Source organism: Pseudoalteromonas sp. AWM4_233 (assembly GCF_056158285.1).
On the sequence record NZ_JBSWSZ010000113.1, the window covers coordinates 115,343 to 173,013 of the forward strand.

General features: G+C 40.1%; 51 protein-coding genes (2 of these 51 running past the window's edge). 22 read left to right on the forward strand and 29 right to left on the reverse strand.

Translation table 11 applies throughout. The features are described 5' to 3' along the window. Positions 1-484: the 3' portion of a methyl-accepting chemotaxis protein gene (locus ACXAC4_RS22120; RefSeq protein ID WP_475165514.1), read on the forward strand. Its footprint begins 1,145 nt before the window's first position; the window shows 484 of its 1,629 coding nt (coding positions 1,146-1,629); its start codon lies off the left edge, out of view; the stop codon is at positions 482-484. A 151-nt stretch (positions 485-635) separates the two neighbouring features. Continuing rightward, positions 636-1,034, forward strand: coding sequence for a hypothetical protein (locus ACXAC4_RS22125; protein WP_475165515.1), 399 nt, complete (start codon positions 636-638; stop codon positions 1,032-1,034). Positions 1,035-1,127: 93 nt separating this feature from the next. Here ACXAC4_RS22125 and ACXAC4_RS22130 read toward each other — a convergent pair whose 3' ends face one another. Further along, complete coding sequence (locus tag ACXAC4_RS22130; RefSeq protein ID WP_475165517.1) at positions 1,128-1,655, reverse strand: TetR/AcrR family transcriptional regulator; 528 nt, start codon at positions 1,653-1,655, stop codon at positions 1,128-1,130. Between the two features lie 121 nt (positions 1,656-1,776). Here ACXAC4_RS22130 and ACXAC4_RS22135 point away from each other — a divergent pair, with 121 nt between their 5' ends. From ACXAC4_RS22135 to ACXAC4_RS22150, 4 genes are all read left to right on the forward strand, one after another. Continuing rightward, positions 1,777-1,989 carry a hypothetical protein gene (locus tag ACXAC4_RS22135; protein ID WP_475165519.1) on the forward strand — a complete coding sequence of 71 codons (213 nt, stop codon included), beginning with the start codon at positions 1,777-1,779 and terminating at the stop codon, positions 1,987-1,989. A gap of 65 nt (positions 1,990-2,054) precedes the next feature. Then, positions 2,055-2,507 (forward strand): hypothetical protein, encoded by a 453-nt coding sequence (locus ACXAC4_RS22140; RefSeq protein WP_475165521.1) that lies wholly within the window; start codon positions 2,055-2,057, stop codon positions 2,505-2,507. Positions 2,508-2,589: 82 nt separating this feature from the next. Beyond that, entirely contained in the window at positions 2,590-4,431 is a 1,842-nt protein-coding gene (locus ACXAC4_RS22145; RefSeq protein ID WP_475165523.1) for a S41 family peptidase, read from the forward strand. 252 nt (positions 4,432-4,683) lie between these two features. Next, on the forward strand, positions 4,684-6,036 hold the full coding sequence (locus tag ACXAC4_RS22150) for a M24 family metallopeptidase (RefSeq protein ID WP_475165525.1): 1,353 nt from the start codon (positions 4,684-4,686) through the stop codon (positions 6,034-6,036). 94 nt (positions 6,037-6,130) lie between these two features. On the opposite strand, the gene ACXAC4_RS22155 is transcribed toward ACXAC4_RS22150, so the two are convergent. Next, on the reverse strand, positions 6,131-8,395 hold the full coding sequence (locus ACXAC4_RS22155; RefSeq protein WP_475165527.1) for a DUF5916 domain-containing protein: 2,265 nt from the start codon (positions 8,393-8,395) through the stop codon (positions 6,131-6,133). A gap of 168 nt (positions 8,396-8,563) precedes the next feature. Between ACXAC4_RS22155 and ACXAC4_RS22160 the strand changes: the two genes are divergently transcribed. The 4 genes from ACXAC4_RS22160 to ACXAC4_RS22175 all read left to right on the forward strand — a co-directional run bounded on the left by ACXAC4_RS22160 (position 8,564) and on the right by ACXAC4_RS22175 (position 13,755). Then, positions 8,564-10,591 carry a winged helix-turn-helix domain-containing protein gene (locus ACXAC4_RS22160; RefSeq protein WP_475165529.1) on the forward strand — a complete coding sequence of 676 codons (2,028 nt, stop codon included), beginning with the start codon at positions 8,564-8,566 and terminating at the stop codon, positions 10,589-10,591. A 51-nt stretch (positions 10,592-10,642) separates the two neighbouring features. After that, the gene (locus ACXAC4_RS22165) at positions 10,643-11,392 is read left to right on the forward strand and encodes a substrate-binding periplasmic protein (protein WP_475165532.1); all 750 of its coding nucleotides are present in this window, start codon (positions 10,643-10,645) and stop codon (positions 11,390-11,392) included. A 165-nt stretch (positions 11,393-11,557) separates the two neighbouring features. Beyond that, positions 11,558-12,130, forward strand: coding sequence for a carboxymuconolactone decarboxylase family protein (locus tag ACXAC4_RS22170; protein ID WP_421964603.1), 573 nt, complete (start codon positions 11,558-11,560; stop codon positions 12,128-12,130). A gap of 2 nt (positions 12,131-12,132) precedes the next feature. Next, positions 12,133-13,755 carry an ATP-binding protein gene (locus ACXAC4_RS22175; RefSeq protein WP_475165537.1) on the forward strand — a complete coding sequence of 541 codons (1,623 nt, stop codon included), beginning with the start codon at positions 12,133-12,135 and terminating at the stop codon, positions 13,753-13,755. A 138-nt stretch (positions 13,756-13,893) separates the two neighbouring features. Here ACXAC4_RS22175 and ACXAC4_RS22180 read toward each other — a convergent pair whose 3' ends face one another. Together ACXAC4_RS22180 and ACXAC4_RS22185 are read right to left on the reverse strand one after the other, a co-directional pair. Then, the gene (locus tag ACXAC4_RS22180; RefSeq protein ID WP_475165542.1) at positions 13,894-16,074 is read right to left on the reverse strand and encodes a fasciclin domain-containing protein; all 2,181 of its coding nucleotides are present in this window, start codon (positions 16,072-16,074) and stop codon (positions 13,894-13,896) included. A gap of 199 nt (positions 16,075-16,273) precedes the next feature. Next, on the reverse strand, positions 16,274-16,570 hold the full coding sequence (locus tag ACXAC4_RS22185) for a DUF6482 family protein (RefSeq protein ID WP_475165545.1): 297 nt from the start codon (positions 16,568-16,570) through the stop codon (positions 16,274-16,276). Positions 16,571-16,790: 220 nt separating this feature from the next. On the opposite strand from ACXAC4_RS22185, the gene ACXAC4_RS22190 reads away from it, so the two are divergent. The 4 genes from ACXAC4_RS22190 to ACXAC4_RS22205 all read left to right on the forward strand — a co-directional run bounded on the left by ACXAC4_RS22190 (position 16,791) and on the right by ACXAC4_RS22205 (position 22,489). Next, positions 16,791-20,000, forward strand: a complete 3,210-nt coding sequence (locus ACXAC4_RS22190; protein WP_475165548.1) for a S41 family peptidase — start codon at positions 16,791-16,793, stop codon at positions 19,998-20,000. 276 nt (positions 20,001-20,276) lie between these two features. After that, entirely contained in the window at positions 20,277-21,596 is a 1,320-nt protein-coding gene (locus ACXAC4_RS22195; protein WP_475165551.1) for a serine hydrolase domain-containing protein, read from the forward strand. Between the two features lie 10 nt (positions 21,597-21,606). Next, positions 21,607-22,080 carry a DUF2059 domain-containing protein gene (locus ACXAC4_RS22200; RefSeq protein WP_475165554.1) on the forward strand — a complete coding sequence of 158 codons (474 nt, stop codon included), beginning with the start codon at positions 21,607-21,609 and terminating at the stop codon, positions 22,078-22,080. A 64-nt stretch (positions 22,081-22,144) separates the two neighbouring features. After that, positions 22,145-22,489 (forward strand): hypothetical protein, encoded by a 345-nt coding sequence (locus tag ACXAC4_RS22205; protein WP_475165558.1) that lies wholly within the window; start codon positions 22,145-22,147, stop codon positions 22,487-22,489. A 31-nt stretch (positions 22,490-22,520) separates the two neighbouring features. Here ACXAC4_RS22205 and ACXAC4_RS22210 read toward each other — a convergent pair whose 3' ends face one another. From ACXAC4_RS22210 to ACXAC4_RS22270, 13 genes are all read right to left on the reverse strand, one after another. Beyond that, positions 22,521-23,057, reverse strand: coding sequence for a DUF3833 domain-containing protein (locus ACXAC4_RS22210; protein WP_475165560.1), 537 nt, complete (start codon positions 23,055-23,057; stop codon positions 22,521-22,523). Continuing rightward, positions 23,054-23,548, reverse strand: coding sequence for a chalcone isomerase family protein (locus ACXAC4_RS22215; RefSeq protein WP_475165563.1), 495 nt, complete (start codon positions 23,546-23,548; stop codon positions 23,054-23,056). Before ACXAC4_RS22215 ends, ACXAC4_RS22210 begins: the two co-directional genes overlap by 4 nt. 17 nt (positions 23,549-23,565) lie before the next feature. Further along, entirely contained in the window at positions 23,566-24,060 is a 495-nt protein-coding gene (locus ACXAC4_RS22220) for a DUF2878 domain-containing protein (protein WP_475165566.1), read from the reverse strand. Continuing rightward, positions 24,038-25,312, reverse strand: a complete 1,275-nt coding sequence (locus ACXAC4_RS22225; RefSeq protein WP_475165570.1) for a class I SAM-dependent methyltransferase — start codon at positions 25,310-25,312, stop codon at positions 24,038-24,040. The genes ACXAC4_RS22220 and ACXAC4_RS22225 overlap by 23 nt, the downstream gene beginning before the upstream one ends. 2 nt (positions 25,313-25,314) lie before the next feature. Further along, positions 25,315-26,040, reverse strand: a complete 726-nt coding sequence (locus ACXAC4_RS22230) for a DUF1365 domain-containing protein (protein ID WP_475165571.1) — start codon at positions 26,038-26,040, stop codon at positions 25,315-25,317. 2 nt (positions 26,041-26,042) lie between these two features. Beyond that, a complete protein-coding gene (locus ACXAC4_RS22235) occupies positions 26,043-27,293 on the reverse strand; it encodes an NAD(P)/FAD-dependent oxidoreductase (protein WP_475165572.1) in 1,251 nt (416 codons plus the stop codon). Next, positions 27,290-28,027, reverse strand: a complete 738-nt coding sequence (locus ACXAC4_RS22240) for an SDR family NAD(P)-dependent oxidoreductase (RefSeq protein WP_475165575.1) — start codon at positions 28,025-28,027, stop codon at positions 27,290-27,292. The genes ACXAC4_RS22235 and ACXAC4_RS22240 overlap by 4 nt, the downstream gene beginning before the upstream one ends. After that, a complete protein-coding gene (locus tag ACXAC4_RS22245; protein ID WP_475165578.1) occupies positions 28,024-28,455 on the reverse strand; it encodes a nuclear transport factor 2 family protein in 432 nt (143 codons plus the stop codon). Before ACXAC4_RS22245 ends, ACXAC4_RS22240 begins: the two co-directional genes overlap by 4 nt. A gap of 2 nt (positions 28,456-28,457) precedes the next feature. After that, positions 28,458-29,852: a deoxyribodipyrimidine photo-lyase gene (gene phrB, locus ACXAC4_RS22250; protein ID WP_475165581.1), complete on the reverse strand. Its 1,395-nt coding sequence runs from the start codon at positions 29,850-29,852 to the stop codon at positions 28,458-28,460. Continuing rightward, entirely contained in the window at positions 29,852-30,817 is a 966-nt protein-coding gene (locus tag ACXAC4_RS22255) for a YbgA family protein (protein WP_475165583.1), read from the reverse strand. Before ACXAC4_RS22255 ends, phrB begins: the two co-directional genes overlap by 1 nt. 9 nt (positions 30,818-30,826) lie before the next feature. Beyond that, positions 30,827-31,489 (reverse strand): ChrR family anti-sigma-E factor, encoded by a 663-nt coding sequence (locus ACXAC4_RS22260; RefSeq protein ID WP_475165586.1) that lies wholly within the window; start codon positions 31,487-31,489, stop codon positions 30,827-30,829. After that, entirely contained in the window at positions 31,482-32,078 is a 597-nt protein-coding gene (locus ACXAC4_RS22265; protein ID WP_475165588.1) for a sigma-70 family RNA polymerase sigma factor, read from the reverse strand. Before ACXAC4_RS22265 ends, ACXAC4_RS22260 begins: the two co-directional genes overlap by 8 nt. 136 nt (positions 32,079-32,214) lie before the next feature. Next, complete coding sequence (locus tag ACXAC4_RS22270) at positions 32,215-32,766, reverse strand: LON peptidase substrate-binding domain-containing protein (protein WP_475165590.1); 552 nt, start codon at positions 32,764-32,766, stop codon at positions 32,215-32,217. A gap of 163 nt (positions 32,767-32,929) precedes the next feature. Here ACXAC4_RS22270 and ACXAC4_RS22275 point away from each other — a divergent pair, with 163 nt between their 5' ends. Further along, positions 32,930-33,364, forward strand: a complete 435-nt coding sequence (locus ACXAC4_RS22275) for a BLUF domain-containing protein (RefSeq protein WP_475165593.1) — start codon at positions 32,930-32,932, stop codon at positions 33,362-33,364. Between the two features lie 3 nt (positions 33,365-33,367). On the opposite strand, the gene ACXAC4_RS22280 is transcribed toward ACXAC4_RS22275, so the two are convergent. From ACXAC4_RS22280 to ACXAC4_RS22300, 5 genes are all read right to left on the reverse strand, one after another. Continuing rightward, positions 33,368-34,678: a sensor histidine kinase gene (locus ACXAC4_RS22280; RefSeq protein WP_475165595.1), complete on the reverse strand. Its 1,311-nt coding sequence runs from the start codon at positions 34,676-34,678 to the stop codon at positions 33,368-33,370. Positions 34,679-34,709: 31 nt separating this feature from the next. Next, positions 34,710-36,113 carry a sigma-54-dependent transcriptional regulator gene (locus ACXAC4_RS22285; RefSeq protein WP_475165596.1) on the reverse strand — a complete coding sequence of 468 codons (1,404 nt, stop codon included), beginning with the start codon at positions 36,111-36,113 and terminating at the stop codon, positions 34,710-34,712. A gap of 121 nt (positions 36,114-36,234) precedes the next feature. Further along, complete coding sequence (locus ACXAC4_RS22290) at positions 36,235-38,631, reverse strand: ABC transporter permease (RefSeq protein WP_475165597.1); 2,397 nt, start codon at positions 38,629-38,631, stop codon at positions 36,235-36,237. Further along, positions 38,628-39,332 (reverse strand): ABC transporter ATP-binding protein, encoded by a 705-nt coding sequence (locus ACXAC4_RS22295; protein WP_475165599.1) that lies wholly within the window; start codon positions 39,330-39,332, stop codon positions 38,628-38,630. Before ACXAC4_RS22295 ends, ACXAC4_RS22290 begins: the two co-directional genes overlap by 4 nt. A 32-nt stretch (positions 39,333-39,364) precedes the next feature. Continuing rightward, on the reverse strand, positions 39,365-40,609 hold the full coding sequence (locus ACXAC4_RS22300) for an HlyD family secretion protein (protein ID WP_475165601.1): 1,245 nt from the start codon (positions 40,607-40,609) through the stop codon (positions 39,365-39,367). 221 nt (positions 40,610-40,830) lie between these two features. On the opposite strand from ACXAC4_RS22300, the gene ACXAC4_RS22305 reads away from it, so the two are divergent. The 3 genes from ACXAC4_RS22305 (at position 40,831) to ACXAC4_RS22315 (ending at position 44,953) form a co-directional block, all read left to right on the forward strand. Continuing rightward, the gene (locus tag ACXAC4_RS22305) at positions 40,831-42,762 is read left to right on the forward strand and encodes a hypothetical protein (RefSeq protein ID WP_475165603.1); all 1,932 of its coding nucleotides are present in this window, start codon (positions 40,831-40,833) and stop codon (positions 42,760-42,762) included. Between the two features lie 2 nt (positions 42,763-42,764). Continuing rightward, complete coding sequence (locus tag ACXAC4_RS22310; protein WP_475165605.1) at positions 42,765-44,492, forward strand: HEAT repeat domain-containing protein; 1,728 nt, start codon at positions 42,765-42,767, stop codon at positions 44,490-44,492. Between the two features lie 164 nt (positions 44,493-44,656). After that, the gene (locus tag ACXAC4_RS22315) at positions 44,657-44,953 is read left to right on the forward strand and encodes a DUF1330 domain-containing protein (RefSeq protein WP_475165607.1); all 297 of its coding nucleotides are present in this window, start codon (positions 44,657-44,659) and stop codon (positions 44,951-44,953) included. A 31-nt stretch (positions 44,954-44,984) separates the two neighbouring features. Here the strand turns inward: ACXAC4_RS22315 and ACXAC4_RS22320 are convergent, their stop codons facing one another. From ACXAC4_RS22320 to ACXAC4_RS22330, 3 genes are all read right to left on the reverse strand, one after another. Beyond that, positions 44,985-45,905: a GTP-binding protein gene (locus tag ACXAC4_RS22320; RefSeq protein ID WP_475165608.1), complete on the reverse strand. Its 921-nt coding sequence runs from the start codon at positions 45,903-45,905 to the stop codon at positions 44,985-44,987. Between the two features lie 92 nt (positions 45,906-45,997). After that, positions 45,998-46,390, reverse strand: a complete 393-nt coding sequence (locus tag ACXAC4_RS22325) for a hypothetical protein (protein ID WP_475165610.1) — start codon at positions 46,388-46,390, stop codon at positions 45,998-46,000. 81 nt (positions 46,391-46,471) lie between these two features. After that, positions 46,472-47,377, reverse strand: a complete 906-nt coding sequence (locus ACXAC4_RS22330) for a helix-turn-helix domain-containing protein (RefSeq protein WP_475165612.1) — start codon at positions 47,375-47,377, stop codon at positions 46,472-46,474. A 371-nt stretch (positions 47,378-47,748) separates the two neighbouring features. Here ACXAC4_RS22330 and ACXAC4_RS22335 point away from each other — a divergent pair, with 371 nt between their 5' ends. Beyond that, positions 47,749-47,967 (forward strand): DUF6500 family protein, encoded by a 219-nt coding sequence (locus ACXAC4_RS22335; protein WP_475165613.1) that lies wholly within the window; start codon positions 47,749-47,751, stop codon positions 47,965-47,967. A 190-nt stretch (positions 47,968-48,157) separates the two neighbouring features. Here the strand turns inward: ACXAC4_RS22335 and ACXAC4_RS22340 are convergent, their stop codons facing one another. Together ACXAC4_RS22340 and ACXAC4_RS22345 are read right to left on the reverse strand one after the other, a co-directional pair. Further along, the gene (locus ACXAC4_RS22340; protein WP_475165615.1) at positions 48,158-48,610 is read right to left on the reverse strand and encodes an NfeD family protein; all 453 of its coding nucleotides are present in this window, start codon (positions 48,608-48,610) and stop codon (positions 48,158-48,160) included. Positions 48,611-48,613: 3 nt separating this feature from the next. Next, positions 48,614-49,567 carry an SPFH domain-containing protein gene (locus tag ACXAC4_RS22345; protein ID WP_349286821.1) on the reverse strand — a complete coding sequence of 318 codons (954 nt, stop codon included), beginning with the start codon at positions 49,565-49,567 and terminating at the stop codon, positions 48,614-48,616. Between the two features lie 356 nt (positions 49,568-49,923). Between ACXAC4_RS22345 and ACXAC4_RS22350 the strand changes: the two genes are divergently transcribed. After that, on the forward strand, positions 49,924-52,854 hold the full coding sequence (locus ACXAC4_RS22350) for a TonB-dependent receptor domain-containing protein (RefSeq protein ID WP_475165618.1): 2,931 nt from the start codon (positions 49,924-49,926) through the stop codon (positions 52,852-52,854). 28 nt (positions 52,855-52,882) lie between these two features. On the opposite strand, the gene ACXAC4_RS22355 is transcribed toward ACXAC4_RS22350, so the two are convergent. Beyond that, a complete protein-coding gene (locus tag ACXAC4_RS22355; protein ID WP_475165621.1) occupies positions 52,883-55,144 on the reverse strand; it encodes an ATP-binding protein in 2,262 nt (753 codons plus the stop codon). A 214-nt stretch (positions 55,145-55,358) separates the two neighbouring features. Between ACXAC4_RS22355 and ACXAC4_RS22360 the strand changes: the two genes are divergently transcribed. After that, a complete protein-coding gene (locus tag ACXAC4_RS22360; protein ID WP_475165623.1) occupies positions 55,359-56,078 on the forward strand; it encodes a ZIP family metal transporter in 720 nt (239 codons plus the stop codon). Positions 56,079-56,340: 262 nt separating this feature from the next. Here the strand turns inward: ACXAC4_RS22360 and ACXAC4_RS22365 are convergent, their stop codons facing one another. Further along, positions 56,341-57,195: a mechanosensitive ion channel family protein gene (locus ACXAC4_RS22365; RefSeq protein ID WP_475165626.1), complete on the reverse strand. Its 855-nt coding sequence runs from the start codon at positions 57,193-57,195 to the stop codon at positions 56,341-56,343. A 251-nt stretch (positions 57,196-57,446) separates the two neighbouring features. Here ACXAC4_RS22365 and astB point away from each other — a divergent pair, with 251 nt between their 5' ends. Next, positions 57,447-57,671 carry the beginning of an N-succinylarginine dihydrolase gene (gene astB, locus ACXAC4_RS22370; protein ID WP_475165629.1) on the forward strand. Its footprint extends 1,110 nt past the window's final position, so the window shows 225 of its 1,335 coding nt (coding positions 1-225); it begins with the start codon at positions 57,447-57,449; its stop codon lies beyond the right edge, outside the window.

The window sequence follows — 57,671 nt, forward strand, 5'->3', positions numbered from 1 at the left end:
TGCCGAGCAAACAAACTTACTAGCATTAAATGCTGCAATTGAAGCTGCTCGAGCGGGAGAGTCAGGTCGTGGCTTTGCCGTTGTCGCAGATGAAGTGAGACAGTTAGCCCACAATACGCAAAAAGCGACTGAACAAATCAGCGAAATGATTGTATCACTGCAAGATGCGTCAAAGCGTACTGTAGATAGTATGGAGCAAGCAGCTGATCAAACAGAAAAGAGTGTCTCTATCGCAGCAGGCTCTGCTGATTCAATACAAAAAATAACTTCGGCAATTTCTGAAATTGCAGATCTAAACATTGTTATATCGACTTCTACCGAAGAGCAAACGACTGTTGCTAATGAAGTCGCCGAAAACATCAATCAAATCACAACCAGTATCAAGAGCGTGGCGAATAGTGCCTCTGAAAATGCACAAACCAGTCAAAACCTAAAAGATATCTCCAATGAGTTAGAGAAAGACATCAGTAAATTTAAGGTTTAGACAGTAGTCTTTTTTCGTAGTTAGCTTGCGAGCGACTATTTTCATTGCTGTTCATTCAGCATTGAAAATAGTCGGTTAGTCTCCAATTTATAGCCAATATTTGGCAATCATTTAAAATAGATAATTATCAGAATCTTATTGGGTAAATAACGTGTTCAAAGCCATTCTTGTGTTTGTTTCGGTTATCGTATTTGTGGTGGGTGCGATTGTTTTAAGTAATAATTTTAGTAACTTACAACATGGAGATGCTTCTTTTGTCTATGAAACTTCGAGTGTAGATAAGTCTATTGCAGAGCAAGTTCACCAATATTTGATTGATCAAAAAGTCTATGACGGCTTACAAGGTGAAGTTTTGCTTTTGAAGAAAAACAACGCAGGGGTGTGGGTTGCTAAATTTCCTGTTTATCAAGGCGGTGACGTTGCACCGGAAGTATTAAAAGACCTGCAAAGTCTCAGTTTAGGAATTAAACAATCAGTTTTGAATAATGAGCCGCTAGAAATACACATCACCAACAGCGGTTATCAATCAGTGCAATTCTTTAAGATATAGTACTTTTATATTTAGCTCTAAGAGTATTTAGGTGCTGTTGCTTAAAAACCTAGACCAACTCGCGTCCCGGTTTCTTCAAAGGGGCTCGAGTTGTTACTTCACAGAAATAAATTTAAGCTTTTCTTCTAACTTCGCAATGAGTGCAACCTCATTCTCTGCATCATCATTTAAACCAGCCAGCAAAGTCATAAAATACACGTCCATTAACACATCGGCATATGCCAATTTTTGCTCATCTCCAAACGCCAATTGATGTTTAAAAGCATTCAACTGTGGGTCAAGTGACTGACTTTGCCATAAAATTTCTTTGAATAAAACTTTACTAAACTCTCGTTGAGATAAGTAAAACGGATACAGTGCTGAGGCAAAATGCAGCAGCCTATCAATGGGTGTTGTTGAAGTGTCTGACTTAGCTGTTTCAATTAATAAGTTATTTAATTGAGTTTCTAGACCTGATTTGAGTAAATCTAGTTTATTTGGGAAGTGGCTAAAAACGGTACCCGTTGCCACGCCTGCCGCTGAAGAAATATCTCTAGTACTGGTTTTCTCATAGCCATTTTCAGTGAAAAGCTGCCATGCAGCCGATAAGATCCGCGATCTTGTTTGCTCTCGTTTTGACACCCTACCTCCTAAAATCACGCGACATTAAAACAAGTTTAAAAAAAAATGCCAAGTTCTTATTGAAAAGTGAGCGCGCTCAATACTATTATGAGCGCGCTCATTTTTTTACTTGGAGATTTCAATGGACTTATTTTTTCGCATTATTGGTGCCTGTATTTTTTTACCTTTCATTGGCTTTTATAGTTATGTACTAGGACCAATCCTGAAGCTTATTTTGTTACCAGGGGGGCTGTTGTTACTGCTACTGATTTTAGGTAAAGAGGATGGGGTCGAGCCTTTGATTGAAGCTTTAAAAACTAAAGCGAAGGCAACAGAAAGTGTTGAAGTGTCATAGCATTGAGACGCTAACATTTAACCTATGTCTTAATTATTTTTTGTTATCAAAGGAACCGAAAGAAAATGAAAATCACCTCATCAGGGTCATTTATGCTAGTAAGCGTCGCAGCACTTGCCCTTTTCACAGCCTTGTCTCATATGTCTTGTATTGTGTTAGGCCCAGAATGTTATCGTGCACAAATGGCGCCTGAAGCTCTCATTGAACTCTCTAAATCTGCACCTTGGCGTGCAGCCTTAGAAACAACTTTGGTATCACTACTGTTTGTTTCAACAGCCATTTTTTGTTTGTCTGGCGCAGGGGTGATCAGAAAAGTGCCAATGTTAAAACCAGCCATCATTACGATCTCAGTGATTTGCACGCTTAGAGGGATTGCCACTTTGCCTTTGAGCATTCTCTTTCCAGAACAGGTGACACCATTTTCTATTATTGCTGGCACTTTATGGTTTTTCGCAGGCACACTTTGTATCGCAGGCTATCGTTTAGTAAACAAAGAAAGTACAGAAAGAGAAAGTTAGGTAAGGCATATTAATACGCTCTAAATATTTACTTTGTACAAAAAAAGCACTAGCTTGTACCTAAAAAGTAAAGGGAATTATCATGAAAAGAACTGTATTAAGCCTAATTTTTAGCTCTGTGTTATTTGGCTGTGGTGGGAGTGAAACACAAAACGCTCAAGAGAACGATGTACAAGAACCAGACAAACTCAAAGCGGTATCACCTTTTCCAAGCTCGCCACAGGCAAAGCCCACAATAGATTTTGACCAACAATTAATGTCTGACATAGAAGACTTTGTTAAGGTCGCCTATTCCGTGAAATATTTTTACCCGTCAACCGAGAATCAAGATTCAAATTGGCCCTTGTTTATCGCGGAAAGTTTAGTCGATTTAAGTCAGGCTGAACCAGCGCAAAGAACTGAACTGGGCATAGAACGGCTTCGCCAAATCGCACCTTATATCGCTTTTAATAGAGCACAATTACCTGAAATTAATGATCAGACCACCGTTTCTACTTGGAAACAAAATGCGCCAATAAATCAAAGTGTCTACACTCGAACTTTGTTAACTGATGATTTCTCCTCTTTAAAAAATGATGAATACAGTGCGAGCGAACGGTTTGCAGAACTCAACTATGGAGCACAAACATTATACTTACCTTTGTATTTACCTACGGATAAGCAAATACAAGGTTATACCTATCAAGAGCCAGGTAAATGGCAAATAGACAACAACTTTGAACAACCTGAAATATGTATGACCACAGTCTCTGAAATGTGGGCAAGCATTGCACATTTTTGGCCTTACTTTCAGCAAATTGACGTTGACTGGGCACAAAGTTTAACGCCCCTTTTAACTGCCTGCACTGACGATGATGTACTAAGAAAGCAAAACAGCCTCTTTGCTGAGTTTTCAAAGTTAAACGATAATCATATTTCAATTGTCTTCCCAACACCTGAAGAATATAGATTCAAAAGTTACATCCCGTTTACCTACGAACTAGTAGAAGAAAAAGCCATTGTTACCCAGTTAGATTCAGCTCACCCAAACGGTATAGAAGTAGGTGATGAGGTGATTTCAGTCGATGGCATAGAAATAAACAATTACTTAGACAACAAATCGATTTATTCATTAAAGAATACATTGCACAGAAAAAACCTCAGTGCGAGGTTTGATGTTTATGCCAAGCACTTTAACCCTGTGAAATATGAAATTCGTAAACCGAACAATGATATACATAGCATTGAAGTGTTCCCCAAAGACTTAAATAAGCGCGAGCCATTTGTTGGGATGCCCTATGTACCTAAGAGTGACCATATTTTTGAATATGTTGACGACAACATTTTAAAAATCAATGTCTATAACGTTCAAGAAGCTGATATTACTGAATTACGTAATGAACTGAGTGAAGCCAATGCAGTAATATTAGATATGAGAAGATACCCTACTAGCTGGAGGGGTTGGCAGGGCGTGTTAGCACTATTAATAAAAAACGACGCGACTAATGACACCATCGCTTATCACTGGCAAGGTAGTCCAAATCAACGAGACGCTAAAAAGCAGGTGATCACGCAACGGATTTACCGTTCAGAAAATGCCTTTAATATACCTACTGTTGCGCTTTCATCGAGGCATAGTATCAGCCAAAACGAACACAGTTTTATCTTTGTTCAAAATGGGGGTTTGCCCATTTTAGGTGAAACAACTTCTGGAATTAATGGCAATATTTTAAGAATGAATATTTTTGAGGGAGCCGAGCAAGACAGCGGTACTTACTTTGTGTACACCAATATGGAAGCAAATCGCCGTGATGGTACGCCTTTAATTAACAGAGGAATAGAGCCCGATATTAACGTCCCAAGAAGCATTGACAGTGTATTAAATCAGGTAGATAACCAAGTGAATGCTGCCATTGATTATTTACAGCAGCAACTTGCAAACTAAAAGCATTGTTCATTTTGAGGCTTGATTGACGCCCAGTTAAGCCTCGTTAAGCTATAAAAGTTACAGCAAGATTTTTGACTCATGTCGACCAGTTTTACTCGTTTAAAATGCTGAACTACATTAAAAGTGCTGGTCTGCACGTTCCTGTTTAATAAACGCTTAAAACAAGCCTCCTACCGAAACTAACTTGCAGCGAAATTGCACCTTACATACCATCAAATGAGATATTCAGTTTTAGTAGAAGCCTCCGCCATGTTAAAAAAACTAGCTTTAATGCTCGCTCTATCAGGAGTGAGTGCTCAATTAGCAGCAACAGAAGTCGCTCAAGGGCGCGAAATAAACGTCTTACCCAATATATTGTCTTTCAAAGAGCGTGTCGCACCTATCAATGACATGGTGACAGACAGACTCGATAATTTACTGCCAAAACTGATGCAAGAAGCCGATCTTGATATGTGGCTGGTGATCAATCGCGAATACGGTGAAGACAAATTATTTTATACCTTGGTGCCACAACCCACTTTTGCTGCCCGACGCACCACACTGCTCGTTTTCTCAAAACAACCAGATGGCAGTGTCGAGCGGTTCAGTGTCAGCCGCTATCCAATCGGCGATTTATATCCAACTGTCTGGGAAGGCGGTAGCAAAGCGCAACAGTGGCAACGTTTAGCTGAAGTCATTGCTGAGCGAGATCCGAAACGTATCGGTATTAACATTAGTGAAGATTGGGCGCTCGCTGACGGCTTAAGCGTTGGTTTACATAATAAACTACTTGATAATTTACCTAAAAAGTACCAAAAGCGTTTAGTCAGTGCAGAGGACTTAGTGATCCGTTGGCTTGAGACCCGCAGCGAAAAAGAACTTCAAGTTTACCCTACTACAGTCACTCTGGCTCGCGGCGTTATTGCAGAAGCTTTTTCTAATAAAGTCATTACGCCTGGGGTGACGACCACCGATGATGTCGCTTGGTATTTACGAGAACGCTTTGAAGCATTGCAACTCAGACCGTGGTTCCAACCTTATGTGAATATTCAACGCCAAGGCGATAACGTTGACAAAGACGCCCCGTTTTTAGGCGAATATAACCGTGTAATCTTACCGGGTGATATCATTCACACCGATGTAGGTATTTGCTATTTAAATCAATGTACCGACACGCAAGAGATGGGCTACGTCTTAAAATTAAATGAAACCGATGTGCCAGAAGGCTTAAAATCAGCCCTGAAATTGGGCAATCATTGGCAAGATATTCTCACCCGTAATTTCAAAACAGGTTTAACGGGGAATCAGATCTTAGCCAACACCATTAAGCAAAGTGAAGCTGAGAACATCATCAGCAGCACTTACACTCACCCGCTAGGTTTTGTCGGCCACGCACCGGGCCCAACCATTGGCATGTGGGATAATCAAGGCCCGACCCCAGTTCAAGGTGATTGGAAATTATATCCAAATACGGTGTATGCCATTGAAGGTAATGTGAAAATGCAGCTACCTGAATGGAATAATCAATGGATCCAAATCAAACTTGAACAAGATGCGGTATTTGATGGTAAAACAGTCTGGTACTTAGCTGGTCGCCAAACTAAGTGGCATTTGATTAGGTAACTGTAAATTCTAACTGACTGAGTTTGAGTCCATTTAATTAAATAGGGGGCATCCTGCCCCCTGGCTGTGTTAGCTAATTTTTTGCTTATGTTTATCAGAATAAATATCGAACTTTAAACGTCACACTGTCTTCAATAGGGTTTGTCCAAAGCGTGCTGGTGCGATTGCCGTAACTATTTTGTCCAATTGAATTGCGCTCATACCTGGCGCTATCGACGCTGCCTCTGCGGTAAACAAAAAACACATCTGAGAATGGCCCCATTCGATATCGCAATTTAAACTGGGCTGTTAAACGGTTGTCTTCAAAGCTGGTATCAAGGTCTTGCTTAAGTAACTCGCTTTGCTCTTGTACTGCAAAAGCTTGCTGAGTTTTGGCGTCTAAGAATGCGACTTGTATTGAACTAGACCACTCTAATTTCTCAGTGATCAAGCCATTTACGATGATATTTGAGGCAAAATAGTCTCTGTCGTATTCACTGATCACATTTTTCTGATTGGCCACTAGCCAACCTTCACCGGTTCTTAAATAGTTATTCCACTTTAAGCTCCAATTCGCATGGGGCATCCAAGTTAAGTCAACCGCATATTGGGTTGATGTTGAATCGAAGCCTTCTTTGTCATATTCAAAGCTAGCCGCCCAGCTGAAATCTCCCACATATGGGCTTTGGTAAAATAGCCTGATACCTTGTGACGAAGGCTGGGTAAAAGCAGTAGTATTAAAACCCAGATTATCTTGCTCGCCTTGGGTCAAGTAATCAAAAGTTAAATTAAACTGCGCTCCTGTGGTTAGCATAAATTGGCTAGAGTACGTTTGCCAAGCGGGTAAACTTTGTGACGCGCCATTACTTTCATGGCTGAGCTTTACAACATGCTTCACTCGTGTGACCCAATCATTCGTGTAATTCACTGAATGTTCAAACTCAGATTGAGCATATTGCCAATCGTTCCTAACTAAGTATCCCATATCTCGGCTGTCGAACTGGTCGTTTAGTTTTAAATAACGGTTTGTGACTTTAGTATTTGGCGAAAACTGATAGCCCAAGTTTAAGCTCAGGCCATTACCTGTTTGAGTGGTATTTATTTCAGCGTCTGTATCTATTTGGCTAAGCAGTAACGACCCTTGTAATGACCAAGTTGCACTTTGATACTGGCTATCCCAAGCCAATGTGCTCGCGCTTTTATCTAGGTATGGGCGTTTAACATGGGTGGTTAGCAAGCCGGTTTGCCAATTATTTTGTCGATATTTCGCCCTTGCCGCATAAAATGATTTGCCTGCATCACTGTCTAAATTCGACTCTTCAACAGCAAATGCCCCAAGTTGTAATTGCTCTCCCTGATGAACAAATCGAACGGCTGCATCGATTGGCGTGATATGCTCACTACCATCATCACTGCCGGCACCTATACGGCGGGTATGTATCAGCTTGGTATTTTGCTCTGCTTGAACATTAAAAACGCTGATATCTTGAGTGAAAAACGGGCGTTTATCGGTTCTCAGTGTTTCAACTGCACTGTAGTTAATATTTACATCGTCACTGTCAACTTGACCGAAGTCTGGATTCACTGACACGCTCAGCTTCTGATGGTGCGCAGGTTTATAAATTAAATCAAAACCCACATCAGTTTGCCCCTTATCTCCTTGTCGGTCTGATAAATCATTTTGCTGGGTGATATAAGGTATAAAAGCCAGTTGCTGCTGATTAGGGATCTCGGCAGATACCTTCGGCATTGCTAAATAAAAGTCACTGTTACCAATGGTTTGTTTTTGGCTTGCATAAATAAAATTATTAGCAATATCATAGAGCTGAATAGAAACTCCAACTTCTGATTGACCATTTTCATCCGCTGAATGGTGGAAGGATACAGTGTGCCAAGGAATAAACACCTCGGTTGACCAGTAATCGTCATACTCAAAGTACTGGCTTTGCCAGTCTCCGTCCCAATCGTAGTCAGTTGTTAGTTGCGGCGTGAGTACCGCATCTTGCGTGCCGCCACCAAGCGTTGTTGCAAATAAATAACCACTACTACCATCACCGCCAAAGTCGAGATAAATACGATTGAACTCGCCTTGCATAAAGTTATCTTTGATATTGAATTGTTTTTTTCGCGTCTCAGCACTTTGATAATTAATAATGCCAACGTAAATACCTTTTTCATTACTGTAGACTTTGGCATTAACTTGCTTTTTTGTTTGCTCGAGCGTGGCAGGCACGACTTTGTAAAAAGTATTAAATGCTTTTGCTTGCTGCCACTGTGGCTCATCTAACTTGCCATCAAGTAAGATTGTCTGAGCCAACACGGATGGCGCTATTGAGAATGAGGCCAATGCTATCGCTTTTGCTATGTGTGAAATTTTCATAACGACTTCCAACTGAATTTCAATGCGCTCATTGCAACAAAACTTGCACTGAAAAAACCTGAAATTTTTCTGAATAACACTCATGAAAGCCTTATAAACATTGACTTTTATCTTATAAAAGATAACGTTCGCCTATTCGACTAATTTAACAACTGCGGTAAGCGTTTTATGCCATCTTCGTCACAGGGACATCAGTTTGACACTTGGGTGTTTTATCCAGAAACAGATGAATTGGTCTGTAATAAAACCCAACATACACAAAAGCTAGAGCCGCAAGTTGCCCGACTACTCGAACTATTTATAAAACAACAAGGCACAACCTTATCGCAAGGGCTTTTAAACGACGAACTTTGGCCTGACACCATAGTTGAAGCGAATAGCCTTTATCAGTTATTGGCAAAGCTACGTAAGGTATTAAAAGATACCCCTAGAACGCCTAAGTATATAAAAACAATACCTAAAAAAGGCTATGTGTTCATTGCAGAAGAAAGATTATTAACTGTTGAGACTCTGCCAAAAATCAAAGACATTGAGTTGGCAAGATCTGCTTACAAGACCACTTCTTTTTTAAGTTCAGGCGTACTTGCAAAAAAGCCTCTTTACTTAACTTTATTCACCTTATTTTTTATTGCTTGCTTTAGCGCTATTGCTTTTTTTAACCATAAACCTCAAGCACTTACCCCACCAGAGTACAAGGTAGAAGACATCAGCTACGAGCTGGGGTTAGAATTTGATATCGCTGCACATTTCGAACAAGATTTAATTGCTTATGTCAGCCAATTTAATCAGCTTGTTATTGCGAATAAATTAGGCAATCAGCTCTATGAGCATAGTTTTAACACTCGGATCGCGCACCCAAGTTGGCATCCCAAAAAAGACCTAGTGGCATTTTGGCAGTACCTTGAAGATAAATGTGTTTTAAAAATTATTAGCATTAATGGCAAACAGTTACATGAAACTGAAGCGATTTCATGTGACCGTATTGAAGCCCCAATTTGGCAGTCAGATGACGAATTAACTCTGGTCGTGCATCGTTGGGATGACAGTGAAGGCTTTTTGTATCGTCTAAGCACCCGTCAATTTGTGAGGATACCCGTGCCACTTAGCAAGGGCGAAAAACTAATCAAAGCACTCAAGGCATGGGAAAACCAAACCTTCTATCTCGTCAAGCAAGTTAACTATCATTCAAAGTTAATTACTTTAGACGGCCACACTCATCTCTCTTGGCCTTATCCAGTTTGGCTTGCCACTTTTGATGCGAAACAACAGACCGTCATTACTAATGATGAAAGTAAGTATCATAACCTCATCGCGACACACTGGGATCAGCAACAGTATAGTGTGATGCGCTCGACTCAAGGGATCTTCTCTACCCTTTCGATAGATAAGCATGGTGATATCTTTGCGGCCGCTGAGAGTTGGCAGGTTAATATAAGAGATAACGATGATTTACCGATTTTCTCAAGCTCAAGTATTGATTACCTGCCAGTCAGTAACTTACTTGGAGAAACTGCATTTATGTCTCGTCGCACTGGTGTATGTGAGGTTTACTTACATGCGGATGATAAGATCCGTCAGCTCTCATTTCATCAGGGTCATGAATACGTTGGTATTCTAAATTGGTCACCTGATAATAGTTTGTTGTTATCAAACCGCGACAACAATATTGTTTTATATGATAGAAACCGCTCAACAAAACAATTTTCATCTAACCTGCCCCTCACCTTAAAAAATGCGGGCTGGATAAACAACGAACAAGTTTGGGGTTCTGATGGTGAAAATATTTACACTTATGATCTCACAGGTCGCGTTATTGGTAAAACACAACTTAAAAACGATTTTGTTGGCTTTCATCATCAAACGCAGCAATGGCTAATATTAAAAGAGCAACAGTTACTGACCACGACAACTATAGATAACTTAAACAATATTGATATATTAACGACGCTGTCCAAGCAACAAGCTCATCATTTTCGAGATGTAAGGTTTCAAAATCAATCAATGTATTGGCTCAGCCAATGGTCAAAACAAGATTACATCTGGCAACTTGATATGCAAAACCCCAGTACACCTGAATTGAAGAAATCGGGGTCTCTCATTTGGCATTATGATATTAAACCTGATGGCAGTTTACTGATTGCTAAAATGGAAAGCATTGAAGGTGACATTAAAAAATTCGCAATAAAAAAGCAATAAAGGCGTGACTCAACTAAACTCAAAAGATGCCTTAAGAAAACTGCATCAACCATGTTAAAACACCTATTCGTTTTTGCATTATTTCTATTTAGTACCCATGCCTTGAGTTGCGAACTAGTGGTGCGCGTTGAAGACTACGCTGCACAATCACATCGTGATGAGAATAAGCAGTGGCAAGGCATTGACATCGAGCTTACTAAAGCATTACTCAATCAAGCTGGCTGCAGTTATCGGTTTGTGCCAGTTCCCTGGGGACGAGCTTTAAAAATGCTAGAAGTGGGCGAACTCGATGTGATGTTGAGTGTCAGTAAAACAACTGAACGTACTAAATTCGCGCACTTTATCGGCCCTCAACGCATTGAAAAAATAAAAATAGTCAGTAAAGCAAATCCTGCTGTTGTAGTGTCTTCATTTAAGGACATTTTAAAGATCCCTCTTCCGCTTGGCATTCAAGAAGGTGCTTATTATGGTGAATCATTTAATGCGTTCACTAAAACACTTACGCCTGCCGACAGATACTTTTTCAAAGTGCCTAATAATGACACTAAACTTTCTTTGCTGATCAAAAACAGAATCTTCGGTTTTTTAGAAGAGCAATTAAACATCGAGTACGAAATTAGGCATGAGCTAACCCCAAAAGATGTCTTTGTTCACCCAATCATCGTCAATCGAGCCCCTGTATATTTCGCTTTCAGCAAAGAGTCTGTCTCTAATAATCAACTCAAAGCGATTGAGCGTGCGTTCAATCACCTCACTTTCTCTGGTGTGTTTGAGCAAATCTTATTGACCGCACAAAACTGATCCAAAGCAATAAAACTAACCTTTCAAAATGTTCTGAAATTAGGAATAAGGTTTTGCTTTTTAATAACAAAAATTTGCATAAAAGACTTTTTATATGATGAAAAAGGACTACCCTTAATGTTAGTGCTAATTTTAAATTATCATTTCAAAAAGGAGTGCTTTGACATGGGGATTTACAACACGTTGGAATATGCCGATTCAAATAATGAAGTCAAAGCGATTTATGACGATATTTTTGAACACTTAGGCAATGAAGGGTTAGTCGATTACTTCAAGGTGCTTGGTAATTACAACCCACATATTTTACAGACTACCTGGGCGCTATTCAAAAACGTACTCCTTACCGGGGAGTTACCTAGAGCACTTAAAGAACTAGTATTTATCGCTATTTCTAACGAACGTGAATGTGCCTACTGCACGTCTATTCATTGTGCTATGTGTAGATATCTAAATATCGATGATGAAACCATCAACCAAGTTTTACAAAAATCTTCTGAGTTAAACCCTAAACGAGTAAAGGTATCAATAGACTTTGCCGTTAAGATGGCAACTAATAGCGCTATGGTTACTGAACATGATCATAAAAGTTTGTTGGACAGTGGGTTAACAAAAAACCAAGTATTTGAACTTATGTCTCTCGCCAGTGTGGTGAATTACTCAAACACATTGGCCCAAGGCATGATGCTGGTCGTTGACGAAGAATTCGCTAACTTACTTAAAGATAACGTTGTAATGTAATTATGAATGGCAGTGTAATTGACTCTTACCAGCTATCCTCGTTAATTGAACTGACGAGTAATCTTGCCGATGACAGTATGCATGCCGACTTGTCGTCTCAAAAGATCTTGCTCAACGCCGTTAACAAGCTGCTTTGGACATTAAACTTTGATTATTGTGTCATGATTGACAATGAAGAACACATAGATTGCCTGTATGGGGAAGGTGACCGGCATTTAAAAGAAACCATAGAGTTACTACCAATCAAAGAGCTTAAAAACAACACCATAGTGCTCATAAATCAAGTTCAATATTACCTTATTTATCAAGTGCTACCGCTCGAAAAAAACAAATCTAATACTTTGGTTTTTCTGCAGCAAGGTCAAGCATTTAGCTCTTCCTCTCTTATTATCATTGAGTTGTTTAGTGCCGCAGTCAAACGTTTACTCATTACAAAAGCTGAGGAACATAAGAGACTAAAACTAAAAAACGAAGCACAGGTGCTATTACGTTCAAATCAGCTTAAATCCGAGTTTTTAGCCAATATGTCACATGAGCTAAAAACACCGATGAATGGTATTTTGAATCTTGTGAAATTGCTACAAAACACACAGTTAGAGTCTCATCAACTTGAGATGCTTAACACCATATATGAAAGCACAGAAAATTTACTCGGAGTTGTTACTGACGTCCTTGAATATAGCAAGCTAGAAACAAACAATATCAAGCTAATTTCCAGCCCATTTGTACTATCCAAGCTGATTGAAAGCATCACTATTGAGATTAAACCTGAGGTTAACCGAAAAGGTCTCACATTCACTGAGCAGTTAGACGTACAGTTACCAACACAGTTGATTGGTGACGCATTGAGAATTAAGCAACTCTTACATAACTTATTGAATAATGCAGTTAAATTTACCAAAAGCGGCAGTGTGTCTATTACACTATCAGGTAAAACGCTAGAAAAGAACGATTATGAATTAACAATAGAGGTTGAAGATACTGGTATTGGCATGACAAAAGATGCACAGACCTGGCTGTTCGAGCCCTTTGTTCAGGGCGACGGCTCAACAACTAGAGAATACGGTGGCACCGGGTTGGGTCTTGCTATTTCTGCTAAACTAGCTAAAGCAATGAATGGTAAAATTCAAGTACATAGCGAGTTGGATAAAGGCACTAAATTTACAATCACCTTACCCTTAAGAAAGGTCGCTCAAGAACAACTTCCTCAATCGCCTGAAAAGACCTCTAATAATACCTTATCGACCTCAGAGTTACAGCCTCATACCATCTTAATTGTTGAAGATAACTTAATTAATCAAAAGGTTGCAGGTTTATTACTCGAAAAGCTTGGTTATAAATATGATATTGCAGAAAATGGTCAAGTCGCATTAGATAAGCTAGAGCAAAAGCATTACAGCTTTATTTTTATGGATATACAAATGCCTGTAATGAACGGCCATGATGCAACGAAAGAAATTATAAGAAGATATAAAAATCAAAGACCAAACATAGTTGCAATGACAGCAAACACATTTGATGAAGACAAAGAAAAATGTTTTGCCAGTGGTATGGATGACTTCATCGCAAAACCTATTTCAGAGCAGGAAATGGTTAGAGTTTTAAGCAAGTTTCCTGTTAAATAACCTCTTCCTTTGTTTAGTTGACAGTAATTAAATTCGTTCTATCAGTAATTATGTCATTAAAGACCTAGCCTCTTACGAATAAAAAAGCGCCCCCATAATTCCATATGCAAGGCGCTTTAAAGCTTAGATTAGATTAAATTATTTAACTTCAGTGATCACAGTATCAATCAGGTGTACTACACCGTTTGAAGTGTAAATATCTGTGGTTGTCACATTTGCACCTTCAATTTGCAGACCTGATGTTGGTAATTTCGCTGCCCACCATACGTTATTCAATGCATTACCCTTCATATCTCCGGCCGCTTCATCCTGAATAAATGTGTATAAAGGACGACCTAAATAAGCGACTTGCATCGAGCCATCACCTCGTGCAACAAGTGATAAACCCGGTATATTTTTGATGCCATCAGCTGTTGCGATTACTGGCGGCCAGTTTGTAGCACATGTATCAACACATTGGCTCATCGCATTTTCTAAATCATTATCGAACACATAAAGTGTTTTACCAGCCATTGTAGAACCTGCACCTGAAACTAAGGTGCCAGTATCTTTGCTATATGTGACCACATCACTGTCTGTATTAGATACGCCAGCAAAATTAACCAAGTTTACAGAAAGTTTGTTACCTTGCAGAGTTTCTACCTCAACCCCATTCGCTGCGAAAGCATTTAAGCTGTTCACTGAAGAAGTTAAAACATGCTGTTTAAGCACTGTACCAAGTGCGTCTTTATCTGCAAGCAGAGCATTAAGTGTATCAGTTGGAATTTTCTTAAATGCCGCATTCGTTGGTGCAAATACGGTAAAGTTAGCATCAGGATTACCTAAGGCATCTACTAAATCAGCCACGCCCAACGCAGTAACAAGGGTTGATAAACTGTCTGTGTCTGAAGCTGTTTGCACCACGTTTTTGGTAGGCTCTCCCATATCTTTTGGCGGCATGATCACTTTATCTAACACATGAATAACGCCGTTATCAGCCATTACGTTTGCAGTTGAGACTGCAGAATCATTAATGAATAAAGTAGCGCCAGTTGTTGATAACGCAGCATTCAAACCATTACCCATTTCGACTAAACTCTCTTCGCTATTTGCCACAGATACCGCAGCATCAGACATTATCTTTTGCTCTGCAATAACATGGTACAGCAGAATGTTTTTAAGAGTTTCAGTATCGCCTTGTAATGCGGTTAATGTCTCTTGACCTAATGCCGCAAAAGCTGCATCAGTAGGTGCAAAAACAGTAAATATTTTTGTTGGATCTGATACTTCGCTGTCAAGACCAGTAGCGGCAAGTAAAGAAACCAGCGTATCAAAACTGCCATTTTCAGAAGCCACATCTGCAATTGTGCCAAAGCTCTGTGGTAATGTAACGTCTCCGACAATTACACTGTCGATGACATGGATAGTACCGTTTGTTGTGACTATGTCTTTAGTAACAATTTTAGCGCCGCCAAACATTAACGAATCAGTTTCTGTGTTAATAGAAATACCTAACTCATTTTCTAACACCGTCTTAACCGACTTACCGTTTAAAGACATGGCTGTGACTGAATCTGCATTAATTGGCAGCACATGCTGCTTTAAGATATCTGAAAGTACATCAGGGTTTGCCAGTAAAGTATTAATTAGTTTGTCACCTATGGCAGCAAATGCAGCGTCAGTTGGTGCAAATACTGTAAATGACCCTGAGTCGTCAGATAACACGCTGTCTAAGCCAGTGCGCTCTAAAGCTGCAATTAACGTGTTAAAGTTACCATTAGCCTTAGCAGTTGCAACAATGTTTGCATTTGACTCTGTTGGCGCTGGTGGCATTAACACAGCGTCAATCACGTGTATGACACCATTATCGGCCATAACGTCTGTCGCTGTTACTGTGCTAGTGTTGATAAGCAGGTCATCGCCCGAAAGTGATAATGCGATGTTAGCGCCATTTACTGTTTCAACTGTGTTGCCTGCACTTGATAAAGCGCCTTCGGCTGCTACTTTGCTACCCAAAACATGATAAGTAAGAATACTAGCTAGTTTGTCTGGGTCTTGTGCTAATGCGTCTAATGTTTCTTGACCTAATGCAGCAAAAGCAGCATCAGTCGGTGCAAACACGGTAAACATACTATCAGCGTTATCTAGCGTGTCGTCTAGATTTGTTGCTTCAAGTAATGAAACTAATGTTTTGAAATCACCGTTGGCTACTGCTACGTCATAAACGGTGTTTGGCTCTGGTACTGGAGGCTGTATTTCTATTTTATTGTCATCGTCATTACAGCCTGCTAGCAACAATGAAAGACTCAATGCTGCTCCAAGTTTGATTGATTTAACCACCTCTACATTCCTCTTGTGTTTAAAGTTCATACAGAGTTACGGTGGGTAATTTCTAAACGATCAGAAAATTTTAAAAAATTAACAAAAAACAAATAAAGCGTACAATTTACTACATTTAGAAGATAATAGAGGAAGATAAGCACTATTTCCTGAAAGTAATGTACTTTTCAAATTCAATAAAGGAGTGCTTTTAGGAGATTTAGTAAAGCTTGTTATCACCCAATGGTACTTCGAGTTCGTTGTTAATTTTACTCGGTCCACCAACCATTTCATCGTAGGCGCTCGACTGGCGCATAACCTGGAATTCGGCTTTGACGTTTTTTAATTGTTTTTGTAAACCAACAAAGTTATGACTTTTCAAACGCTGCCCTTTTTCGTCAGTTACCATGTATTCTTTTCCATCAATGACGACACTGACGTTGTATAAAGCCAAATCTAAAGAATGATAAATAATTTTATCAACATAGAAGAACTTCTCTAATTTACTTAACTTCAAAGTCACACCCTCAATTTGATTGAACTGTATCTAATCAAAAAATAATTACGCTCAGATTAGCTGCAAAGTTCACTATTAATTCTCAAAAAGTACAGAATTGTCTTTTGACGTATTTATATGCGCACTTGTCTATTGTTTTGGTACTTTGTGTCAATGCATTGTTACTATGTAACGTAGCAATATAATCGATAAAAAAGACTAAACGAAAAGGACAACAACAATGCTATCAGCCAAGTATACGCTTTGTGCATTAGCTGTTTTCACTGCTCAAGCACACGCCTCTAAAAGTGAAGAGTGGTTTTTACACAGCAGCATTTCACCAGACGGTAAGCAAATAGCTTTCTCTTATAAAGGTGACATTTATACCGTACCAGCCAAAGGTGGTACTGCTCGCCCTTTAACCCTGCATAGTGATTGGGATGGTCACCCTGTTTGGTCTAATGATGGCAAGCATATCGCCTTTGCAAGCGACAGAAACGGTAATTTAGATGTGTACCTTATGCCATCATCGGGCGGTAAAGCTAAACGTCTGACTTACCATTCAGCCAATGATGTGCCTCAAGATTTTGCAAAAAATGACAAAGCTGTACTTTTCACATCAGCACGCCAAGATTCTAAAGACTCTACGATTTTTCCTACTGCCCGCTTAACTGAAAGCTATACGGTGTCATTAAACGGCGGCACCCCTAAGATGCTATCAACTATTCCAGCATCTGAATTAAAGTTTTCACCTGATGGCAAGAAAGTACTTTATCGTGATGAAAAAGCTTACGAAAACGAGTTTAGAAAGCACGATGTATCTGCGTTTGCCCGTGATGTCTGGCTACAAGATTTAGTTTCAGGTGAGCATACCCAACTGACAACTTTTGCGGGCGGCGACCACAACCCGGTTTGGGCTGATAACAATACTTACTATTATACGTCTGAAGAAAAGTCGGGCGCATTTAACGTATGGCGCGCTGATTTAGATGGCGACAACAAAAAGCAAATCACTGATTTTGAGCAATTTCCTGTTCGCAGTTTATCTATCAGTGACAATGGTACATTAGCATTTGCACACCATGGCAGTATTTACACGTCAAAAGGTGGCAAGCCTAAGCATGTAAAGATCAATATCGCCAATGACGTGCAAGAAGACGATATGATGCCAACCATGCTAGGTGGCAAAATCACCGAATACTCGGTCTCGCCAGATGGAAAAGAAGTGGCGTTTGTGGCGCGTGGAGAAGTGTTTGTTGCTAGCACAGAGTTTGGTACCACTCGCGCAATTACCAATACGCCACAACAAGAACGTTCTGTGTCATTCCATAAAGATGGCAGAACGCTTTTATACGCTGCCGAACGAGGCAATAGCTGGGGCTTATACGAAACGTCGATTGCCGATGAATCAGAACCTTATTTCTTTGCCGCGACAAAATTAAAAGAAGAAGTAGTTCATCAAGTAGATACGGATAGCTTCCAACCAATTTACTCACCAGATGGTAAAAAAATTGCGTTTTTATCTGCTCGAGATGAAATTCAAGTTATCGATCGTGAATCTAAAAAAGTAAACGTTGCACTGGGTAAGGAACATAACTACTCATATGCAGATGGCGATATCACCTTTGCATGGGCACCAGATAGTTATTGGATGACTGCGGATTTCGCACCAAGAAGTAGACTGTTTGTGACGAATATCGGCGTTTTCCCATCAGACGGTTCACAACAACCTCGCGATATCAGCTTGTCGGGTTATAACGACACCTCACCTTCTTGGCATACCGATGGTGAAGCAGTGCTTTGGGCCAGTGCTCGCTACGGCCAACGTGATCACGGCAGTTGGGGCAGAGAATTCGACGTTATGGCCGCTTTCTTAACGCAAGACAGCTATGACCGTTTTAGATTCTCTAAAGAAGAGTATGCACTGCATAAAGAGCTTGAGAAAAAAGCCTCAAAAGCAGAAAAGCAAGACGATAAAAGCACTGAAGACAAAGCTGAAAAGCTTAAGATTGAGTGGGATAACATCGAACAGCGCACAGCGCGTCTGACTGTTCATGCATCAGATCTAGGTCAAGCATATTTAACAAAAGACACCAAAGCACTTTACTACTTTGCGCGTTTTGAAAAAGGTTATGACTTGTGGCGTCATTCAATTCGCGATAGAAAAACAGAGTTAGTTGCAAAACTAAATGCGCGCAGAGCAAGCATGACGTTTAGCGAAGATGAAAAGAACATTGTAATTCTTGCCGATGGCTCGCTACGTCAAGGTAAAGTAGGCAGCAAAATTGCGCTTAAGCCAATTTCAACCAAGCCTGTGATGCAACTACAAGCTGCTAAAGAGCGTGAGTTTATGTTCGATCACAGCTGGCGCATCATTGATGATAAATTCTATCGCGATGATTATCACGGTATCGATTGGGATCAAGTTGGCCAATCTTACCGTGCAAAAGTGGCATCGATAGGCCATGGCCGTGATTTTGCGAACCTATTTGCTGAAATGACAGGCGAATTAAATGCATCACATATTGGTTCATCTTACCGTCCTGCACGTAAGCCAACGGATGATGCTACTGGCCGTTTGGGTTTGTTTTTCAATGATGTAAACCCATTCATGGTTGAAGAAGTAATGGCTAAAGGTCCATTTGATAAAGCCAGCAGCAAAGTAAAACCTGGGGTCACACTTAAAGCTGTAAACGGTATTGAATTGAGCGAGTCACAAAACTTATTCAAATTGTTAAACCACACTGCAGGTCAGCGTGTACGTTTCACTTTTGCTAACTCTAATGGCGCGCTTTTTGATGAAGTCATCAAACCGACAAATAGCCGTACTATTAATAACTTACTGTACGATCGCTGGGTGTTATCAAGAGAAGCTCTGGTAGAAGAATTATCTGGCGGTCAACTTGGCTATGTGCATGTGCGTGGCATGAACGATCCAAGCTTTAGAGCCGTGTACTCTCGTCTTTTAGGTAAACATTTTGATAAGAAAGCCATTGTTGTTGACACCCGCTTTAATGGCGGCGGCTGGTTACACAATGATCTTGCAAAACTACTGAGTGGCGAAGAATACTTCACCATGCATGTTCGTGGCCGTAAGTACCATGGTGATCCCCTTGATCAATGGAACAAACCTTCTGTGTTGCTTATCAACGAAGGGAACTACAGTGATGCCCATGCGTTCTCATACACATATGATCAATTAGATTTAGGTGAAATGGTGGGTATGCCTGTACCAGGCACAATGACAGCAGTTTGGTGGGAAATGGGGATTTCAGGCGACTTCCGCGCTGGTGTACCACAAGTGGGCATGAAAAACACCAAAGGTGAATATCTAGAAAACAACCAAACGATGCCAGATCATCTTGTTAAGAACGATCCTGAATCTGTTGAGAAAGGTCGTGATAAACAAATTGAAAAAGCAGTAGAGGTTTTGCTTAAAAAAGTAGACTAACTATAGTTTATATAGGCCTTAGACATCACTGCCTAAGGCCTTTTCTCTAAATAAAACTATTTAATTCAACACACATGCTATTACTCAGCAAACTCACATTTCAAGTAAGTGAGATTTAGTACCACACTATAATTATTCATAACTGGTTCAGCTTTAATCCTTTAGTAATGTAATTTTAGTTACTTGATTAAATTCAAAAATTTGATTTTTATTTAGTCTAATAATAACACTTAAAACACAAGCTAATTTTAAATAAACATCATTTCAGGAACACACATGCTTAGGACTGCTTTATTAGTATCATCTTTATTCGCTCCACATTCTTACGCAATACAATCTCCTTTTGATGAAATACTCGCATGCCATACTTCAAACTCAGCGCCAGGAATAGCTGTCAGGTTAGAGCAATCTGAAAAAGTGATTTACAGCGGTGTAGCTGGTCTTGCAAATATACAAAACAAACAGCAACTCAAACTTGATGACGTTTTTCAAATCGGATCAGTATCAAAACAATTTACAGCTGCAGCTATTTTACAGCTTGCTGAACGCGATAAATTAAAATTGTCGAATACACTTGGAGATTTCATTGAAGGCCTGCCAAAAGACTATGCAAAAGTCACCATTGAACGTGTGCTTAGCCATACTTCGGGTTTGCCAAACTATAACAATGACCCGAGGATCAGAAATATATGGCATAAGGAGAAAAGTCTTGATGCCATCATCAAAGAGATCACAAAACAGTCTATGATAGCTGGATCGGGCGAGGTGTTTAACTACTCCAATACAGGGTATGTATTGCTCGGCAAAATCATAGAAGTTGTATCTGGCTTGCCTTATGCCGACTATTTAAAAGCACATATTTTTGAACCCTTAAAAATGAATCACTCATATGTTACTAAGCAAGGTGAAGGTAGCACTGGTACGACAGGCTATACAAGCCACAATGAGTCACCTATCAAAGTAGACAGAAGTTGGATTCATGCCTCAGGTGCAATTACATCGACCCTTGAAGATATGAGTCGTTGGCATCAAGGGCTCATGAATGGAAAAATTATCTCTAAACATAGTTATCAAAAAATGATAACTCCAACTGTTTTAAGTAATGGAGAAACTTCGCCTTACGGATTTGGCCTCTACAACTACCCCATTAGCGGAAAAGTGACCGTTAACCACGAAGGCTGGATCCCAGGATTTATGACTTGGTCTATTTACCTGCCAGAGAATGACCTCTATGCAGTGGCATTTAGCAATAATGATGCTAAGCACCCTGGTCCATTAGTGCTAGATATGATTGCGAAACAATTAAAATTATCACCTGCGCCAATCACTGATATTAATAAAGGCTTCGCTGAAGACTTAATTGGAAAGTATCAATTCACTGATCAGCGCGTCATGACTATTTCACAAGAAAATAAGCAGGTATTTGCGCAGATAAATGATGAGCCTAAACGACGCCTAACATTAAGAGAAGGAAATTCATTTTCATTTCAATGTACCGAAAACTACTATAAACTGAGCAAAGACAATGATGCAATACAACTGACACCCGTTAGCCTTTATCGGGGTGAAGGTCAACCTTTGCGAAAAATACTTTAAGGACATCCAAATGAAAATTATAAAAATAACATTGCTTGCAGTTTTACTGTCTTGTTCATTCACTTCATTCGCAAACTCAGAGGCGGAAGTTGAAGCTGCAAAACTAATGAAAGTCATGGATATGGACAAAGTCATGAATGACTCTATGTCTAATATGGTAGACATACAAATTCAGCAACAACCAACTCTGGCTCCTTTCAAATCAGTAATGATGAAGTTTTTCCAAAAACATATGAGTTGGGAAAGTTTAGAATTCGAGTTCATATATATTTATTCGCAGGCGTTTACAGCTAAAGAGTTAAGGGAATTAACGGCTTTTTACGAGACACCAACAGGTAAAAAAACCATAGAGAAAATGCCACAGCTTATGGCTCAAGGTGCACAAATTGGCGCTGCACGTGTTCAGGAGAATATGCCAGAGTTGCAAGCTATGATAAAAGAAGAAGCTGAGAGACTAAAGCAACTATCAGAACAACAAAAATAACCAACATACTGAGTGGTCATTAGTGGGGTATCTATAGGATAGGACAGAAAAGATAAGGAAAACAATGAATAAAGAATTATTAATGCATTACCTAGCAATTGGTTTGACTGCAGCCATGCTTGTCTTCGGACTGGACGTCTACAATCAAGAAGTGACTCTTACAGTACAAAATGGTTTAACTTACTGTATATCGGCGCTTGTTGGAACTGTTCTAGCAGCTTTGTATTTCAGTTTAGTCGGCCATCGGTTCTACAAACATCAATTCTTAGCAACTGTGCTCCCTTGTATACTATTTGCTCTTTTGGCAATTAAGCTCGGTCCTCTAATCGCATTACCGCTTCATGACCTTACTATAATCATAACTTCATTATTGGTTATTTCTAGTTCGTTTGAGAAGCGAAAGAGTTAATCTAAACGAGCAGAAACCTTGAGAAGGTGGCTTACACCTTCTCAATACTCAACAACACTTCACCCACTTTAAAACCAAACTTAATAATCTCTGTACGGTTAATTAAGCGGTTTTCATCGACTAAATACATCCAATCGTCGAGGGTAACAACCAAAGGACTGCCTTTATATTGAATTTCTAGGTCGTAACGCCAGTACAAAGCATTACCACGAGCCTGACCATTTGCTTGACCAATTACATCATTTGCAGTGCCCGTATATTCACCGTCTGCGATTTTTGTTATCAGCCAAGTACGCGTGTCTTTTTCACCATCATCATAAACAAACCACTCATCTAATTTACCTTTTAGCTGACCGTTTTCTTGCTGCCAAGTGCCGATTAACTTAACGGTAAAACTACGCTGAAATGCACCACTTCTGTCGAGCACCACACCATGAGCTTTTAGCTCGCCCTGAAAAAACTCCTCTAATTTAAGCACAGGTGTTTTGTCAGCGTAATCATCAATATGGTTGCTTGAACATCCAACTATAAACATGAATCCTAAGATGAGTGTTAGCACTCTGATCATTTTGTCTCTCCAATAAGTTGCGTACGCAGTTTCGGCTCCGAGGTTTTTTCACTAAGCCAAATCGCTAAAAATGCTTTGCCAAATTGCGGATCTGTCATACTGCCTATTTTGCTCGTTGCATCATAAAAATCTGACGCACCATCGCGGTGAACACGAATCGTCAGTTGGCTACCTTCTTTGATATCGGGCCAGATCTGCTCAAGTTGCGTTGCCCAGTCTGGAATAGCTTCATTTTCATAACCAATGTGAATCCATTGATCTAACGTGGCTTCTATCAAGTCTTCTTTGTCTATGTCTCTGAGGTAAGTGATTTTCAGCGCGATTGGAGAGGTGTCGGCTTGATAGCTGGGTGTTTGTCCGAACAATTCTGCTTTATACAGATCCCAAAACATCACAGACATTTGACCCTCACCGTACTTTGTGAGGTCTTGTACTGGTGAGGCAAAGCCGCTAAAAGAAAATAAAAAACAAATTAAAGAAATCACACGCATGACGTGTTCCTGTTGATTTAGTTTAACTTGTAATACGGTCTGTTATTTAAAAAGATCAGCAGTGGCATGATTAACGCCCAACCAAGGGCATAAATAAATAAGAATTGTGTCTGCGCAACGCCCATACCCAACGCACCAAATTTAACCGCAGCAAAATAACTTAGCGGGCCAAAAATGCCACCAATTAAAGCGTTTATAAACACATTGAGTTTGTTCATCCACTCAAAAGAATAATTGAGGCTAAGCACAAACATCAACCAAAGCAAACATAGCCAAGCCGGAAAGAAGACTTCATTGAAAGTTAAAATACCCAACTTAAACATCAAAAAATCAAACGCTATGCCGATGGAGGCAATAGGCAACAGCTTGAAATCTCGGGATCGATCCTTAAATACTGCGAAGTGCAGTGCAATTAAAGGCAATAAAAGCCAGCTTGCATATTCGGTTAACAAAGCACAGGTAAACCATACAAGCTGGAATAGGAAGAAATTAATAACGGCAAATTTGTTCATCGGTATCGTTTCGATAATTAGGCTTACGAAGCACTAAGTGATGTGTGCTTATCACACGCTCTAAAAATGCACCTTCACAGTACGCCAAATAGAAATGCCATAATCGTTTAAACTGCTCGTCGAAGCCAAACTCAGTAAGCGCTTGCCAATTTGCATCAAAGCCTTTACGCCAATCTGCCAGTGTTCTTGCGTAGTGCAAACCGATATCTTGAATATTATCGAGCATCATATTGGTTTGCTCGGCAACGTGTTTGCTCATAACTGCAATAGATGGCAAGCAACCACCAGGGAATATATAGCGCTGAATAAAGTCAACGTTAGTACGGTAATGGTCGTAACGCGAATCTAAAATGGTAATGGCTTGAATAAGCATTAAGCCGTCATCTTTAAGCAGGCTATTACACTTAGCGAAAAATTCCGCCATAAATTCATGACCAACGGCCTCAATCATTTCAATTGAAACTAGCTTATCGTATTTACCTTCGAGTAAGCGGTAATCTTTTTTAAGCAAAGTGATCTTATCTTCAAGCCCCTTGGCTTTTACTTTCTCTACAGCAAATTCGTATTGTGCATCTGAAATTGTCGTTGTAGTCACCTGACAACCATAGTTTTCGGCAGCAAATATTGCCAAACCGCCCCAACCAGTGCCAATTTCAATTAAATGGTCGGTCGGCTTTAAATCGAGCTTGTCGCAAATGGTTTTAAGTTTGTTGAGTTGCGCTTCATGCAGCTCGGTTGCCGTGTCGCTATAAATAGCACTTGAGTACATCATAGTGCTATCTAAGAACCGAGTGTATAGCTCATTGCCAAGGTCGTAATGCGCCAAGATATTACTTTTTGAGCCACTTTGAGTATTGGCATTTTTACGATGAAAAATCTTATTTTTCAGTTGGGTAAACCACGCGCCCTGCTTCTCTATTTCATCTAGTTGCTCTTGGCAACGGGCAAATACTTGGATAACTTCGGTTAAGTTTGGTGTCGTCCATTTTTTCGCGATGTAGGCTTCTGCCGCTGCAATGCTGCCCCCTTTAACGAAGTCGACATACATAGACGCATCTTGCACGATGATCTTGCCGCATAGCTTAGCGTCCACATTACCCAAACGAGTTATTTGCCCTGCTTCTTCTATTTCTAAACTGGCTTTTTCTAACTTGTCGAGCAAAGATATAACTAGGTTACGACATTTATTTTCAAACCAAGAAAGTTGTTCTAGATTCGTTGTTGCGGTGACATTGGTAGATGACTGTTCCATTATTAACCTCTAGTCTCAGGGTGCGCAATAAACGGGATACGTTTGGCAAACAATTTAGCAGCTTGCCAATAAATGCCAGCGACTACTTTAATTGGCATTAGCGGCGCCGACAGCCACGCTTTGAACAAACTGCTTTTAGTTATTTCACGCTTTTTCATCGCAAGCGTGGCATCAAATTGCTTATGGTCTTTATGATTTTCAATATGAACCAAAACTTGCTCTGCTGGGGGCTTTACCCGCCAATGGTATTGCATGTCTAAGTCCATAAAAGGCGACACATGAAAATCTTTTTTGGTTTTCATATCGCCTTGTAAATCAACCAAATAGTAATGACGCTCAAGCCAAGGTGTATTGCTTACCTCAACCAGCATATAGCGACATTCACCGTCATTTTGATAACAAAAATAAAAGTTTGCTGGACTAAAATAAAAGCCGAAACATCGGCATTGGCCCATTAGCGTGACTTTTTCGCCATCCCATTTCCCACCCAGTTGGGAAACTTTACTTGCTATACGTTGTTTTAAATTACCCGGTTCATTTTTTACATAATCAGCTTGAAAAAAACTCATAGGCGCAAATTTTTTCAAACTAAATACTGAATGAGTTGCTGCTAATTCTTCAACTTCATCTAAGTCTAGCGCGAGTTGCGTCATAGTGTAGTTAAACTCATGATTTTTCGGACTAAAACGTCTGTGTCTAACTTGGCCCTGATAAATCGCGCTATTCATAACTACAGCTCACACTCGAATCGTTTACATACGTCTAGTGCTGAACGCACGCCATCTTCGTGAAAGCCGTTATACCAATATGCGCCACAGAAGTGGGTACGATTTTTACCGCAGATATCAGAGCGACGCTGTTGCGCAGCCATACTTTGCTTGTTAAACACCGGATGGTGATAGGTGAATTCTCTTAATATTTTAGATTTATCTATGATGGCCGTTTGATTCAATGTCACACAGAAGGTGGTGTCACTTTGTAGACCTTGCAATATATTCATATTGTAGGTCACCGCAGCTGGGCGCATATTGGTATTGTCTAAGCGGTAGTTCCAGCTAGCCCAAGCTAGTGGACGCTTTGGCAACATATTGGTATCGGTATGCAACACCACCTGGTTTTCACTATAAGGTATAGCACCAAGTACTTTCTGCTCTTGTTCGTTCGCATCTGCCAACAATGCAAGAGCTTGATCTGAATGGCATGCAAATACCACTTCATCGAAGAGCTCTTTACTGCCATCGGCAAGCTTTACCACAACATGATCGTCGTTACGCGCAACAGAGCAAATATCACTATTGAGACAAATCTTGTCTGCAAACTCACGTGTTAACGGCTTCACATATTCACGAGAGCCGCCTTTAATCACATGCCATTGCGGGCGGTCGCTGATGTTTAACAAACCGTGGTTATAGAAAAACTGCACAAAAAAGCGCAGTTCGAAATCGCGCATTTCTTGCAAGCTGGTTGACCAAATAGCAGCGCCCATTGGCAAAATATAGTGCTGGCTGAAATACTCTGAAAAATGCTGTTCGTCTAAAAAATCGCCCAGTGTTAAATGAGGGGCAATTTGTTGAGAATGTAACGCCTTACACGCCTTGTTAAAACGCAGAATTTCTCTAATTAGCCCCCAAAATTTGGGGTTTAAAATGTTGCGGCGCTGCGCAAATAACGAACTTAAATTATTGCCATTGTACTCTAATCCCGATTGAACGTTATGGACACTAAAACTCATTTCAGTGTCTTTATAGTCAACGCCAATTTGACTAAGCAGTTTTAAAAAGTTTGGATAGGTTTTGTTATTACAAACAATAAAACCGGTATCAATAGCGTACTCTTTACCATCGACCTCAACATCAACGGTGGCCGTGTGACCACCAATATAATCGTTCTTTTCAAATAACTTGATATCGTATTTTTTTGATAACAAGTAAGCGCAGGTTAAACCAGAAATACCACTACCTATGATGGCAACTTTCTTCATGTTTTTATCATCCTTTTAGCGAGCGGACGCCAGAGTCTAAAGGGTAAAAGAGATAAGACTTTAAGCGTCCACGTAAAGCCTTTAGGAAAATGAATATCGAATGTACTTTTGCTCATGCCTTTGAAGATGGCTTTAGCCGCATCATCGGCTTCAATAATGCCCGGCATATCGAAGTCATTTTTGTCTGTAAGCGGTGTTTTTACAAATCCTGGGTGAATAACACTAATTCCAATCTCTTGTGGCTCTAAGTCTACACTGAGCGTTTTAGCCAAATATGTAATACCCGCTTTTGATGCGCCATAGGCTTCAGCGCGCGTCAGTGGCACATAGGCGGCACTTGAACTCATCAAACCAACCTGACCACCAAACTTCATTTGCTTTAACCAAGCTTCTAAGCAATAACCTACGGCAATTAAATTGGTTTGAATGACTCTTTCAAATAATGCGCCATCGAACTGCTTAGGATTATCTATGTACTCACAAGTGCCTGCATTGAGAATTAAATGGTCAATTGCTAAGTCTTTTGGTAAGGCACTTTTAAGTGCGTTTTTGTCATTTAAATCAAAAATACAAGGTGTGATGTTTGCTGATTTCTCACTTAATGCATCTAATTTTGCTTGATTCCTTCCACATGCATATACCGCGAACCCTTGCTGTGCATATTCAAGCGCTAAAGCCTCGCCAATGCCTGAAGAGGCACCTGTGATGACGACTACATTAGATTGGGTAGTCATGCTGCAGTCCTGCGCTTGATTAAGTTAATCACAGTGCCAAACACTGGCAGGTGCTGATAGATCATTTCACCGGCATCAAAATAATCGCGGTGGTACACAACTTTGCCATTTTCGAATTCAAGGTAAGTATTACCGTTCACCTTAAGTGGCTGTCCTTGTTTTATTTTTTTATGTGAAAAAGTCATCACCCAATACACACTGGCTTTGTTGTCTTGCTCAAATGAGGTGTGAATATCGAATTGCCCTTGGTTCAGGTTTTCATACATGTTAGCAAAATAGTCAGTAAGTGCAGGCAAACCTTCTATTCTGTGAAGCGGATCTTCAAAAACAATATTGTCACCGTACACTTCTCCGAGTAGTTCAAGGTTCGACTTGTCTAATTGGTTATACAGCTTCAAAAAATCTGATATCAAGGCATTATTCGTCATACTTAAGATAACTCACTCTTGTAATATTCTAGTGCCTGATTTCTTGCTTCTTTTAAATCAACGATAGCATCGGGATACACATCACATTGACCTGTTGCAGCCAAGTAAGCTTGCGGTGCGTGAATATGTTTGGTCGGCACATTTTCTAATTCTGGTAGATACTTACGGATAAAATCTCCGCTGGGATCAAACTTCTCACTCTGTGTGAGTGGGTTAAAGATCCTAAAATACGGCTGTGCATCACACCCTGTACCCGCAGCCCATTGCCAACCACCATTATTAGCGGCCAAATCACCATCGATAAGATGCTGCATAAAAAACGCTTCACCTTTGCGCCAATCCACCAGCAAATGCTTTGTTAAAAAGCTGGCGACTATCATACGTAAACGATTGTGCATCCAACCGGTTTGTTGAAGCTGTTTCATTGCAGCATCAACAATTGGAAATCCAGTTTGGGCTTTACACCAAAGCTCAAATTTTGCTTGATGATCTGGCCAAGTGAAGCCGTGGAACTTCTCTTGAAAATCTTTGTTTTTACTTAAGTTTGGGAACGCATCTAAAAGATGACGATAAAACTCTCGCCAGATCAACTCATTCAACCAGCTAAATTGTGGCGCTTTCATATCTTCAAGCACATTTGGCATGTGATTAATCAGCTCAATGAAAACTCGTTTTGGACTAATAGCACCGATGGCTAGGTAAGGCGATAAACCACTGGTTGCTTTTAAATCAGGTCTGTCTCTGTATAGCTCATAGTCATCATGCTTTTCAGCTAAAAAGCGCGGTAATACTTGTCTTAGCGCTGTATCTGCCAACGGCCATTTCGACGAGTCAACTTTTGGGTAATCAAAGCTAAATTTATGCTCATCGAAATCAACATCAACCGCCGCCTTGTTACCTAAGTAGCTCTGAACAAACCCACTTTGCTTAACTGCTTGTAGCCAGGCCTTTTTGAACGGCGTGTAGACCTTGAACATTTCGCCCTGCTTATTGCGCACAGAGCCTTTTGGCAACATCACATCGGCTTCGAATAGGTTAAGCTCAATACATGCTGCCACTTGCTTATCTCTGTCAACTTCGTCTATCTCTAACTGGCTATTTGCGAACACTCGCGTGATTTGATGCTCAGAGCAAAAATTCAACAACTGTTCGATTTGACTATTAAAATCACTGCCGTTTATCACAGTCAGCTCAACACCTTGGGCGTTAAGCTGTTGTTCAAACCATGCCAAGTGGCGTGCCATAAAATCGACCTGAATAGGTGCTACGTTATGCCGCTGCCAAGTGTGAGGTGTAGAAATGAAAATTGCCTGTTTGCATCCTTGCAATAGGGCTTGAATTAATGCGGGGTTGTCGTCGAGTCTAAAGTCTTTCCTTATCCAATAAAGGGCACTCATTATAGGCTATACCTTAGTTTTAAATCTGCAGGGTATGGATTTAAGTACGCTTGCTTTAACAGATACTCGTTCGGGTAATCTCGTAAATAATGATTAATCAAAGTCAAAGGTACAAGAAGTGGTACTAAGCCTTGACGATATGCCATGACTTGATCGGTTAACTCTTCTTTCTTTGTTTTATCGAGTACTTTTTTGAAGTAACCCTGTAAGTGCTGCAAAGTATTCGTATGGTTACGACGTGAGGCTGGCTTTTTCAATGCAGACATCAACATCGAAATGTATTGCTCGGCAAGCTCTTCTAAAGGCGCTTTCGATTGCCCTAGCATGTTGCCGATTTTGCGGTACATTTCGAGGTTATGGCTCATCACCAAATATTTATTTTGGCTATGGAACTCAATCAATTTGTGTTTGGTTAAACCCGACGCCACCAGCTCTTGCCATTTTTTGTAAGTGAATACGCGCATAACAAAATTTTCACGTAACACGGCATCGTTTAAGCGGCCATTTTCCTCACAAGGTAAGTTTGGGTGTGCGTCTAGAATTTGCTTAGCGAACAAGCCGACACCATTGTGCTCACAGCCTTTACCATGCTCGTAATAAACTTTTACACGTTCCATACCGCAGCTAGGGCTGCCTTTCATAAACACAAAACCACTCAACTGCTCGATTCGTGAAGCCACTTTTTGACCAAATTCGGTCATTTTCTCTGTGACATCCATTGAGCCATCTGGTCGCGAAACCGCAATCACATCATCATATTTGATTTGTCTAATAGTTGGTCTTGGAATAGGCAAACCGACCGCCACTTCAGGACAGAACTTTTCATATTCAACATGTTTGCCTAACTGATTCATACAGAAATCAGATTTTTTATGGCTCTTGTCAAAACGGACCTGATCGCCCGTTAGACAAGCGCTAATACCAATTTTTATTGGCGAAGAAAATTCAGGGTTAAACTCATTCATAGCTGTCTCCTAGTAAATAAACTTACCTATTGGGTTAAGCAATTTGCTAAGTCCTTGAGTAAAGTGAAGCGAGTCACTAGATACAGTTAAGCACAAACACCCTTCTTTAGTAAAAGGCGTGTGGGTATTTTTGCCATCAAGCCATATGAAATCACCACGGTTGTAAGTGCCCATTTCATCTTCAAAACTGCCATCAACTAACAAGGTGATTTCAAAGCCGTTGTGTGTATGGTTAGGTACAGAACCTTCAGCGTCTATGTGTAACAAACTCATACGTAAATCGCCGTCTTCCAGCTCGATGCGTGAACGTGACAATTTACCTAAGTTCATCCAGTTAGAACGCTCTAAGTTACATAGAACCTGAGGTAAGCAATATGGCGTATCTGCTACTTTCACTTCTTGAGGTTCAGGTTCAACAAATTCATCGATACTGGTATCTTCTGTTACGTCATCAATAAAAGCATCAAAGTCGAACTGTATTTCTGATTCATCAAAAGCAAACGCATCTTTACCGAAACAGTTGTCGGCTGCTTTTGCTGTCAACTCTGTGATTTGTTGCTGACATTTAGGACACATTTCTAAGTGCGCAGCAATCATGACGCTCACTGAAGCAGGTAATTCTCCAGCCACATAGCTTTCGAGCAGTTCTAATTTAGGGTGGTGCTTAATCATAGTCTGCTCCTATGTGTTGTTTGAGTTTAGTCAGTGCGAGTCTTAAACGTGATTTCACAGTACCAAGTGGAATGTTAAGCTGCTTTGATAATTGCTCTTGAGAAAGCTCTTGAAAATAAACACCGTGAACAACTTGCTTCTGATTTTCAGGCAACTTGTTAAGGTATTGCGCTAGTTGCTTGTCCATTAAGTGATCGGCAAACATGTGGTCATCACTATTTTGTGCTTCCGCTAAAGGCCAAATCTCTTCACTGATAGTGTCTTCTTGATTAGATTGAATCTTGCGCAGCATATCAAAACTGATATTACGCATGACCGTGTAAATCCAAGTTGTCGCTGCACCTTTTTCTACGTTGTAGAGATGTGCTTTACGCCACACATTGGTCATGGTTTCTTGTAAAAGCTCATTCGCCATTACAGGGTTATTGAATTGTTTGCGCCCAAAACCAATGATTTTTGGAGAAAACCATTTGAATAAGTTAGCAAAGGCACGTCTATCACGTTCTTGAGCCACGCTGATTAACCAAGATGACAACATTTTGCCATCTACTTCAGAAGGCGTAGTTTGAGACTGTTTTGTTGTGCTCATCGAAGGATGGGGATTCCTATTTTCTGTGCTCACCATGACTAAACCCATTAATTGCATTTCGTATTACATACGTTTAAAAACAGATTCGGATCACTTAGATTGGTTAGTTTTGTTAATTGTAGGATACCCTACAAACTTAACCTAACATTATGGTGTGCAAGAAATTTTGTGCTTTATCAAAACTGTATTGATCAACGAACACTTCTTTTTGCTCCATAGAGAGCGGTAATAGTTCTAAGTAACGCGCACAGACCCAGTTTGGGTTATCAAACTGCGGCGTCGGGTACAAATTTTGAATGTCTGGGTGTAAGGAAAATATCTCTTCGAGTTTATCGGCTAACGCAATGTGATTTTCACTTGAACTTACTTGCTCCCAATGCGGGATAGGGTCACATTTTGCAAAGCGTAAATTGACTTCGTCGAAATAAACGTCACTGAGCTTTACGAGCGATTTTGCTTTAACATCAATATGCAGCATGCCCTTTTCTTCAAAGAAATCGACTATATCAACCCAAGCCGCCCATTCAGATACTTCAAACTCTGCATCTGGCTTGTAAATGGTGAGTGCAAAGCCTTGCTCTTTGGTTGCAATGGATACCAGTTTTTTATATCTCGGCTCGAAAATACGAAGGCGTGTTACTCCTTCAGGAAGCAAAAATACAGGAAGCGGAAAAACGGGTAATTGCATAAATAAGACCTAAAAACTCTACATGGCATTTTTTACGTCACAGCGTATAAAAAAGATCGATTAAGTTTTCACATCTTTTTTATCACTTTATTTGCTTACTTGTTTTGCCTTTTAAACAGTTAGAATCTATAAATAAAAATAGCTTTCAAATACGGGATTATTTATGTCACTCCATCAACTCATCTATCTCAGCAAAGCAAGCCGACAACTCGACAGCGTAGACTTTTTAAAACTTTTAAAAGTAGCGCGAGAAAATAATATCAATCTTAGTGTAACGGGCAGTCTGTTTTATAACGGCGGCTGGTTTTTACAAGTTTTAGAAGGTGACTTACCCATTATTCAAGACTTGTATAGAAAAATTGAAAATGACGATCGGCATATGCAAGCCAAGGTACTTTATCTTGAACCCGCCAACAGTCGTACTTTTTCTCGCTGGACCATGAATATGATCAACCTTGATGAGGAACATGACAGTAAATATCACGTTTTACGGGATTTGCTCGATGCAGCTGTCAAAGGCAATATGATTGATGGTTTAAGTGCTCCAGTGAAGCTATTGAAAGTCTTTTCTGACGATAATCTTTTTGGTATCCGTTAGTATCTATATGTCAAACCAACACTGAGCAATTGCGCCTGTTTTATCTTCGCGGTTGCTTAGCGTTAGTTTTGCACCTTGTTGCTCTATCATGTTTCTACACAAATTAAGTCCTATCCCTTTACCTTGCGCTTTGGTGGTGTAAAACGGCACAAACAAATTATCGGTATTTTGAATGCCCGACCCCGAATCTTTTACTTCAATCACAATTTGTTTGCCTTGCTCATAAGCATTTAACTCAATAAGTTGTTGCGATTTACTCGCTTCAATGGCGTTTTTCACTAAATTAACCAAGACTTGTTCAAGCAATACTTTATCTGCAAATACAAAAAGCGCATCGCATTTAACCTTAATAGGATAATCAAACAAATTACCCACCGACTGAAATAACGGTCCTAGCTCGCATTGCACAATATGAACATCGAATTGTTTGCTTAAATTCGCATAGCGATTTACAAATTGCATTAAGCCGTCACTGCGCTCAACAATAACTTGTAAAGCAGGGTCTAATTTAGCAAAGTCATCATTGCCTTTAAGCATATCTTGTAATGTTTGCGCTAACGACTTAATGGGTGACAACGAATTATTGATTTCATGGCTCAATACGCGGGTCATTTTCTGCCAAGCTAATTGCTCTGTGTGATACACCACCTGCTCAATATTAGTTAGTACCAACAATTCATAGCTTTGCTCTTGCATGGTGAATTGGCTATGACGTAACTGCCATTTTGCAATAAGGGACTCATCACTTAATTGCCATTTATTTGCGGCTAACGTGAAGCCCAAATCATCGGCGTTTGTATGCCTGAGAGTCTGCCACGGTTGCTTGCGCCAATTAGAAAAAGCTTCATTGGCATGGTGTAATTTATGCTCTTTATTTAAAACTACAATAGGAGTAGCAAGCTGCTCAATGAGCCTAAGTACTAGCACCGCTTGTTGGTCATATTGCGACTTTCTGCTTTGTAAGTCTGCCGACATGCTAGTGATTTCATCAGCTAATAATTTTACCGCGCCTTGATTAAATTTAGGGTTGGCTCGCAACGAATAGTCTTCATTTCTAATCGCTTCTAGGACTGCTGAAAAACGGTAATAAGGGTTAAGCAAAGCACGCCTTATATACCAACATAACAGCGCAAACGGGCAAATTAATAATACTAATACGGTGCAAATCGCTAAGGTACTGGCTGAGTTATACCAAAGCATAAAGCCCGTTAACCCGGATAAAACCAGCAAGCAACTGCCGATAAACAGTGTCAGGATGCTTTCGATGGAGCGTAAGTCTAGTCGCTCTGTGATCTTGTTTATTAGTTTGAACATGTACTGGCTCATTATTTGTTTTATTTATCAACTACTTAGTCGACATGCCAAACTTTTCTAACCGGCGGTAAATGGCACTTTTACTAATGCCAAGTAATTCACCTGCTTGTTCAACATTATTGTGAGTTTGCGCTAGTGCCATTTTGAGGAGTTTTTTCTCAGCATCTTCTAGGGTCATTAAGGGAATGTCATCTTTTGAAGATGCACTCTTCGATGAATTGTTCAACACTTTAAACTCAAGATCCTGCTCGTCTATACAGTCACCATCAGCCATTAAAACTGCTCTTGCCATCATATGACTGAGCTCTCGTACGTTACCCGGCCAAGAATAATCAAGCAAAGCGTGCTCAGCTACTTTGCTTAGAGGTAAAGGAGCAAGTTGATATTGTTTGGCATGTAATTCAATGAAGTGCTTTGCCAACACAATGATGTCTTCGGGGCGCGCATTTAGAGGAGGTATGGTGAGTTCGATGGTGTTCAATCTAAAATATAAATCGGTTCTAAATTCACCACTTGCAAGCATGGCCTCAAAGTCGGCATTAGATGCCGCGATAATGCGACAACTCGCCTGTTGGGTCAGTGTATCACCGACTCGCTCAAATTGTTTGGACTCGAGCACCCGCAGCAATTTAGCTTGTTGAGTCGGCCCCATTGTCGCGACTTCATCTAAAAACAATGTACCATTATTGGCAAGCTCAAAGCGCCCCGCTCTATCTTGTTTGGCATCGGTAAATGCGCCTTTTTTGTGGCCAAATAACTCGCTTTCAAACAGACTTTCTGGAATGGCACCCATGTTTACAGAAACAAACTCACCGGTGCGTGCTGAGTGAGCATGCACATACTCTGCGATACAGCTTTTACCAGTGCCATTTTCACCGCGCAAAAATATCGTCGCATCAGTTTTAGCAACTCGCTCTAACTGCGCTTTTAATTTTTGCATCTGTGGGCTATGCCACAAAATAGAATTTGTATTGTTGTCAAATGAAGTATCGCTTTTGCCTAACTGGGCTAGCTCATGTTGTTGAGAAATTGTTTTCTGATGATCAATCTGTGCTAAAGCAAGGTGCTTTTTGACCATCATCACAACGGCATGATTATCCCAAGGTTTAGCAAAAAAATCTTTCGCGCCAAGTTGCATAGCTTCCACAGCTAAAGAGACACTCGACCAAGCAGTCATCGCCAGAATAGGTGGAGAGTTCGTTTTTTGTTGTGTTCGTAAAAACGCCAACCCCTCTTCGCCCGATGTGGTATCAAACTCAAAGTTCATATCGAGCAGAATTAAGTCAATATGATGCAAGTTTAAGAGCTCGCTAGCAACAGCAGGACTCTCAGCTTCAAGCACCTCATAACCATGATTGTTTAGCAAAAAACGGATGCTTAGCCTTACATCGGCCCTGTCTTCTACAATCAAAATATGCTGCTTTGCTGCTGGCATGCTATTACTGCTCCTTGGATGTTATTTAGTTGTAAGCTTAAAGCTGTAAAACGAGTTTAACCTAGCCCTCATTAAGAAGACTAGGTTAATGCTTTGAGAAGTTTCAGAAAACCCCTTAAGGTTATTCGTTACGTAACGCTTTTAGAGGATCTGAGCTCACCACAGAACGTACCGGTAAGTAACAGGCCAATACAGAAATCGCCACCATAATAGGAATGGCAAGTAACAGCACTGAAATTTCCCCAGTTATTTGCATCGCAAGTAATCGTGTGCCAATTAAATAGCCTATTCCCGCTAGTACGCCACCTAAAAGCACACCAAATACAACTGGCTGCATACTTTGCTTTAATACCATTTTGATAACTTGCCCAGTATGCGCACCAAGTGAGAGATGAATGCCCAGCTCGTAACGACGCATTTGCACGCTGTAACTTAGTACGCCATAAATACCCGCAGCAGCCAGACTTAGCGCTAATACAATTAAACTCATTGTTAAAATCGCAATTAGTTTAGAAGCTCTAAGTCGAGTCGTTAACATATTCTGTAGCGTTTCAAAGTAAGCAATACTCAGTTGCGGGTTAACCTCTTTTAGAGCTTCGAGTAATTGTGCTCTATCGACTTGGCTATTGCTTTTGAAAGTGATAGCGAAACGAGCACCTGCTGTAAACGGTAAATAATAACGCTCTTCTGCATAGCTATCACGGTTATCCGGCACATAAACATTATCAACTACACCCACAATGGTGAGTGGCTCATTCGGTGCTGCTTGCAATGTTTTACCTATTGCAGATTCTGTCTTAAACAAACGCTCTGCGAGTGCTTTACTAATAATAATTTCCTGCGGTGTATTTTCTGGATCTTGTAATGAACTAAAGCTACGCCCTTCAAGCATCGGCATACCGAGTAAAGAAAAACTATTTTCGTCAAAGAAACCGACACTGACAATACCTAGCATTTCATTACTTTCATCGTATAAATAATTTTCCCAACCCATTTGCAAAGGTGAAGCGCGCGTCAGAGCAACATCTTCAACTAGCGGTAACGATTTAAGCTGGCTTTTGACTTGTTGCGCAACATCATAAAAACCTTCATTCAGATTACCCGTATCGACGCGAAGATAATTTACATTATTGGCATTGAACCCGACATCTTTAACCAATTTATTAATCGCAGGAGATAACACTGTGCTTGCACCAAGTAATAAAGCAGTGGCTAACCCAACTTGTAAGGCAACCAGTATATTTCTGGTGAGACTAGATATCTGTGCTCCCGTACCTTTACCACTGCTTTGCAATGTTTGATTAAGCTGTTTGTAAGGCACTTGTTGACTGGCGAGCTTCGCCATGACGATACTGATAAATACACTGACAATAGCACTTGCCGAAATTGTCACGGGATCGAGGGTCAGATGCTGCATTCTAGGGAACATATACTGCAAGTCGCTGGCTAACCAGACCATTGACCAGCCGGCAATTAGCAAGCCAAAAATACAGGCAAGCATAGATAGCAACAGCGCTTCGCTGAACATGCCTAAAAAGATATGGTGTGTTTTCGCCCCCAATGCCGCTTGAATGGCCATCACGCGTTTTTTTTGCACCGCGCGAGATAAAAATAAATTACAAATGTTAGTGACCGCAATAAATAACAAGGTGATAACGCCTGCCAATAGCAACAATGCCATTTCGCCACTATCTGCGACTATTTTCTGTTTTATGGGTACGAAGCGTGCTCCAATTGCGGTATTAGCAGCGACATCATCACGACTTTGATACAACTCGTTAATTTGCTCACTAAGTGCGCTATTTGCTTGCTCAATTGATACACCATTTTTGAGGATTGCTATACCATTTACTCCACCGGTAATACTTCCCCAGCTACTAGTGCGGCTAATTTCTTGGTCAAAGCTAAACCAAGCATGCATAGAAAAATTACCAAATACTTCTGGCGCATTAAAATGACTCGCTGTTACACCTATGATCTGATATTTATCATTAGCGATAGTTGTATAAGTACCAATCACTTTTGGGTCAGCACCAAAGTGTGTTTGCCAAGCCTCAAAACTCAATACCACCACTCTTTGCTTATCATTAATGGTTTCTTGTTGATTAAAAGCACGACCCAAATGCATAGGCACATCAAGCATCGTAAAATACTCAGGTGTGACTCGAACACCATCAAGATAAGGTGTATCGGGCAAATCTCTTAATTTTGCACTATACAAACTCATAAGAGCCATTTGCTCGATGTATTGTTCGTCTTTGTAAATGTGGTACTGCGCCGACAAAATCTGAAAGCCGTATTGCGTCTCACCATTGATGGTTTCGCTTTGGTCGGTAACGACGAGCTTATCAGCATTCGGGTATGGTAAAGGCTTAGTCAGTACCAAATAATTGATATTCAGCACCACCGCAAGGGCTGCTAATGTCACTGCAAGAGTGGTGATCACCGTTAAACTAAACCCCGGTAATCTTAATAAACTGCTGACAGCGAGTTTAAATTCTTCTTTGATGATACTCATACCGCCAGCTCCATTTTAAACTCATCGGCCATCACGCCATCAAGTAGGTGCAGTTTACGTTTTGCCATATCTGCATATCTTGGGTCGTGGGTTACCATACAAATGGTGGTGCCTTGTCGGTTTAATTCAGCTAGCATCATCATGACCGCATCACCGTTTTTAGAATCTAGGTTACCGGTTGGTTCATCAACGAGTAAAATTGCCGGGTCGTTTACTAAGGCTCTGGCAATCGCAACACGCTGCTGTTGACCGCCTGACAACTGATTCGGTTTATGACCAGCTCGATGCGACATTTCAACTTTAGCCAAGCAAGCGTTCACTTTTTGTTTAATTTCTTCTTGCGATAAAGGCTGTTCACGATAGCGTAATGGCAGTGCTATATTGTCGAAAACTGATAATTCATCAATTAAATTAAACGACTGAAATACAAAGCCAATATGCTCATTGCGCATACTGGCTCTTTGATTAACACTGAGATTACTGACATCGTGCCCGGCTAACATATATTCACCGTCCGACGAGGTGTCTAATAATCCCAATATCGATAACAGGGTTGATTTACCACAGCCAGACGGGCCTGAAATCGATACGTAATCACCTTCATTGATTTCTAGGTCAACGCCACGTAATGCATGGGTTTCCATCTCGCTGGTAACAAACTTTTTCGTGATATTGGTTAGCTTTATTTTGTTATTACTCATGATCTTTCCTTTTTATATCGCGATTGCCTGGCTTACTTCACTATGGCAATGTGGGTATGTGCTTGCCAGCGAGTCATATCGTTAAGGATAAACTGCTCATGTGCTTGTGCGCCAGCAAGTATTTGAATTTGCTCGTCTGTTGCTGCACCAAACTGAATTGGAGTAGCGATGGCTGAGCCTTTATCGGTTAACTTAAATAAGATGGAATTTGAAAAAGCTTTTACGTTGACAGGTTTTTTAATAAACAGAGCGTTTTCTAATTGACCCACTGCAATTGTGCCTTCGATGTTTAACTCTGGCCGTGCGTTGTCGGTTAACGCACCGTTTAACGCCACTTCAACCTGTATATTGCCGTTGTTGATCACCGGATCAATACGTATCACTTCCCCTGAGATCTCTCCGCGGCGAGTATTGATGTTTACCGCTTGCGCCAGTTGAATAGACTGCATTTTTGACTGTGGCACATTCAACAAAGCATAAAGATCGGTGGTACTGCCCACTAAAGCCAACTGTTCACCTAAATTTACCGCTTGCCCGAGCTCCACACTTAGCGATTGCACCACACCATTAATGCCCGCTTTAACCGTTAGGCTGTCTAGTTGCTGTTGTACTAAATCTAAAGCCTCTTGCTGCGCCAAAATATTTGAGTCAGCAATTTTTAAATTGGCAGCATGCAGGGCTTCAAGCTGGTTAATGCGTGCAGTTTCAATCTCTAAACGACGAGTTAACTGCCTTACCTGTAACTTAGTACGCTGGTAGTCAATATTAGAGACGATACCTTTGCTGACCAATTGGCTCTGTGCGTTCGCTTCAAGCTCTGCGCTTTCGAGGTCAGCTTGGATGCGAGCTAACTCTGCTTGCTGAGCAAGCAATTCACGTTTTTGGTTAATATCCGTTTGAATGCGTTGGTTTTGACTATCAATGTATGCACGCTTTGCATCGCGCACCGATTGGGTAATATTCGGATCTGAAAGCTTTAAAATAACACTTTCTGGGGTTACCTCAGCCCCCGGTTTTAAAATAATTTCATCAACCGTTGCCTGGCTTTTCGCAGTGAGCAAACGCGGCTTTTTCGACTTTAAACGGCCAAAACCTGACACTTCTAAATTTAATGAACCCTGCTCGACATTCGCCGACCAAACCTCATTGGCTTTGATTTGCTGTGCATGACTCGGTTGTAAAAATAGCCAAATACATGCAGCTAGTAGCAAGCAAACAAACGCTAAAATGCTTAGATGCCGTTTGGTGTTTTTTTTGGGCTTTACGACCACATCCATAACTCGATTCCATACTGTTTTTAATCTTTAATGCAGTAGTTAAATCAAGTGCCATGCCAAAACGTAAAAATATGATATATATGGTTTTTTATAAACCATTATGGAAATATATAAATATTATTTTCGAAACCGAAAAACAATTTATCGAAATCGAAAAGGACTCCATAATATTTCCATATTGTGCTAGTTATAATTATGCAACGTGAGAAAGGAACCAAACAATGCGCAAAACACTTCTTAGCATCAGCATGCTCGGCCTACTAACAGGCTGTTTCAGTGACTCAGATAACAATGTTGAATCATCACTCAAGCAACCAGAGCCGGTTGCCAATGTGCGTTTAGAAACAGTCAATACACCTGATCAGACTCAGTACCAACCTGGTCAGCCGATCATGATTGACTACAGTATCAGCAGCCAGCTACTAGACACAGAACATGTCGGTGTGACTTTTATGGCCATTGCCAAAGACAAAGTTGATCAATTAGCATCACATGATGAACCTGAAGGTTATGAACTAGGCACACACTATATTGAAAAGCTATCAGATGGTGAGCATAGTTTTACCGCAGAGCTCATGCTACCCAATGAAGAGATTCCTTCTGACGATTATGTCATTGCAGCATATGTAGACAGTGCAAAGAGCATTGAGAATGAAGCTAATACCCAAGATAATGGCTCGAGAGATTTCTCTGATAATGCTGCTTCTTTTGCGCAAATAACCATTGATAGTACTTTTTATCATGACTTCGCGCTTGATACGTTAACAGTTGGCGATGGTTTTGCTATGTTTCCTGATGCAGGTAGACGCGAAACTGAATCTCAGAATGCCCCAGAGCACAAACGTGCAGACATCATTGGCCATTTTGATGCCAGTAAGTTTGGTCATTTAATCAATGAAGCTTTAGTGACTGCAACAGTTACTGTCGCAGGTGTCGAGTTTGACGCGCACTTTTGGCAAGAAGGCGAAAATCGTTACCATGACGATATGAAAATCAAATTTGCTGACCATGAACAAAGTCACTATTTCCCTTACGATATTGCCGTTAATGGTGTGCTATTAGATAAGTTACAGCAAACATATGATAAAGACGCTGACGAAAATACTTTTGAGTTAACATTTACAATAGAAGATCTATCTTCAGCGCATCAAGAAGCAAACCTTGATAATAATCGCATGACGATTACTGTGCCTTACTCTCTATATGACCACGACCAACCTGACGATAGCTGGTTAGAAGAGCACAATATCACTAACCCACTTACTAGCTCTGTTGATACTTCGAACAAATCAAGCACACCAAGTTATGCACCCGTAAAAGATCCTCAAGGTCTCTCTGGTCTAGTCTCTACGTCAGACACCTTATGGGCATTTGAGATTTTTAGTAATACCTATGGTGATAAATCAAAAGTAGCCATTGTGCCTAGCTTCGTGTCCTGGGTTTTGCTTCAGTCTAAAAATGGCGGTCTTGCTTGGGCAACAGCTGGCGGTAGTTTTGACCTATACATGTTCGATCACAGCTTAGATTTGTTTTCAGCAGGTGCATCTGGCATTGCAAATGGTGCTGACGGTACTGCAAGTTACTCAATGAATGTGTCTTTACTTGGCAACAGCCTTATAAAAGAGTCTGAAACTGTATCGGCGTTAGACGAGTCTTACGGCTATGATTGGGAAGAAGAGCAAAAGCTATTTTCTACCACTTTTACAATTGCTATTGTTCCAGTCTCAGTGTCAGCAGGGATCAAAGGCTCTGTTGGCGTTAACACTGATCTTAAATATGAAGGCCTACAGTTTAGTATTGGTGGTGACGTTTTAACTGCAAGCCTTGATGCATATGCAACAGCAGGCATAGACTTATTGGTTGCCAGTGGCGGTATCGGGGTCGACTTTTTGATTATTTCAGACACACTCTCAGCAACAGCTTATGTTGACATCAGTAAAACACTATCTGATTCAGAGATTGGCTATGGCATTGATGTAAGTAACCATATGAAAGCCATTGAGGGTGAATTTTACCTTTGGGTAAAGTATCCAGGTTATAAGTTCTGCTGCTCATTCCCAACTAAAACAGCAACCAAAACCCTGTATAACACTGGCGCTTTATATGACAAAACATGGCAAATGATTAACTACAGTGACAGTTTTAAGTTCTAACTATGAGAAGAAACTTACTACCACTATTAACCTCGCTTTGTATACTGCCGTTTGGCAGTTTACAAGCGATGACAGAATGCACATTCTGGGGTAATTTTGAGACCAAAGCTGATACTAATATGCTCACGCTGAACCAGCCAAGCAAGAATCAACTTACCCTTTCAGGCCAACTACTTTACCGCCCATTGCTCAAGACTGAAAAGCATTACTGGCTGGGATTACAATTAGTAAACCCACAAATTGTTTTAGATAAACAGCAAATTAACCCAAGCCTTTACGGCGTGCCTTTTGCGGTTAAAGTAAGCCGTCAGACAAAACAAGTTACTGACCACCATTTTGCAGGAAAATTAAAACCTGAGGATAAACAAAAACTTATTGCCATATATCAAAGCCTCCACATTGAACATATTTATAAACGTGACCTAACTACACTAACTTTACTCTCCGAGAGCGATAATTTAGGGCAATATCAGGTTGAATATGTTCAAGAAGAGACAAACAAAATTAGTCGCAGTAAGCTAAAATATTTAAGCACCAAGCCAGGTGCCCAGCTTCTAGATTTTTCAACACCCAAGGTATTAGCTGATAGCTTTGAATTAAAGCTAGATCACTGTGGATTAAACGCCTTGAGTGGAGACAATCACACACTGGTTGAAACTAAAAAAGGCGATATCAGCATAGAAGTTAAACAGCGTATTCAGTTCAATCTAAATCCTGCGCCTGTGCCAAGCACTGCGCTTTTACTTAGCTTGAATGAGAACCCTGAAAAATGGCCTCAGCTTAGCGAAAGCACTCTTTACCCTCGCCCACCTGCTAAGCCGTTGAAAGATGACAAGGCATTTATAGCAGCACTAAAATCACAAGACATCAGCCAACTCAGCAGTGAGGTATTGGCACAGTTACTTTACGATAATGAGCAATATTTATCGGCTTTAAAAGAGGTGATTAAATCTAACGCATTGTCTGATAAGGCCTTAGGTCGATTGCTTCTTATGGTAGGTAAAAATGATTCCCCAAATGCCCACCAGCTATTAGTAGATGTTTATCTTGATAGTGAAATTCAAGGCAAGCAAAGGTTCAGAAGCTTGATGGGCTTAAAATATGCTGAACAACCAATCGACCCTAAACTGGTCGATTTAGTACTGGAGTCTGCTAGTCAAACTAGTACTGGTGAGCAACAGCGTTTAAGTAATAGCGCCATGATGGTATTAGGTATTATTGCTAAAAATCAGTCAGGAAGTGAGTTTTCGGCTTATATGGGGCAACGTTTAGTTGAACAACTAAAACAGACTTCACAAACTTCCCGCCAAGTCAGTATATTAGCAGCCCTCGGAAATAGCGGTAATGCCGAACAGCAAGATCAAATCGCACCATTTTTAAATGCCAATGAACCAAAGCTTAGACAACAAGCCGCTGACTCTCTTGGCAAAATGCCGAATGAAACCAGTTTGAAATACATCACTGAACAATTAAGTGTCGAAAATGATAAAGACACAAAAGCCGCTTTACTCAAAGCGATGGGGAATAACGAACTCGATAATAAACAAATTGATGGTTTATTTAGTTATAGCCAATCACAACCTAAAGAAATACGGCTCGCTTCGATCCAAGCTTTGGCTGCTCAAGCCAAAAAAGACCCTGACTTAAAGCCTCGTTTAAAAGCATTAATAAAAGGCGAGAAAGATCAACAGGTACTGCGCGCTTTGATGCAGTCTGTGTATTCAAACTAAGTAATAACAAAGAAGGTTTGTAGCTCAAGATGATACAGACCTTCTTTATTATGCCAGTTACTAACTGACGCTTTAACACATATTTCCTTACATATATTTACTAGTAAAGACAGTTACTTATAACCATAATTTGAATTCACTATTCACAGAATATAGGGATTAAAATGTTTGAAATGTTAGTGGGCCTGGAAGTCAGTGATGATGAAATATATAACCAATATCGTGCCGCAATGAAGCCTATTCTCAATCGCTTTGGTGGTGAATTTGGTTATGATTTTAAAGTGTCTGAAGTATTAAAAAGCGAAGAAAACACAGAAATAAATAGAGTATTCACTATTCGCTTTCCTGATGAACAAAGTAAAGACGCTTTTTTTAATAACGATGCATACCAAATAGCAAAACAGCAGTTTTTCGAAACCTCTGTCAATCAGGTCACTATCATTGCTAGCTACACAAAATAGCTAGCCATTCGACTGTATGCCTCGCTCTAATCTATTTGGCCTGTCGTAATTTGGCAGCTTCTAAACTATTTTGAATCGCTGATTCTAACAACAACGTATCACTGCCAGGCCCGACAGTTAGTAACTTTGACCCGGTGGTGGGTTTGCCGCGATAGGGTCTGACATAGATTTCACCATCGGGACAGCGTTCGAAATAAGTATAACCGGGCTCAGTACCTAAAACTGTACAGCCTTTAATTCGGATCACGCTGCTTGGGATCGCGTCGCAAATTTCTTTAATGCAAATTGGGTCTGGTAAGTTAGGTAAATCAACTGAGCACGAGGACCAATGTGACTTATGATGCGCAAGCTTTTCTGCACTATTACTCGATGGTAACAGCTCAGGAAGTTTATTAATTTCTAGTTCTTCACAAAGCATGATCTCTGCGGTTGGATTAATCGCTCGAATATCGCTTTTCACTTGAGCTAAGCGCTCTTCATTTACAGAGTCAGTATGTGACAGTGTGATCAAAGAAGAGACTTGTATTTGATTCGCTTCTAGCTCGTTATGGATATCTCTCAATTGCCAATTTTTAACGTCGACCACAGAGATTTGCACCGGAGGCATAAAACGCGATTCGATGCCCACACCAAGAAATCCCATTAAGGCACACGCATCAGTTGTGCCATTCGCTTCTATGAGTGTAATACCATTTTCTCGTTCTGGAATTCGATTAACCGACTCCCTTAGCTCGCCAATACCACTGCAACAAATACAGCTGCCATTCAGTGCTTTTAAACTTTTCTCATCAAGCATATCCAAAAATTGCTGAGCATCTAAATTGGCATTTTCATAATCATTTAAAACGACAAAAGGTGACCAATTCGCTTTGGCGTATTCAGTGACCAAACGTTTTAATAACGTGGTTTTTCCAGCTCCAAGAAAACCAACAACAACAATTATGGGTTCCACAACATATCCTCTAGTAAGAAGGCTGCTCAAAGCAACCCGCCTGAAAAAACGATACATTATCACAACTTTATGTGTTCTTACATTCGGTATTTCTAAAGTACCTGATGGTTACTTAACTTTCTAAAACTGTGAAGTGCGACTTGAGATAATGAAAACAATGTAAAAGTGAATAGTAAACCGGTCAGCATAACAGGCTCATAACCCTCAACGACAACAGAAATCACTCTGGCTGAAAAATTAAAAAGAAAATATAGAGATGCGGGCAAAAGTAAAACCCAGTCTTTTCGCCATAACGCAATGACAGTGATCACTGCTAGACTCAGTGTTGGCGCACCCAGTGTTCGCAAATTGGTAAACCCATAATTCGTCACAACATTAAAACCGCTAGGGGCATTGATCACATCAGGAAAAAACATTGTGGTCACTGCGGCTGAGCCTAGTACAAGCACAAATACAGCACTTAAAAATTGAGCAAATTTTAACATAACAAATTCTCCAAACTTTAATAAATCAACGATTGTTTGAAGCTAAATATATTGATATCTGTGGCATTAAACTTGTTAATATCACTCATCAATTTGAAGTTTTCGCTCATTATCTTTTCTAAGTGTTGACGGTGTTTGAGCAAATTTTTGTTTAAAAACTCGAGAAAAATAACTTTGCTCTATAAACCCACATTCAAGTGCTATTTCTGTCAGACTCCTAGAACTATTCATAACCAAATGGTGGGCTTTTTCGAGCCGCTTATTCATTAAGTACTTATTCGCACTCGTTCCATAAATCTGTTTAAACTTTCGGTTAAACGTCGCCTCACTCATATGACAAAGAAAGGCAAGCTCAGACGATTTTACTGGTGTGAACAAATGTGCCTGAACCACTCTTTGTAATTGAGGCTGACAGGCTGAAAATAACCGCTCAAGCAGCGCTTTTACTTTTCTTGTCTTATCTAACGCTAACACAAGCTCGATTAACTCTATTACCTTTAAACGTACCAAGTTATTGTTAAATATCTCTACCTCGGCCATATATGCTTCTATTGATTGAATATAATTCGCTAATAACGTCGAGCATTTTAATTGCTCACTTGAGAGCTTAACTGCACTACAATGGTCTATCTCAGAGCCTTCTATCGGAGTATTTTCATCTTTTTCGGCACGTAAAATGCCTTTTGGATACAATTGATTTAATAGCTGAGAAGTCAACCTGAACCCTATAAACTCCACGATGCTGTCTTGATTATCTTTGTGCCATTGATTAATAAAATTATCGGCGCGCATCAGCAGGATATCACCTGCTTGCAACTCTATTAATTCACCCGCACAAAATAAAGTGGATTGACCTTTGAGTATGATTATTAAACGAGCTTCATCGATTAGACTATCTTGATAGCTTAAAGGCGCTTTAAATATACGCTTTCCGAGCACAAAGTGATTGTCTAATTTAAACCCTATAGTTTGTGACAGTTCTGACATCGTATGACTTACATCCAGATTTCTAACTTGTTATCTCGATTTAGAATTAAAGGAACTCTATGGCTTATAAATGTATTCGTCCATCATTTCTCCATAATCAATTCATAATTACTTGATAAAAAATACCTTCTGCAATCATGCAGAGTCATAACAATAATAAAAATTAGATGCGTCATGATCGGCTCCTACAGGATGTTGAGCCGATTATTTTTTATCACTATGTACTGCTCGCGTTCTTTTACCTTCATTAAACTTAATAGCTTTCATAAACATAGTACTCTCAGCTAATATGCCAGTGAAATTTATACCTCCCCTTTTAATCAAGTGATTTTATTTAAGGCGAGGTATTAATGTGACTACAAGGAATATCAATGCGTCAAAGTTTAAAAAATAAAATCATCTCTGTGTGTGAACAAAAGATAGCGAAAAAGGGAGAGACTGTCGGTGTGTCGTTTTACGCTTTTTTCGCTAATAAAAACGACGATCCTGAACAACTGATGGAAGCCGCTACTTGGTGGATACAAACGCATCAGTTAGATCACTTCGAAAAAGCCATCAAAGTTAAAGCGATGATTGAACAAGAGTTGTAAGGATATAACAATGAATAAAGCTACTTTTAGGCTCTATATTCCCACCCTCTTAATTAAGCGATCTATTAGAGGGTTGCTATTATTACCTTGAAACTGCTCTGGGTAATAAAGAATCGATAAATAGCCATTATGACAAAAAGCAGGCTTTCGCCTGCTTTTATAAAGTCAAAAATGCGGGTTATCTCGCTCTTTATTGAAGCTCAACCCAAAATACACCGACGTCTTTTTTCACGACCTTGACTTGGCTGCCTTTGCTAAGAGGTTGTTTACTCTTAACTAACCACTCTATGCCTGAATAAGCATATTTATAACCGTTATGCTCATCAACGTCATGCTCTAAGGTGAAAGCAAGCTCTGCAAAGTCACTGTGCACATCAGTTGACTCACGACTTTCTTGTAACCTTTTAAGCGGCTTCCAAAGCAGTGCTGCCAAGCCTGCAGTAATAATGGCATTCACCCAAAGGGCGGTGATCCAACTTGCATCGAGTAAGCCTGCATACATCAAGGCACCACTGAACACCAATGAAAGTCCGACAAAGAACAGCACAAAGGTAGCAAAGCCAAGCACTGCCACTTCAATTATCAGTGCTATGACACCCAATATAAGGAGTGTTTGCGCAATATTGTCTGTCAAAAATTCCATAGGCTAGCCTTTTTGTTTTTGATTTAACGAGTTGATAATCGACATACCTTGCGCGACCAAAGAGCTTGCGTCAGTGCCGCTGTCTGGTAGGAGCACAACAGATGACTCTTTAGCAATCGCTTCTTTGGCACTGATCGCCTTGGTTGCCAAGTCGAGCTGAATAGCTTTTTGACCTTGCTCTGTATTTGCCGCTTCACCGACTTTACGAAGTGCATCCGCTTGCGCTTCAGCGACGGCTAAAATTGCTTTTGCTTCACCTTCGGCCTGTAAAATTTGCTCAGCTTTATCTGCTTCAGCTGCAAGAACTTGTGCTTGCTTTTTACCTTCGGCAACATTAATGGCCGCTTGTCTATCACCTTCAGATTCTAGAATTTGCGCACGTTTCACACGTTCTGCTTTCATTTGAGCTTCCATCGCTTCCATTACAGAATTAGGTGGCACAATGTCTTTAATCTCATAACGTAATACCTGAATACCCCATGGCTCTGATGCTGAGTTAATCGCAGCAACAATATTGGTATTCAGTAAATCACGTTCTTCAAAAGTTTTATCTAGCTCCATTTTACCCAGTTCACTACGCATTGTAGTTTGTGCTAATTGGGTAACCGCAAAAATATAGTCATCAACGCCGTAAGTGGCTTTATACGGGTCTAGCACTCTGAAATATAAAACACCATCAACAATTAATGAGATGTTGTCTTTAGTAATGGCTGACTGAGAAGGTACATCGACCGCCTGCTCTTTTAAACTTCTATCGGCAGCGACACGATCAATGAAAGGGACAATAAAGTTTAAACCCGCTTCTTTGGTTGATTGATACTTACCAAAACGCTCAACCATCCAAGCACGGTTTTGTGGTACAAATTTAATGCTACTTTTTAAGACAATAATCACAAAAAGCAGTAGAAAGAATTCGACTTGAAATACAAATTCTACAATTTGGCTAACTGGATCCATGTTTTCTCCTTTTTATTATTAAGTATTCAGATTACCACCTTGTTTCTATGTTCTCTACTTAGATTTTTTCCCTTAATTAGAAAAAAGTTTGTTTTTGTTCAAACATTTAAAAAACAGATTTTGTATTGATTTATTTACACACTTCCTGTTGATATTTTTGCATACTGTATATTTTTACAAAAACATTACAGCCAAACCCGCTAAAAACCTAAAAAGGCACAAACGTTAACAACCTTAAACATAAAAACTAATGCAAATACCGCAATTTTGTAACAAGTGTTTATTATATATTTACTTTCCCTATTATGTTGTTTCGGCTTTTGAAACGAGCTGAATAAAATCATTAAGGGAAAACAATGAAAAAAAATAAATTAAACATAGCAATAAGCACAGCTCTTGCGGCCTCCTTATCTGGGTTTGTTGCTGCCCCAGCTTTTGCAAATGAAGCTGATTCAAAAGATGAAGCAAGTAAGATTGAACGTGTAGAAGTCACTGGTTCTCGTATCGCTCGATATGAGTTCTCTCAACCAGCGCCAACAATTACACTAACTGGCGAAGAAATTGAAAGAGCAGGTATTCCTGACCTTGCATCTGTACTGTCTGAACTTCCGGCCATCGGTGCAACTGCGACAATCCGTGCAAACTCTGGTAGTAACTCTGCAGCAGGTTCAAGTAGCATCGACTTACGTCGTTTAGGCACAGCTCGTACGCTTGTTCTAGTAAACGGCAAGCGACATGTAGCCGGTTCAGCTGGTAGCTCTACAGTCGATTTATCGACAATCCCTAGCTCTCTAATAAAACGTGTTGATGTAATCACAGGTGGTGCATCTGCAATCTATGGTTCTGATGCTGTATCAGGTGTTGTTAACATTGTTTTACGTGATGACTTTGAAGGTCTAGAAGTTAAAGCTAGTTACTCCAACTCGACTGAAGGTGTGGGTAATAGAAACCTTACCACTAGTTTACTAGCAGGTGCGACGACTTCAGACGGCAAAGGTAATGTAACTTTCTTCGTTGGTAAAGATGTTATTGATGAAGTAATGGCAAGAGACATCAGAAATTATAATACTGATGGTCACGTTCCAAACCCTGAAAATAAGGGTGAAGAAGATGGTATTTTAGACCGTATCTGGGTTAAGAATGTTACTTCAGAACGAATTAGTCCTAATGGTGTTTTACTAGCAGGCCCTTACAACTACACTTTCTCTAATGATGGTGTGGGTGAATTAATGCCTACTCGTGATCTTACAAGCAGCTTTGCATTTGGTTCTTTCCCTGATGGCTGTAAATACTGCTTCAACCCATCTGATTATGAAAACTTCCTTCCTCAGAGAGAAAAAGTAACTGTTGCTACTACCTTCAACTATGAAGTTTCTGACGAACTAAACTTCTACTCTGATGTAAAATATGTAAGAGCTGATATTGCTCAGCAATTCCAACCTAGTTTCCGTTTCAACAGAGACCGAGTAACAATTGCAGAGAACCCATTCATTCCTCAAGCAACAAAAGATTTTTTTGCTGCTGAAGGGATAGAAACCGCTTTCGCAAACAAATTCTTTGATGAAATTGGTAACCGTTCTGCAGATAACAAACGTGAAACGTTCAGAATGGTATTTGGTGCAAAAGGTGCTTTTGAGCTGAGTGAAACACCGTTCGACTACGATGTTTACTACTCAAATGGTCGTACAGAGAATGACCGTATCACTCAAAATGACCTAATTGTAGGCAACTATGCTGCTGCGATTGATGCTGTAATCGACCCAGAAACAGGTAAAGCAGCATGTAGAGCAAACGTACCATCAGCCCAACCTGATGGCTACTCAAACCCTGCAACTGTGAATCGTGATGCTTGTGTACCTTACAACCCATTCGGTCATGGCTTAGCTTCGCAAGCAGCGCAAGACTGGGTAACAGCTGACGTACAGCGTAACGATACAATCAAGCAACGTTACTTTGGTGGTTCAGTATCGTTTGATACAGCTGAGTTTTTTGAATTACCAGGTGGCGCGGTAGGTTTAGCTGTAGGTTATGAAAAGCGCTGGGAATCGTCTGAAACATTAACTGATGAACTGACTCGTTCAGGTGCAATGGCGAACGCTGCAACACCTAATACATACGGTGAGTACGATGTATCTGAAACCTTTATTGAAACAAGTTTACCTATTTTAGCGGATGCTTTCTTAGCGCACGAACTAACTTTAGATGCAGCATTCCGTAAAGCAGATTACTCGCATGCAGGTAAAGTAGATTCTTGGAAAACAGGCTTTATGTGGTCGCCAATTGAAGGCTACAGTCTTCGTGGTACATATGGTGAAGCAGTAAGAGCACCAAACATTGCTGAAGCTTTCTCACCTCGTTCACCTGGTTTTGGTCGTGTTGCTGATCCTTGTGATGCTGATAATGTTGGTGACCAACCGAACCGTGCTAAGAACTGTGCGGCACTAGGTATTCCGACTGACTTCCAGCCTGATGATGCGGTAAGTAAACGCGTTATCAGCGGTGGTAACCCAAATCTTGACGTTGAATCATCAGAATCATTAACTGTTGGTTTAGTAATGAACCCAATCGACGATCTGACGTTCAGTATTGACTATTACGATATTGAGATCACCGATGCGATCGACAGCCTTTCAGTACAAACTGTAGCTGATAACTGTGTAGACGGTCCTGACCTTGACCCGACTTTCTGTGGCCAAGTAACACGTGACTCGAGTACTTTAGAAATTACACAAGTTGAATCAGGTGAGTTAAATACAGCGAAACTTGAATTAAAAGGCATCGATTTCGACCTTAAATATAAGCTTGACCTTGCTGACTTCAATCTACCAGGTGAAGCAAGAGTTAACTTATTCCTAAGTCATACTTTAGAGTTCAACACATATCAGTTCCAAAACCGTCCTGAGCTAATTAGTAGGGAGCATGGTGAGCTTGGTGATCCTGAATTACAAGGTAACTTCAGTGTTAACTACCGCTTAGATGACCTATCTGTAACTTGGTCAACACGTTTTATTGACCGTTCAGCACTAATTGACTTAGAAGACACTTTGACAGCTGATGGCGAGCCTCGCGGTGATACAACAGAAGACCAAGAATACTCATATATTGGCAGTCACTTCACGCATGATATTTCTGCGCGATATAACCTAGACAAAGCGACAGTTGAAGTAGGTTTCCGTAACGTTTTCGATAAGCTACTACCTGATTACGTTTCTGGTAATGGTTCTGGCTCATCACTTTACGATCCTTGGGGTCGTCGAGTATTTGCTAACGTAACTTATAAGTTCTAATCTCCCTGAACTTACTCAAAAGGCAAGGTTATCCTTGCCTTTTTTCATTATTACTAAAAAATGAGAGGATTGTTTGGTAAAGCATATTTGCATCTATTGGTTTACTCACATACCCACTCATACCTTCAGCTAAACATTTTTCTTTATCACCGCTCATTGCATTGGCGGTTAAAGCAATGATCGGAATATCTTTAAACACTTTATAGCGTGGGTTTTCTCGGATCTCTTTTGTCGTTTGATAACCATCGAGAATAGGCATTTGGCAATCCATTAAAATTACATCAAATTGCTCTGGTGTTGCATATTTAAGTATGTCGAGCACTTCCTTCCCTGAATTCGCTATTTTATATTTAACCTGCCAATTACTGAGTATTTTAGTGGCTACTAGTTGATTTACCTTATTATCTTCGGCCAGTAACACAGAGAGCCCAACTAATGATTGCAGCCGTGCGAGAGGGTCTGATTGTATCGGCTTGTAGTTATTTTCTATTACTTTTTCTGTAAATAACTGCATCAAATCAAAACAAGTAAAAGGATGGTAAAATACCCGACAATCAGACTCCCTTACTAAATCGCTATTGGGCAAATCGCTATTTAAATCACAAATAATACAAAGCTTATTTGTTTGCCTTTGAGCACTCTCAATTAAATATGCACTTTCTAAACCTGGCTGTGAGCAATCTACCAAATCTAAAATGATTAAATCAAAAGAGGATTGCTGCAAAGTTTTAGGTGTCAGTAATTCGAGGGATAAACCTTTTGCTGCAAACTGACTTCCTATGATTTCTGCAAAAGTGGAATTCGAGCTATATAAACCTATAAACTTAGGAACCTGCAATTCACAGTGATCGCTGACCTTGGAACCGTCCTGCTCAGCAACTAAAGAAAAAGCAAATTCAGTACCTTTTTCGGGTGAGCTTGATACCAGTGTCACCTCGCCTTCCATCAAATTACATAGGCGTTTTACAATGACAAGCCCAAGTCCTGTTCCACCATACAACCGAGTTGTTGATGCATCACACTGGCTGAATGCATTGAATAATTTATCTTGAGCTTGGCTATCTATCCCGATCCCAGTATCTATAACTTTGCCAGTTAACCGGACTCTGCCACCTTCTTGTAATTCAGACATTAGCTCAAGTTTGACATGCCCTTTCTCGGTAAACTTAATCGCATTGCTCAATAAATTATTGAGTATTTGCCGAACTCTTACTGGATCTAGTTGTAAATTATGATGTGTGACTTGGTGACAATCGACAAATAACCTAACCGGTTTGTTACTCAGTACTATAGCAAATGATTTGGCGACACTATCTAATAATGCAATTAGCTCAACAGGTTCATTGTTGATCTCTAGCTTACCAGATTCAATTTTCGAAAAGTCTAAAATATCATTAATCACTCCAAGTAGTGAGTTTGCACTTGCATGAGAGAGTTCTGTATATTGAGCTTGTTGTTTTGACAATGTAGTATTTTGCAAAAGCTCCAAACACCCTATCACCCCATTTATGGGCGTTCTGATCTCATGACTCATATTTGCCAGGAATTCAGATTTAAGTTTTGAATGTTTCTCCGCTCGTGCTTTTTCAATTTTCAATGCGTCATTGGCGCTAATAAGTTTTTTTTGAACTGATTTATTTTTGTTATTTCTTATTTCACCTGTCATGATCCCAAAAGCGAAATTAAACAAGAGCTGACTCATAAACAAAGCAATAATAAACCATTGGGCTTTTATAGAGTCATCTTGTTGCAGATTATTAACCCCTTGCCAATTCATATCGATAATTTTATTGAATGACACCACAAATAAAATCACCACACTAAGTAATATTAAAAAGCTGGAGACCTTGAAACGCCCTTGGCTATAACGATATAAACACCATAAAACCCAACTCAGAAAAATCACAACAGTCGTTACTCCAAGCGTGAATCGCAGAGGGTAACTGGGATAGATAAATGTCAGGGAGAGATGCAGCATGACATAACAAGTGATGAAAGTTGAGACTGCAGCTTTTGGAATTCTCTGCTCACAGGCTCGGTAAGTACCAAGTAAAATAAAACCAAAAGACGCCTGTACCACAAAATTAGGAAGCACATATTTAAGGGCTTCTGGTAAAACATTTTGACTGTTAAATAACAAAAGACCCGTCATCAGGAAACAAGATGATATAGCCCAATAACGCACCGCTGTAATATCTCTGTTTGCCAACCACAAAAAAATCAACGAAACGGCAGAAGTAAATACACCGACACCACTCATTAATAATAACGTGACAGTTGATAATTCCATGGCATCTCTTTGGTAGGTGACAAGATAAAATGATAACCCACTTCAAAGTGGCAAATATGTGTGTTTTAGGCCACATCGTTAATATAAAAAATTAGTCGTCAACCACCATAATGTAAAGCTAAATACTTGCTATAAAATCCTTAACAGAGCTTAGCTTATCTTCTATATTGAAGAAGCTTTACTTTAAAAGGTCACCTAAATTGGCTGCACAAATATGCCTGAATATCTGAACATTGTTCTTCTCACGAGCCTAGCTGGGTTATGCATCCCTATTGGCGGTTTAATTGCCAGTATTGAATCTATTCGCCCTTATTGGCTAGAAAAAGAGCTGAGACATTTTCTTATCGCATTTGGCGGTGGCATTTTATTGGGCGCAGTAACAACCGTATTAGTGCCTGAAGGCATACATAATTTACCGAGTCAATTCATTGCAATTGCGATTTTGTTATTAGGGGCGCTGAGTTTTTTCTTTATAGAGCGACAACTTGGACTCAAACGCCATGAATCGCCTCAATTAATGGGTATGACTTTAGATTTTGTGCCCGAAGCCGTTGCATTAGGAGGTCTCGTCGCCACAGGCTCATCAACCGCTTTAATGCTCGCTCTGCTGATCGGTTTGCAAAATTTACCTGAGGGTTTTAACGCTTTTCGCGAATTAAAAAAACAGAATAAAAGTACTAAAACCACTTTGATGATTATGTTTTTACTGGTGCCATTAGGCCCTTTAGCTGGGTTGTTTGGGTATTATGTATTAGCGGGATATCAAGCCATGTTAGGCGCTATCATGCTCTTTGCATCTGGCGGGATCTTATACTTAATTTTCCAAGATATTGCCCCGCAGTCTAAGCTCAAGAAACATTGGGGGCCTCCGCTTGGTGCTGTATTTGGCTATGCATTGGTGTTATTCAGTAATATGCTGATCGGCAATAGCTGATCAGCATTGTCTAATAATCATGAATTCAATTTAACTCACCCATTTATTGCGGCGGAAATAAATCACTTGTGCAAGCTCAAAAAATAACACGGGACTGAATATACAAAGCAATTGGATTATCAAACCTTAGTATTCAACTCTAATGAGTACCGAGTATCTAAGCTAAGAAACCTAATGTTATAAGTGCCTGTCACATTAGATTACATAAAAAGCCCTTCTTCCTGAGAAGCCTTGTGATGAGGTTTGTTTTGTTAAAAATAATTCATTTAGTGATTTTCAATTCACCATCGATATGAATATCTCTTTGTGGGAAGGCAATCACGATATCAGCGTCTTTAAATGCTTTATCTAAGGCAAAACGAATATCACTCGAGACGAGTCTCAGCCCCCCTTCTACAGTTGAGTTAATCCAAAAATAAGACTCAAATACCAATGCATTATCACCAAAATCTAAGAAAAAAACCGAAGGCTCGGGATCATCCAACACTTTGTCATGGGCTTTCGTAGCAGCTAACATTAACTTCGCGACTTGCTCACAATCAGACCCATAAGCCACGCCTATTCTCACCGTACCACGCACTAATCTGTCTCTTAACGTCCAGTTTACCACCGTGTTTTCGAGCAGTTTGCTGTTTGGGATAAGCATATGCACGCCATCAACACGACGAATTCGTGTTGAGCGGGTATTAATTTCTTCAACGATGCCCTTAACGCCCTCAACCTCTAAGAAATCACCAATGCGAATGGGTTTTTCACCAATTAATATCCAGCCACTAATAAAGTTATTAATGATGTTTTGCGCACCAAAACCAAAGCCGATGGCAATCGCCCCTGATAAAAACGCAAATGCTGTGATCGGCACATTAAGCATCGACAGCGTCGTTAAGAAAATAATCGCCAAAGCCACAATGACGATGATTTTACGAATTAGCTGAATGATATTGGGATCACGTTTTTTCGCTGTTAAACGCTTTTCGACAGATTTAACGATCACTCGCACTAGCCAAAAGCTCAATATCAGCCATAAAGGAATGATCAGTACTTCACCGACCGTGAGGGGTTCTTCATTGAATGTAAAAATGGCATGGTTCAAAAGCGCACTTAATTTTGCGAGCATAATTTGTCCTTTTTTAGGTCTGTACCACTTATTGACTATTGTGACTCAGTCACAGCCATAGAAATATACAGGATTAATCGTTTTTATTCTGTTTATTAAAGCCGCTTGGCACATAGCTTGATCTAATTATAGCTAAATGTAGTTAATTCAAAAATAAACCAATGAAATAATTGAGTTTTTTATTATAGAACTAACTATCGGGATAAAAACAACACTGAATTAGTGCACGATTGCACCACAATGAGGCAACTATGAATTACACTGAAGTCAATTTTGATGGGTTAGTTGGACCAACACATAATTATGCTGGGCTGTCATATGGCAACGTGGCATCTAAGTCGAATGCCAATAAAGTCGCAAATCCAAAAAAAGCTGCGCTACAAGGTTTAGAAAAAATGCATACGCTTAGCCAGATGGGGTTACATCAAGGTGTATTAGCGCCCAATGCTCGACCTGACTTAATCACACTAAGAAGC

Coding starts and splice junctions, on each gene's coding strand:
- ACXAC4_RS22135 (WP_475165519.1), top strand. CDS start 1,777: ATGGACTTATTTTTTCGCATTATTGGTGCCTGTATTTTTTTACCTTTC.
- ACXAC4_RS22140 (WP_475165521.1), top strand. CDS start 2,055: ATGAAAATCACCTCATCAGGGTCATTTATGCTAGTAAGCGTCGCAGCA.
- ACXAC4_RS22145 (WP_475165523.1), top strand. CDS start 2,590: ATGAAAAGAACTGTATTAAGCCTAATTTTTAGCTCTGTGTTATTTGGC.
- ACXAC4_RS22150 (WP_475165525.1), top strand. CDS start 4,684: ATGTTAAAAAAACTAGCTTTAATGCTCGCTCTATCAGGAGTGAGTGCT.
- ACXAC4_RS22155 (WP_475165527.1), bottom strand. CDS start 8,395: ATGAAAATTTCACACATAGCAAAAGCGATAGCATTGGCCTCATTCTCA.
- ACXAC4_RS22160 (WP_475165529.1), top strand. CDS start 8,564: ATGCCATCTTCGTCACAGGGACATCAGTTTGACACTTGGGTGTTTTAT.
- ACXAC4_RS22165 (WP_475165532.1), top strand. CDS start 10,643: ATGTTAAAACACCTATTCGTTTTTGCATTATTTCTATTTAGTACCCAT.
- ACXAC4_RS22170 (WP_421964603.1), top strand. CDS start 11,558: ATGGGGATTTACAACACGTTGGAATATGCCGATTCAAATAATGAAGTC.
- ACXAC4_RS22175 (WP_475165537.1), top strand. CDS start 12,133: ATGAATGGCAGTGTAATTGACTCTTACCAGCTATCCTCGTTAATTGAA.
- ACXAC4_RS22190 (WP_475165548.1), top strand. CDS start 16,791: ATGCTATCAGCCAAGTATACGCTTTGTGCATTAGCTGTTTTCACTGCT.
- ACXAC4_RS22195 (WP_475165551.1), top strand. CDS start 20,277: ATGCTTAGGACTGCTTTATTAGTATCATCTTTATTCGCTCCACATTCT.
- ACXAC4_RS22200 (WP_475165554.1), top strand. CDS start 21,607: ATGAAAATTATAAAAATAACATTGCTTGCAGTTTTACTGTCTTGTTCA.
- ACXAC4_RS22205 (WP_475165558.1), top strand. CDS start 22,145: ATGAATAAAGAATTATTAATGCATTACCTAGCAATTGGTTTGACTGCA.
- ACXAC4_RS22210 (WP_475165560.1), bottom strand. CDS start 23,057: ATGATCAGAGTGCTAACACTCATCTTAGGATTCATGTTTATAGTTGGA.
- ACXAC4_RS22215 (WP_475165563.1), bottom strand. CDS start 23,548: ATGCGTGTGATTTCTTTAATTTGTTTTTTATTTTCTTTTAGCGGCTTT.
- ACXAC4_RS22220 (WP_475165566.1), bottom strand. CDS start 24,060: ATGAACAAATTTGCCGTTATTAATTTCTTCCTATTCCAGCTTGTATGG.
- ACXAC4_RS22225 (WP_475165570.1), bottom strand. CDS start 25,312: ATGGAACAGTCATCTACCAATGTCACCGCAACAACGAATCTAGAACAA.
- ACXAC4_RS22230 (WP_475165571.1), bottom strand. CDS start 26,040: ATGAATAGCGCGATTTATCAGGGCCAAGTTAGACACAGACGTTTTAGT.
- ACXAC4_RS22235 (WP_475165572.1), bottom strand. CDS start 27,293: ATGAAGAAAGTTGCCATCATAGGTAGTGGTATTTCTGGTTTAACCTGC.
- ACXAC4_RS22240 (WP_475165575.1), bottom strand. CDS start 28,027: ATGACTACCCAATCTAATGTAGTCGTCATCACAGGTGCCTCTTCAGGC.
- ACXAC4_RS22245 (WP_475165578.1), bottom strand. CDS start 28,455: ATGACGAATAATGCCTTGATATCAGATTTTTTGAAGCTGTATAACCAA.
- phrB (WP_475165581.1), bottom strand. CDS start 29,852: ATGAGTGCCCTTTATTGGATAAGGAAAGACTTTAGACTCGACGACAAC.
- ACXAC4_RS22255 (WP_475165583.1), bottom strand. CDS start 30,817: ATGAATGAGTTTAACCCTGAATTTTCTTCGCCAATAAAAATTGGTATT.
- ACXAC4_RS22260 (WP_475165586.1), bottom strand. CDS start 31,489: ATGATTAAGCACCACCCTAAATTAGAACTGCTCGAAAGCTATGTGGCT.
- ACXAC4_RS22265 (WP_475165588.1), bottom strand. CDS start 32,078: ATGAGCACAACAAAACAGTCTCAAACTACGCCTTCTGAAGTAGATGGC.
- ACXAC4_RS22270 (WP_475165590.1), bottom strand. CDS start 32,766: ATGCAATTACCCGTTTTTCCGCTTCCTGTATTTTTGCTTCCTGAAGGA.
- ACXAC4_RS22275 (WP_475165593.1), top strand. CDS start 32,930: ATGTCACTCCATCAACTCATCTATCTCAGCAAAGCAAGCCGACAACTC.
- ACXAC4_RS22280 (WP_475165595.1), bottom strand. CDS start 34,678: ATGTTCAAACTAATAAACAAGATCACAGAGCGACTAGACTTACGCTCC.
- ACXAC4_RS22285 (WP_475165596.1), bottom strand. CDS start 36,113: ATGCCAGCAGCAAAGCAGCATATTTTGATTGTAGAAGACAGGGCCGAT.
- ACXAC4_RS22290 (WP_475165597.1), bottom strand. CDS start 38,631: ATGAGTATCATCAAAGAAGAATTTAAACTCGCTGTCAGCAGTTTATTA.
- ACXAC4_RS22295 (WP_475165599.1), bottom strand. CDS start 39,332: ATGAGTAATAACAAAATAAAGCTAACCAATATCACGAAAAAGTTTGTT.
- ACXAC4_RS22300 (WP_475165601.1), bottom strand. CDS start 40,609: ATGGATGTGGTCGTAAAGCCCAAAAAAAACACCAAACGGCATCTAAGC.
- ACXAC4_RS22305 (WP_475165603.1), top strand. CDS start 40,831: ATGCGCAAAACACTTCTTAGCATCAGCATGCTCGGCCTACTAACAGGC.
- ACXAC4_RS22310 (WP_475165605.1), top strand. CDS start 42,765: ATGAGAAGAAACTTACTACCACTATTAACCTCGCTTTGTATACTGCCG.
- ACXAC4_RS22315 (WP_475165607.1), top strand. CDS start 44,657: ATGTTTGAAATGTTAGTGGGCCTGGAAGTCAGTGATGATGAAATATAT.
- ACXAC4_RS22325 (WP_475165610.1), bottom strand. CDS start 46,390: ATGTTAAAATTTGCTCAATTTTTAAGTGCTGTATTTGTGCTTGTACTA.
- ACXAC4_RS22330 (WP_475165612.1), bottom strand. CDS start 47,377: ATGTCAGAACTGTCACAAACTATAGGGTTTAAATTAGACAATCACTTT.
- ACXAC4_RS22335 (WP_475165613.1), top strand. CDS start 47,749: ATGCGTCAAAGTTTAAAAAATAAAATCATCTCTGTGTGTGAACAAAAG.
- ACXAC4_RS22340 (WP_475165615.1), bottom strand. CDS start 48,610: ATGGAATTTTTGACAGACAATATTGCGCAAACACTCCTTATATTGGGT.
- ACXAC4_RS22345 (WP_349286821.1), bottom strand. CDS start 49,567: ATGGATCCAGTTAGCCAAATTGTAGAATTTGTATTTCAAGTCGAATTC.
- ACXAC4_RS22350 (WP_475165618.1), top strand. CDS start 49,924: ATGAAAAAAAATAAATTAAACATAGCAATAAGCACAGCTCTTGCGGCC.
- ACXAC4_RS22355 (WP_475165621.1), bottom strand. CDS start 55,144: ATGGAATTATCAACTGTCACGTTATTATTAATGAGTGGTGTCGGTGTA.
- ACXAC4_RS22360 (WP_475165623.1), top strand. CDS start 55,359: ATGCCTGAATATCTGAACATTGTTCTTCTCACGAGCCTAGCTGGGTTA.
- ACXAC4_RS22365 (WP_475165626.1), bottom strand. CDS start 57,195: ATGCTCGCAAAATTAAGTGCGCTTTTGAACCATGCCATTTTTACATTC.